This is a genomic window from Sedimentibacter acidaminivorans (genome assembly GCF_017873955.1).
In the GTDB taxonomy this organism is placed as follows: Bacteria; Bacillota; Clostridia; order Tissierellales; family Sedimentibacteraceae; genus Sedimentibacter; species Sedimentibacter acidaminivorans.
Genome location: NZ_JAGGKS010000004.1, coordinates 115343 through 173013 on the forward strand (window position 1 = coordinate 115343; position 57671 = coordinate 173013).

The 57671-nt window shown below is 32.0% G+C and carries 47 protein-coding genes, 1 riboswitch and 1 other annotated feature (2 of these 49 running past the window's edge); of the genes, 6 read left to right on the plus strand and 41 right to left on the minus strand.

Annotated elements, in window-relative coordinates; genetic code table 11:
- From J2Z76_RS07965 to J2Z76_RS08065, 21 genes are all read right to left on the minus strand, one after another.
- Positions 1–68: the start of a flagellar biosynthesis anti-sigma factor FlgM gene (locus tag J2Z76_RS07965; protein ID WP_209511509.1), read on the minus strand. The gene continues 226 nt to the left of window position 1, outside the view; only the first 68 of its 294 coding nucleotides appear in the window; its start codon is at positions 66–68; its stop codon lies beyond the left edge, outside the window.
- A 95-nt stretch (positions 69–163) separates the two neighbouring features.
- Positions 164–1015: a chemotaxis protein CheW gene (locus J2Z76_RS07970; RefSeq protein ID WP_209511510.1), complete on the minus strand. Its 852-nt coding sequence runs from the start codon at positions 1013–1015 to the stop codon at positions 164–166.
- A 70-nt stretch (positions 1016–1085) separates the two neighbouring features.
- Positions 1086–2861, minus strand: coding sequence for a methyl-accepting chemotaxis protein (locus J2Z76_RS07975; protein WP_209511511.1), 1776 nt, complete (start codon positions 2859–2861; stop codon positions 1086–1088).
- 59 nt (positions 2862–2920) lie between these two features.
- Positions 2921–3427 carry a chemotaxis protein CheW gene (locus J2Z76_RS07980; RefSeq protein WP_209511512.1) on the minus strand — a complete coding sequence of 169 codons (507 nt, stop codon included), beginning with the start codon at positions 3425–3427 and terminating at the stop codon, positions 2921–2923.
- A 190-nt stretch (positions 3428–3617) separates the two neighbouring features.
- Complete coding sequence (gene yqeB / locus J2Z76_RS07985) at positions 3618–4430, minus strand: selenium-dependent molybdenum cofactor biosynthesis protein YqeB (RefSeq protein ID WP_209511513.1); 813 nt, start codon at positions 4428–4430, stop codon at positions 3618–3620.
- Positions 4427–5014, minus strand: coding sequence for a nucleotidyltransferase family protein (locus tag J2Z76_RS07990; protein ID WP_209511514.1), 588 nt, complete (start codon positions 5012–5014; stop codon positions 4427–4429). Before J2Z76_RS07990 ends, yqeB begins: the two co-directional genes overlap by 4 nt.
- Positions 5004–5756 (minus strand): selenium cofactor biosynthesis protein YqeC, encoded by a 753-nt coding sequence (gene yqeC, locus J2Z76_RS07995; RefSeq protein ID WP_209511515.1) that lies wholly within the window; start codon positions 5754–5756, stop codon positions 5004–5006. The genes J2Z76_RS07990 and yqeC overlap by 11 nt, the downstream gene beginning before the upstream one ends.
- 55 nt (positions 5757–5811) lie before the next feature.
- Entirely contained in the window at positions 5812–8376 is a 2565-nt protein-coding gene (gene xdh, locus J2Z76_RS08000) for a selenium-dependent xanthine dehydrogenase (RefSeq protein ID WP_209511516.1), read from the minus strand.
- A gap of 2 nt (positions 8377–8378) precedes the next feature.
- Positions 8379–9761 (minus strand): dihydropyrimidinase, encoded by a 1383-nt coding sequence (gene hydA, locus J2Z76_RS08005; protein ID WP_209511517.1) that lies wholly within the window; start codon positions 9759–9761, stop codon positions 8379–8381.
- Between the two features lie 126 nt (positions 9762–9887).
- Positions 9888–11249 (minus strand): uracil-xanthine permease family protein, encoded by a 1362-nt coding sequence (locus J2Z76_RS08010; RefSeq protein WP_209511518.1) that lies wholly within the window; start codon positions 11247–11249, stop codon positions 9888–9890.
- Between the two features lie 156 nt (positions 11250–11405).
- Complete coding sequence (ssnA, locus tag J2Z76_RS08015; RefSeq protein WP_209511519.1) at positions 11406–12731, minus strand: putative aminohydrolase SsnA; 1326 nt, start codon at positions 12729–12731, stop codon at positions 11406–11408.
- Positions 12732–12751: 20 nt separating this feature from the next.
- Positions 12752–15787: a putative selenate reductase subunit YgfK gene (gene ygfK, locus J2Z76_RS08020; protein ID WP_209511520.1), complete on the minus strand. Its 3036-nt coding sequence runs from the start codon at positions 15785–15787 to the stop codon at positions 12752–12754.
- Positions 15788–15854: 67 nt separating this feature from the next.
- Complete coding sequence (gene arcC, locus J2Z76_RS08025; RefSeq protein WP_209511521.1) at positions 15855–16787, minus strand: carbamate kinase; 933 nt, start codon at positions 16785–16787, stop codon at positions 15855–15857.
- A gap of 88 nt (positions 16788–16875) precedes the next feature.
- Positions 16876–18198, minus strand: coding sequence for a YgeY family selenium metabolism-linked hydrolase (locus tag J2Z76_RS08030; RefSeq protein WP_280922384.1), 1323 nt, complete (start codon positions 18196–18198; stop codon positions 16876–16878).
- A 28-nt stretch (positions 18199–18226) separates the two neighbouring features.
- Complete coding sequence (gene ygeW / locus J2Z76_RS08035) at positions 18227–19423, minus strand: knotted carbamoyltransferase YgeW (RefSeq protein ID WP_209511522.1); 1197 nt, start codon at positions 19421–19423, stop codon at positions 18227–18229.
- A gap of 40 nt (positions 19424–19463) precedes the next feature.
- Positions 19464–20672 (minus strand): diaminopropionate ammonia-lyase, encoded by a 1209-nt coding sequence (gene dpaL, locus J2Z76_RS08040; RefSeq protein ID WP_425347559.1) that lies wholly within the window; start codon positions 20670–20672, stop codon positions 19464–19466.
- 323 nt (positions 20673–20995) lie between these two features.
- A complete protein-coding gene (locus tag J2Z76_RS08045; RefSeq protein ID WP_209511523.1) occupies positions 20996–22729 on the minus strand; it encodes a sigma-54 interaction domain-containing protein in 1734 nt (577 codons plus the stop codon).
- A gap of 49 nt (positions 22730–22778) precedes the next feature.
- Positions 22779–23354 carry a late competence development ComFB family protein gene (locus J2Z76_RS08050; protein ID WP_209511524.1) on the minus strand — a complete coding sequence of 192 codons (576 nt, stop codon included), beginning with the start codon at positions 23352–23354 and terminating at the stop codon, positions 22779–22781.
- A 2-nt stretch (positions 23355–23356) separates the two neighbouring features.
- Positions 23357–24118, minus strand: coding sequence for a ParA family protein (locus tag J2Z76_RS08055; RefSeq protein ID WP_209511525.1), 762 nt, complete (start codon positions 24116–24118; stop codon positions 23357–23359).
- 234 nt (positions 24119–24352) lie between these two features.
- Complete coding sequence (groL, locus tag J2Z76_RS08060; protein WP_209511526.1) at positions 24353–25987, minus strand: chaperonin GroEL; 1635 nt, start codon at positions 25985–25987, stop codon at positions 24353–24355.
- A gap of 24 nt (positions 25988–26011) precedes the next feature.
- Positions 26012–26293 (minus strand): co-chaperone GroES, encoded by a 282-nt coding sequence (locus tag J2Z76_RS08065; RefSeq protein ID WP_209511527.1) that lies wholly within the window; start codon positions 26291–26293, stop codon positions 26012–26014.
- Positions 26294–26683: 390 nt separating this feature from the next.
- Here J2Z76_RS08065 and fba point away from each other — a divergent pair, with 390 nt between their 5' ends.
- Positions 26684–27613: a class II fructose-1,6-bisphosphate aldolase gene (gene fba / locus J2Z76_RS08070; RefSeq protein ID WP_209511528.1), complete on the plus strand. Its 930-nt coding sequence runs from the start codon at positions 26684–26686 to the stop codon at positions 27611–27613.
- Between the two features lie 45 nt (positions 27614–27658).
- Here fba and J2Z76_RS08075 read toward each other — a convergent pair whose 3' ends face one another.
- The 7 genes from J2Z76_RS08075 to J2Z76_RS08105 all read right to left on the minus strand — a co-directional run bounded on the left by J2Z76_RS08075 (position 27659) and on the right by J2Z76_RS08105 (position 34643).
- Positions 27659–27928 (minus strand): PQ-loop domain-containing transporter, encoded by a 270-nt coding sequence (locus J2Z76_RS08075; protein WP_209511529.1) that lies wholly within the window; start codon positions 27926–27928, stop codon positions 27659–27661.
- A 74-nt stretch (positions 27929–28002) separates the two neighbouring features.
- On the minus strand, positions 28003–29208 hold the full coding sequence (locus J2Z76_RS08080) for a cation diffusion facilitator family transporter (RefSeq protein WP_209511530.1): 1206 nt from the start codon (positions 29206–29208) through the stop codon (positions 28003–28005).
- Between the two features lie 24 nt (positions 29209–29232).
- The gene (gene abc-f / locus J2Z76_RS08085) at positions 29233–31155 is read right to left on the minus strand and encodes a ribosomal protection-like ABC-F family protein (protein ID WP_209511531.1); all 1923 of its coding nucleotides are present in this window, start codon (positions 31153–31155) and stop codon (positions 29233–29235) included.
- A 76-nt stretch (positions 31156–31231) separates the two neighbouring features.
- Positions 31232–31326: riboswitch (NiCo riboswitch) on the minus strand.
- A 117-nt stretch (positions 31327–31443) separates the two neighbouring features.
- On the minus strand, positions 31444–32481 hold the full coding sequence (locus J2Z76_RS08090; RefSeq protein ID WP_209511532.1) for an anti-sigma factor domain-containing protein: 1038 nt from the start codon (positions 32479–32481) through the stop codon (positions 31444–31446).
- Positions 32482–32483: 2 nt separating this feature from the next.
- Positions 32484–33236, minus strand: coding sequence for a sigma factor (locus tag J2Z76_RS08095; protein WP_209511533.1), 753 nt, complete (start codon positions 33234–33236; stop codon positions 32484–32486).
- Positions 33237–33264: 28 nt separating this feature from the next.
- The gene (locus tag J2Z76_RS08100; protein ID WP_209511534.1) at positions 33265–34032 is read right to left on the minus strand and encodes a type III pantothenate kinase; all 768 of its coding nucleotides are present in this window, start codon (positions 34030–34032) and stop codon (positions 33265–33267) included.
- A gap of 80 nt (positions 34033–34112) precedes the next feature.
- A complete protein-coding gene (locus J2Z76_RS08105) occupies positions 34113–34643 on the minus strand; it encodes a class IV adenylate cyclase (protein WP_209511535.1) in 531 nt (176 codons plus the stop codon).
- A 218-nt stretch (positions 34644–34861) separates the two neighbouring features.
- Here J2Z76_RS08105 and J2Z76_RS08110 point away from each other — a divergent pair, with 218 nt between their 5' ends.
- The 3 genes from J2Z76_RS08110 (at position 34862) to J2Z76_RS08120 (ending at position 36576) form a co-directional block, all read left to right on the plus strand.
- Complete coding sequence (locus J2Z76_RS08110; protein WP_209511536.1) at positions 34862–35641, plus strand: threonine/serine exporter family protein; 780 nt, start codon at positions 34862–34864, stop codon at positions 35639–35641.
- A gap of 20 nt (positions 35642–35661) precedes the next feature.
- The gene (locus J2Z76_RS08115) at positions 35662–36099 is read left to right on the plus strand and encodes a threonine/serine exporter family protein (RefSeq protein ID WP_209511537.1); all 438 of its coding nucleotides are present in this window, start codon (positions 35662–35664) and stop codon (positions 36097–36099) included.
- A 93-nt stretch (positions 36100–36192) separates the two neighbouring features.
- Positions 36193–36576, plus strand: coding sequence for a desulfoferrodoxin family protein (locus J2Z76_RS08120; protein WP_209511538.1), 384 nt, complete (start codon positions 36193–36195; stop codon positions 36574–36576).
- Positions 36577–36671: 95 nt separating this feature from the next.
- On the opposite strand, the gene metG is transcribed toward J2Z76_RS08120, so the two are convergent.
- The 13 genes from metG to J2Z76_RS08185 all read right to left on the minus strand — a co-directional run bounded on the left by metG (position 36672) and on the right by J2Z76_RS08185 (position 54576).
- Positions 36672–38624: a methionine--tRNA ligase gene (gene metG / locus J2Z76_RS08125; protein WP_209511539.1), complete on the minus strand. Its 1953-nt coding sequence runs from the start codon at positions 38622–38624 to the stop codon at positions 36672–36674.
- Between the two features lie 77 nt (positions 38625–38701).
- Positions 38702–38930: a binding site (T-box leader), on the minus strand.
- Positions 38931–39066: 136 nt separating this feature from the next.
- Complete coding sequence (locus tag J2Z76_RS08130; protein WP_209511540.1) at positions 39067–40989, minus strand: FAD-dependent oxidoreductase; 1923 nt, start codon at positions 40987–40989, stop codon at positions 39067–39069.
- Between the two features lie 76 nt (positions 40990–41065).
- A complete protein-coding gene (locus J2Z76_RS08135) occupies positions 41066–42355 on the minus strand; it encodes an MFS transporter (RefSeq protein WP_209511541.1) in 1290 nt (429 codons plus the stop codon).
- Positions 42356–42429: 74 nt separating this feature from the next.
- Positions 42430–43947, minus strand: coding sequence for an FAD-dependent oxidoreductase (locus J2Z76_RS08140; RefSeq protein WP_209511542.1), 1518 nt, complete (start codon positions 43945–43947; stop codon positions 42430–42432).
- A gap of 73 nt (positions 43948–44020) precedes the next feature.
- Positions 44021–44665 (minus strand): NADH-ubiquinone oxidoreductase-F iron-sulfur binding region domain-containing protein, encoded by a 645-nt coding sequence (locus J2Z76_RS08145; protein WP_209511543.1) that lies wholly within the window; start codon positions 44663–44665, stop codon positions 44021–44023.
- Entirely contained in the window at positions 44662–46746 is a 2085-nt protein-coding gene (locus tag J2Z76_RS08150; RefSeq protein ID WP_209511544.1) for an FAD-dependent oxidoreductase, read from the minus strand. The genes J2Z76_RS08145 and J2Z76_RS08150 overlap by 4 nt, the downstream gene beginning before the upstream one ends.
- Positions 46746–47975 (minus strand): L-lactate MFS transporter, encoded by a 1230-nt coding sequence (locus J2Z76_RS08155; RefSeq protein ID WP_209511545.1) that lies wholly within the window; start codon positions 47973–47975, stop codon positions 46746–46748. Before J2Z76_RS08155 ends, J2Z76_RS08150 begins: the two co-directional genes overlap by 1 nt.
- Before the next feature lie 57 nt (positions 47976–48032).
- Positions 48033–49190 (minus strand): thiolase family protein, encoded by a 1158-nt coding sequence (locus J2Z76_RS08160; protein WP_209511546.1) that lies wholly within the window; start codon positions 49188–49190, stop codon positions 48033–48035.
- A 71-nt stretch (positions 49191–49261) separates the two neighbouring features.
- Positions 49262–50164: a phosphate acyltransferase gene (locus J2Z76_RS08165; protein WP_209511547.1), complete on the minus strand. Its 903-nt coding sequence runs from the start codon at positions 50162–50164 to the stop codon at positions 49262–49264.
- A gap of 10 nt (positions 50165–50174) precedes the next feature.
- Positions 50175–51011 carry a beta-keto acid cleavage family enzyme gene (locus tag J2Z76_RS08170; RefSeq protein WP_209511548.1) on the minus strand — a complete coding sequence of 279 codons (837 nt, stop codon included), beginning with the start codon at positions 51009–51011 and terminating at the stop codon, positions 50175–50177.
- A 45-nt stretch (positions 51012–51056) separates the two neighbouring features.
- Positions 51057–52181, minus strand: coding sequence for a butyrate kinase (buk, locus tag J2Z76_RS08175; protein WP_209511549.1), 1125 nt, complete (start codon positions 52179–52181; stop codon positions 51057–51059).
- 66 nt (positions 52182–52247) lie between these two features.
- Positions 52248–53138, minus strand: coding sequence for an enoyl-CoA hydratase/isomerase family protein (locus J2Z76_RS08180; protein WP_209511550.1), 891 nt, complete (start codon positions 53136–53138; stop codon positions 52248–52250).
- A gap of 157 nt (positions 53139–53295) precedes the next feature.
- Positions 53296–54576 carry an MFS transporter gene (locus tag J2Z76_RS08185; RefSeq protein ID WP_209511551.1) on the minus strand — a complete coding sequence of 427 codons (1281 nt, stop codon included), beginning with the start codon at positions 54574–54576 and terminating at the stop codon, positions 53296–53298.
- Positions 54577–54835: 259 nt separating this feature from the next.
- Between J2Z76_RS08185 and J2Z76_RS08190 the strand changes: the two genes are divergently transcribed.
- Positions 54836–55726: a LysR family transcriptional regulator gene (locus J2Z76_RS08190; RefSeq protein WP_209511552.1), complete on the plus strand. Its 891-nt coding sequence runs from the start codon at positions 54836–54838 to the stop codon at positions 55724–55726.
- A gap of 272 nt (positions 55727–55998) precedes the next feature.
- A protein-coding gene (gene htpG / locus J2Z76_RS08195) for a molecular chaperone HtpG (RefSeq protein ID WP_209511553.1) crosses the window boundary here: on the plus strand, positions 55999–57671 show its 5' portion. 169 nt of this gene lie beyond the right edge of the window; the window shows 1673 of its 1842 coding nt (coding positions 1–1673); its start codon is at positions 55999–56001; the stop codon falls past the right edge of the window.

A 57671-nucleotide genomic window follows, 5' to 3' on the forward strand; every position in this document is an offset into this window, starting at 1 on the left:
TCTTCATGCTTAATTGGCTTTTTATTGCCATTATAGTTTATATAATTATTAATATTTTGGATTTTCATATATCAATCACCCCTATAATTTATTTTCTCCCCTATTATGTTATCATACTATTATAATCGTCATTTTTCAGACAAAGTTTAGTTTTTTATTAATATTATAATCTAATATCTTGAATTTCTGAGATATTCATTATTTTTTCTTCATCTAAAATAAGTAATATGTCATTGTTTTTCTCACTTTTTGCAACTCCGCAAACATACTTATCCTTACACATTTTTCTCACTTCTTCGGTATCATCATAAGGTATTATATTTTCAACTGATAAAACCTCATCTACTGTTATACCAACATACGAATTATCCTTTTCAAGTATTACAACCATTTCTCTATAGTGCATTTTAAATATATCTTTAACTTCATCAAGCAGTTGCATCATATAAGGCATATTCTTTTCTTTTGTTTCTTCTAATACGGTTTTTAAGCATTTATCTCTTTCACAGCTATCGTGATTTTTAGAACAATTATTAACATTTTCAACAGCTTTGTGAATTAACTTATGAGGCTCATCTAATTTTTTTAAATTAAAATTTACTATTTCAATGTCTGTTGTAAAATTATCATACCATTTACCAAATGCACATTCATGAGGATCTGTATTAAGGTTAAATTTTTCATCATTTTTTATTGAACGTTCAAATTCATTAACCCAATGTATATGATCGTTTTTTCTTTCATCTATCATATTTTTAAAGTCTTCATACTCTTCTTTTACAGATTTAACTTTAAATAACATTCTTAAGTCTAAAAGCGGTATTACGCTACCTCTTAGATGTATAAGACCTTTTATATAATCAGGGACATTTGGTACTACTGTCATGTCTTCTGGCATAATAACTATAGAAGTTATTATTTTACTATTAACACAGTATAAATTATTCTTAAGTTTAAACACAAGCCATGGAAAATCTATTTTCTCTTGTTCTTCTATTATATCATCGTTATACATAATTATCTCCATTTAAATCAATTATTTAATATTACGCATTCTACGTTATAGGATGCATGCAATGTTCACACTATATTTTCATAGTTTGCTCTGATTCTGAGTATACTTCCTCATTATCACTTTCATACATACCTAATTCATCTTCATTAAGTTCATCCTTTTCAAACATTACACTAGAAGATTTTATTTTAACCTTGCCTACTAAGCTTTTAAGCATTTGTGCCTGTCCGCTAAGTTCTTCACTTGCCGCAGCACTTTCTTCTGCTGTTGCAGAGTTAGTTTGAACTACTGCTGATACTTGTTCAATACCTTGAGTTACTTGCATTATAGAAACAGCTTGTTCATTTGATGCTTCTGTTATTTGGTCAATTAATAACATAGACTCACTAATTCCATCAACAACATTATTCATTGATTTAGCTGTTTTATCTGCTATTTTAGTTCCATTTTCAACTACTTTTATAGAATTTTCTATTAATACAGTTGTATTTTTAGCAGCTTCTGCACTTTTAGACGCAAGGTTTCTAACTTCATCTGCTACTACTGCAAATCCCTTACCTGCAGCGCCAGCTCTTGCAGCTTCTACTGCTGCATTCAAAGCAAGTATATTTGTTTGGAAAGCTATATCATCTATTGCTTTTATGATTTTTGCTATATCATTTGATGATTGTTTTATATCAACCATAGCAGTTGTCATTTGCTTCATTTGTTCACTACCATCTTTAACTTCTTTTACTAAATTGTTTGTAGTTTTACTAACCATATTCGAGTTGTTTGCATTTACTTTAACTTGTTCAGATATTTCATTAATTGATGCAGATAACTGCTGAATGGAACTAGCTTGTTCCGTAGCACCTTGAGATAAAGCTTGTGCCCCTCCAGATACTTGCTCAGAACTGCTTGCTACTTGATCTGAAGCTTCATTTATTTGTGAAAAAATATCATTCAATGATTCTAATATTACTTCAACTGATTTTTTAATGGACGCAAATCCACCTTCATATTCTATATCTATAGATGCAGTCATATCTCCTAATGCTATTTTGTTTAGAATTGAATCTACATTGCCTATGTATAGCTTTAATTTACTAACGGTATTAGCCATATCTTTTGCAACTTTTCCAAGCTCATCTTTTGAATTATATTTGATTTCAAAATCAAAGTCCCCTATGCTCATTGAATTTGCTGCTTCTGAAATTTCATCTATAGGCTTAACAATGCTTCTAGTTACATAAGAAGCTAGTAAAATTGATATTATAACACTTATACAAAGAACTACTAATAAAGTAACAATTGCAGTCATTTTTACATTTTCAGATTCCATTACAAAATTTTGAGCATTAGTATCTAATTCACTGCTTATTGCTCTTAAAGAAGCATGTATTGAATCCATAGATGGCATTAACTTCAAATACATTATTTGCATTGCTTGAGTGCTTTTTCCTTTATCAATCAAATCTATCAACTCATCTATATTAGGTTTTGCCTTTTCTATTTCACTTTCAAGTTCCGATATATATTCATTAGTTACTACGTTTTTTCCCTTTAACTGTGCAATTGAATTATCAAATGAAATAACACCTGCTTTAATTTCTTCTATATATTGCAAAACTAAAACTCTATTTGAAGAAGATGAAGCTTTATAAATGGATTTTTCTACTGAATCAATAGCTAATATAGCCGTCCAGTTAATGCTTTCAGACTCATAACATTCTTTATTAAAACGGTCCATATTTGTAGATACAACATTTATATTAAAAACTGAAATTCCAATAGTTATAATTAAAACAAATATTATTATACTAAAACAAACAATTAATCTTTTACCTATTTTTAAATTTTTCAATTTAGTCCCTCCAACTTTTTATGCATTTTTTAATAATACTTTCAAGTTATTGCAATAATTTATTGTATATTAGTAATTAATTCAAGCTCACTTTCACTCAACATTTTCTGAGTGTTTAATAACAAAACAACTTTATTACCTAGCTTAGCAACGCCTGTAATATATGTATTTACATAATCTTTACCCATTTTCGGAGGTTGGGAAATACTACTTTTTTCTATATTTGTAACTTCATTTACTGCATCTACTATAAATCCAATTGATACATCATTTATATTAGTTACTATAGTACATGTCCTCTCAGTATATCCTATTTCTTCTTTGTGTAATCTTAACCTTACATCAATAATAGGAATAATAGTCCCTCTTAAATTAATAATTCCTTTTGCATAATTAGGAAAGTCAGGAACAGGCGTAATCTCTTGCACTCCAACAATTTGAACTACATCGGCAATAGGTATGCCAAAAAGTTGATTGTCTGTAAAAAACGTAAGATATTTATCCTTTAACGTATCCTCTTCTATATTATAATTTTCCTCACTCAAATTGTTTATTTTATCTCTCATAATTCCACCTCAACTAAATCATTTTTTTAAAAACTTTTGTAGCTTTAAATAGATATCGACAGTTTTTTATAAAACTTTAGCAAAAATTTAAAATTAAATCTTTTTTATGTAAAAAAAAGAAAGCTATATAATAATATTGTTTATTACCATTAACCTTCTATTTAAATTATTTATATATTTGTATTTTATCTTAGTTTTCATAATTAAATTTATTTCTACTTATCATTACAGCCTCTAATACTGCCCCACCTATGGCACGGGCTTTATCTGATATTGTAAAGCAGTTATTAATTTGATTGACCCTAGGATCCACGTCTCCAACTTTAAAGCCTTCTGTGACCAATGTATCGCTTCTAATAAGACCTCTAATTAATCCATCTATCTTAGCATATATATTTTTTCCATTAACAGATGCAACCACTTCACCTGTTTTTACTACATCTCCAATTTTATGGTTGGACTTGAATACTCCCTCACAAGGTGAGTATAGAACCCTATCAATAGTAAATCCTTCTATATTTCCTGGATTTCCTGTATTCTCATCAGCATACCCACTAAAAATTAGTTTTCCTAAATTGTGTCCTCTATTGCTCTCTACAACAATATCAACGTCTTTGCCTGCTTCAAATCCAGGGCCTATAGCAATTGTAATTGGTGCAATGTCTTTTTTCATACCTGTATTCTTCTTTGCTATAATTGCATCCACCACTGCAATTGGCTTTAATTTATCTATATACACTCCCTTCGGATCAATCATTACAGGAATGTTATTATCTTTCCAAGCACTAAGAACTTCTTCTTCGTTTTTAACATAAACTGATTTAATCCCCTCAATACTCATTTCACCATTAAATATCGCCTCAGAAAAGCAAACTGTCCTTCTTATTGAAGTTGGATTTTCTATTTCTAAAACTAAAACTCGAAAACCAGACCTATGAAGTTTTTGAATGCTGCCTGAAGCAACATCTCCTCCACCTTTTACTACTATAATATCACCTTTCATTCTATCACCTTCATCTTCAATACTTTTTCGTAATCCTCTAGTGTATCAATATCCATATGTTCATTAACATTATGAATTTCTACATTTATAACTTTGTCAAGATTATTTTTAATGACTGCCTTTCCCCCTGAGTCACCACTAATAGACATTAACTCATTTTTCAAACTACATGGAAACAATACCGGATTGCCATTTATACCATTATAGCTTGGAATTATTATTCTGTCTAGGTTATTCTTGAATATGTCACATATTATATTAATTGTATTTGATGAAACAAATGGCTGGTCGGCTACGAAAAACATATATCCACTAGACTCGCTAGAATTTTCTAGGGCTATTTTAATTGAAACACTTTGTCCTAAATAAGCATTAGGATTACTTAAGGTTTTATATCCTAATGATTCAGCCTTAGAATTAATATTTTGGTCATTTGTAACAACTATAACTTCATGAAATTCATTACTTTTTATTGTTTCTAGTATGTATTCATATATTTTTTTATTGTTTATTTCCATTTGTAGCTTATTTGTGTTCATTCTTCTAGACAAACCCGAAGCCATAACTATTGCACTAATTTTCATAAAATTCCCCCAACTTTAAAGACCCAAAACAAATTTCAAAATCATAAGGTCTACCTACTATGTTTTTTTTCAAATATTTAGAAAGATTTAATGAATCTTCTATAAACTTTTTATCATCAGTTTTATTAATGTAAAGATATAATTTCCCACGTGAATTTTTAAATATTCCTAATTCACTGGAACATATTTTACCTATAGCTTGTTTATCTAAACAATCAGTGTCTCCAACTATTTTTGTAAATTCTTCAAATCCATATATGTATTCTTTATTAATTTTTTTATTCATCATATCAATTGGTATAACTCCTACGGTTTTATTAGTCTTCAACAGTATAGAAGGTTCATGCTCTTTCCAGCCTTTTAATGGCAAATTTCTAGACCCATCTGATTCTACTAAAACTATGTCAAAATCATTAATTACTAAATCAAAACACTCATCGTTAATTCCTATTAACTTATTTTTGCTTAAATCTATATCTTTAGATATAACTGTAACCGAATTTTCTTCTTGCTTATGTGAATATTTGGATTTAGTATATTGCTCAATATTAGTATAAAGATAATCAAAATTATTACATGAAGGTTCATATATCTTTGTACTGGTGGTAACTAAAACTTTATATTGTGTTTTTAGCTCCTTTGCCAACTCAAACATCAATGTGGTTTTTCCACCACTACCAACTATAGATATAATGTCACCTTTTTTTATATTGAAAATTTCACTTATTTTTTTTGATTTCATAATATCACCAAAAGGCTGTAAATTGAATTTACAGCCTACATTTCTATTTTTTATTTTATTTCTTATATGCCGTATTTTCTAAAGGTAATGTTGTTCTAAATTTTCCATCTTTTTTATAATAAGCATTTTGAACTGCTGGTGCAGCTGGTATAGCAGCAATTTCACCGATACCTTTTGCTCCGTATGCTAATTCTTCTTTATTTTTTTCTATTAATATGGTTTCTATTTCTGGAGATTGAACAGATCTCAACAACCCTAAAGTTCCAAACTTAGCTTGTGGCACACCATCTTTAAGTGGAAAGTCTTCTGTTAATCCATAACCTAAACTCATTATTACTCCACCATCTATTTGTCCCGATGCAGTTACAGGATTTATAGCATGCCCTATATCATGAGCCGCTACTACTTTTTCAACAATTCCTTCTTTATTAAGAATTACAACTTGTGTAGCATATCCATATGAAACGTGACTTACTGGATTTGGTTTGTCACTTCCCATAGGATCAGATTCAAAACTGTATTCTCCAGAGAAAAGCTCTCCTTCTAGTTCTTCTATAGATTTTTCTTTTAAAGCTTCCTTAAGTTTCAACGATGCGCGTCTTGTAGCTTCTCCAGTAAATACTGTTTGTCTTGATGCCGTAGTTGTACCAGAATTTGGTGTATATTTCGTATCAGGCTGTTCAATCACCACTTGTTTAGGATTTAACCCTGTTGTTTCACAAACTACTTGATATATAATAGTTTGTAAACCTTGACCTATACCTGAAGCACTAGATCTAATCCTTGCAATTCCATCTTGAACAAAAATATTACATCTTCCTATATCAGGGACTCCAACACCTAATCCTGCATTTTTCATAGCTGAAGCTATACCAACGAATTTACTTTCATCTTGTGATAAATTTTCATATACTTCCTTTACTGCTTCTAATGTTTCAGCAAATGCTGTACCTTCATCTGCAATTTGACCATTAGGTAACACTTCTCCAGGTCTTATAGCATTTAAATATCTAATTTCCCAAGGTGAAATTCCAACCTTTTCTGCCAAATCATTTAATGTGGATTCCATTGCAAAACATGATTGAGTAACACCAAAGCCCCTAAATGCACCTGCTGGAGGATTATTTGTATAATATGCCTTTCCTTCTATATCTACATTTTGATAATTATATGGCCCAGCAGCATGAGTACATGCTCTTTGTAAAACAGGTCCACCAAGTGATGCATATGCACCCGTGTCTGATATAATCCTTGATATCATACCTAAAAGCTTTCCATTTTCGTCGCATGCAACCTTCATATAAATTTCCATTGCATGTCTTTTAGGATGTATTTTTATACTTTCTTGTCTAGATAACAAAACTTTCACCGGTTTTTTTGAAAGATATGCTAGTAACCCAGCGTGATGCTGCACACTCATATCCTCTTTTCCACCGAATCCTCCACCTACATATGCGCTTTGTATTCTAACTTTGCTAGAATCTATACCTAGCATTTCAGTTATTTCTCTATATTCATCATATATTCCTTGACCACCTGTAATAACTTTTACTCCATCTCCATCAGGTACACCTATGGCACATTCAGGTTCTAAAAAGGCATGTTCTGTAAAAGGTGTTTTATAGTTATATTCTGAAATATATTTTGCTTTTTCAAACGCAACCTCTACATCTCCTCTTTTAAGTGTCTGAAGTGATAATAAGTTTCCTCCATTATGAATGAATGGTGCTCCATCTGCTGCTGCTTCTTTTGGATTGTTTATAGGTGTTAATTTTTCATATTTTATTTCTACAAGTTTAATTGCCTCTTCTAACTTTTCTTTTGTATCTGCTACAACTAAAGCTACTGCATCACCTACATACCTTGTTTCTTCCCCAACAGCTATCATTACTGGCCAATCCCTTTTTATATGACCAATAAATCTTTCCCCTGGTATATCTTCTGCAGTATAAACTCCTATAACACCATCTAACTTCAAAGCTTTATCTTTATTTATTGAAATTACCTTACACCTAGCATATGGTGGTCTTATTGCTTTTCCATATACCATGCCTTCTACTACTATATCATCAACATATTTAGCTTCGCCTAATGTTTTATCTCTAGCATCAACTCTGAATATGCTTTTTCCTATATTTACTGCATCCTCGTTATAAGGAATTTCCTCATTATTTCTAAAAATTTGAGCTGCTAACATTATTGCTTCTTCTATTTTTACATAACCTGTACAACGACAAATATTCCCTTTAATTGCTTTTTTAACATCAATTTTAGTTGGATTGTTATTTTGGTCAATTAGTGCTTTTGCGCTTATAACCATTCCAGGTATACAAAAGCCACACTGAACAGCTCCGCATTTTGCAAATGCATAGCTATAAACATCCCTTTCTCTTTCTGTTAATCCTTCTACTGTTACTATTTTTTTTCCTTCTACTTTTGATACTCTCATTATACAAGCTCTAATAACTTTACCATCTGCTATAACCGAACATGCACCACATGCACCTTCATCACAACCATTTTTAACTGCAGTAAGTCCTAAGTCATCCCTTAAATAGCTCATTAAACTTTTATCTTTTTCAACTTCATATAATTTACCATTTACATTTAATGAATACATTACTAACCCTCCATATTATTCTTCATACTTCTTTTCAGAAATTCTCCATCGCCTTTATTAGCTAACATTTTTTCATTCTGAATAATAATGTTTCCTCTCTGGATAGTTGTTTCGACTACATAATTTACCTTAAAACCATCGTAAGTTGTATAGTCTACAGCACTGTGTCTATTTTCATTTTTAATTATTTTTTCTTCTTGTTTTAATATTACTATATCTCCATCCATTCCAATTTGTATAGAGCCCTTTGTAGGAAACAGCCCAAAAATTTTTGCTGGCTTAGTTGATAGCTTATTAATTAAATTATTGATGGTTAATCCTCTTTTTATTCCTTCTGTAAGAACTATTTCCATTCTTTCCTCCACACCAGGTACTCCACCTGGAGCAATACTAAAATCATTTTTACCATCTAATTTATTTTTTAAGTAAAAAGGACAATGATCTGTAGCAATTACATCAACATCATTATTTTCTATACCTTTCCACAAAAACTCAACATCCTCACTTTTTCTCAAAGGAGGTGCCATAATATATTTTAATCCTTCATTATTTTCTTTTTTATAACAGTCTTCAGTTAATGTTAAATACTGAACACATGTTTCACAATAAATATTTTTAACTCCTCTTTGTCTAGCTGAAATAATTTCATTTAAACCTTTTTTTGTAGATACATGAACAAAATAAAGATGAGGATATCCTGCTATTTCACTTAAATATATCATCCTGCTAATTGCTTCTGCCTCTGTAGAGTCAGGTCTTGACAAAGCATGATATATTGGTGTTGTTTTATAAATTTGCTTATAATACTGCCTTAAATATTGTATTGCACCATGATTTTCCGCATGAACAGCAATCACAACTCCTAATTCTTTTGCTCTTAAAAGTATTTTTAATATGTCTTCATCATGAAGCATATTATCATATGTCATATATATTTTAAAACTAGTTATTCCTTCTTTAACCAAGCTTTCCATCTCTTCTAGAATATCCATACTTACATGCTGAACTACTCCATGAAAGCTGTAATCGATTATGGACTTATTTTTTGCTAATTTATGATATTCGTTAATTTGATGATGAAGCGTACATCCATTTGGTCCAAATGAGATATGATCTACTATTGTTGTAGTACCACCATATGCTGCAGCTTTAGTTCCAGTATAAAAATCATCCACTGCCCTATATTTTCCTAAATCTAAATCCATATGAGTGTGAACATCTACCCCACCTGGTAAAACTAACTTGCCTTCAGCATCAATTACATCATGTATACTACTTGGTATATTACGACCAATTTCTGCTATTTCCCCATTCTCAACTAATATATCAGCTTTATAACTATATTCACAATTACTTATTAATCCATTTCTAATTATAAGCCCCAAAATTTCCTCCTGAATGAATTGCTATTATTTTTAATATTTTATCATGTTTTAAAATAAAAGTAAAACCAAACTGCACTCATCAAGGGACGATAGTATCGTCCCCATTTGAATCAAGTTATAAAAACATTACTTTTTCTCTATTGCATCTCTTTCTGCTTTTTCTTCTGCTATTGTTTTCTTTGGAAGTATAATATTTAATATAAATACCACTGTAGTTGCAAGAACTACTGGAGAACTAGCAAATACCATTGTAAACCATCCTGGTAAATATTGAAGTCCTGCTGGATTTATTTGAGTTATACCCATTCCCAATGCTATACCAAGACCAACTATGGTAGTATTTCTTACTGATAATTCATCTTGTATTATTAATCTCATTCCTGTCATTGTTATTTGAGCAAATACTGATATTGTTGCTCCCCCAATAACACATTGTGGTATTGAAGTCATAACTGCACCAAATTTTGGTATAAATCCTGCTATAAATATCATAACAGCTGTTATCCTAACTACTGATAAACTTACTACCTTCGTCATAGCTACTATACCAACATTTTGGCTATATGTAGCAGTTGGTAAGGCACCTATTAACGAGCCTACTAAACTAACTACCCCGTTTGCTTTTATACCGCCTGACAATTCTTCGTCTGTTGCTTCTCTATCCATACCTCCTACAGTAGTTCCTGATAAATCACCTACTGCCTGAACGGAGTTAACAACAAACATTACTGCCATGGTGGCTACTGCGGCTAATGGAAATTCTAATTTATACGGTAATATAGAAGGTAAAGTAAACCACGAAGCATTGCCAATAGCATCAAATGTTATTATACCAGCCGCCAAACTTGCTACATATCCTACTATTATACCTATTAAAATGGCTGCAAGTTTGATATATCCCTTACCAAACATATTACAAATTAAAACTACTGCTAATGTTAATAATGCAATACCCCAGTATACTAAACCACCATATCTTGGGTCAGTTGCTTGAAATCCACCTGCCATATAGTTTACTGCAACCTTATAAAGAGAAAGTCCAATTGTAAATACAACAGTTCCAGCTACCATTGGTGGAAAATATTTTCTAATTTTCTTTATGAATATACCAACTATAAAAGCTACTATACCACCTACAAATTGAGCACCAAAAATTGCTCCTATACCAAATTTAACTCCAATTGCCAATATCGTAGGAATATAAGCAAAACTTACACCCATTATAACTGGTAATTTAGCTCCAATATTAAATATTGGAAATGACTGCAATAAAGTTGCTATAGCAGCTATAAACATACTTGCTTGAACTAATTGAATCCTTTGTTCTGCTGCTAAATCAATTGCACCTGATAATACTAATGCAGGTAATACGTTACCAACTATCATTGCTAAAAGATGTTGAAGAGACATAGGCATTGCTGTTCCAAGACTTGGTTTTCCTTCCATGCTAAAAAGCGAAGAATTAACCGGTGTTTGATTACTTTTCATAATTTGTTCCTCCTAAAATTATTGTAATAAATATAGTACACATGCATGCTTTGAACAATAAAGTGTACAGGTTCATATCCACCCTCATACATGTATGGAAACCATTCTACGAGATAGATAATATCCCATAGAATGGTTGATATGCATTTTAATTAATTACATTAATGGCCAAATTTGTTTTGCTCTTTCTCTTGATTTCGCCTTAATCGAAGTTACATCAGCTACTAAAATTTCTCTATCCTTCATGACAAACTTTCCAGCTATAATTGTGTCATTAACAATTCTACCTGTCATTCCAAACAATGCATGACCAAACCAATTATCACCATTCATAGGTGTAAGAGGGTCATAATCAAGTGTTATAATATCAGCATAAGCACCTTTTTGTATTACTCCTAAATCCTTTTTAAAATATTTTGATAATATTTTTGGATTGTTGTCAAATTGCATTGCTTTTGTTTCCATAAAACCAACTGTAGGGTCGCATAAATGATGACTGTGTAAAATATTTGCTACTTTCATTGATTCAAACATGTCATTAGTATATGCATCTGTTCCAAGTCCTACTCTCACGCCTTGCTTTATCATGGATATTATTGGAGGACAGCCAACTGCATTATTCATATTTGATTCTGGGTTATGCACTACACTTGTATTTGTATCTTTTAAAATCTCAATTTCTCTCTGGTTTGCATGAACACCATGAACTGCAATAGTTTGTTCTCCTAATATATCAAAGTCATGTAGTCTTTCAACAACTCTTCTTCCATATTTTTTAAGAGAATCATACTCATCTTGAATACCTTCAGCCACGTGTATATGATAACCATTATAAACACCTTCCATGGCCTCTCTTACTTTGTTAAGAGTATCGTTTGAAACCGTAAATGATGCATGGAGTCCAAACAAACCTTTTATCATATCGTTGTTATCATCTTTTTGACATGCTTTAATAAAATTAATATTTTCTTCTATTTCTTTTAACATAATTTCATGACCGTCTCTGTCAGAAACTTCATAGCATAATGATGTTCTAACTCCTAATTCTTTTGCAGCTTCAGCTATGGCAAAAAGACTTCCTGTAACTGAATTTGGACCTGAATGATGATCTATTAGTGTAGTTACTCCATTTTGAATTGAATCTATATAGGTAGTTTGTGCATTTAATTTTACGTCTTCCAATGTAAGCTTTCTATCTAAGCTCCACCATAAATTTTCTAGAACCTCGAAAAAATCACTAGTAGGTTTACTTACTGACATACCTCTTGCATATGCGCTATAAATATGACTGTGAGCACATATCATACCAGGCATTATTACTCTACCTTTAACATCTACTACCTCTTCGTTTGGATATGATTTTTTTAAATCTTCAAAAGATCCAACTTCTTCGATAATATTGTCTTTTATTAATACCGCTCCATTTTCTAAATATGTGCTGGCTGAATCATTAGTTATTAATTTTCCATTGCCTATAATCATTTTATCCTCTCCTTTTTTCTTTATCCTATTACTGTAGGATTCAAGAAATGTTTGTAATCAGATGACACTGATTTAATAAACTTTTCAAGTTCGTTAGATATTTTTCCATCACCAAGAGTATGCTCTATTACATTTCCATTCTCAGCTCTAACTAGGAACTTATCATCATATAACTTCAAGAAACCAACATTAGATGAATCTTCAAATTCTTCTTTTGACCAGAACAAAGTTACTTTATCTTTATAAGGTCTATCTTCATAAGGGCAGAAAACTCCACAGTTCCCGCACTCATTGCACATTCCATCTATATGAAGAATTTGATGTAAATTATTAAACCCTTCAACATTTATTATTACATTTGCCCTATTAGGGCATACCTCTTTACAAATTTCACAAATTTGATCACATTTTAAACATCTTTCGCCTTCTTCTTTCCCCTTCTCAATAGGAGCTAAAACTGCTTTTCTTGTATAAACTTGCTCATTTTCCATTGGTACATTAAACTTTTTAAAGTCGTTACTTAAATTTTCTTTCTTTAAAATATCTAATGCAGCTGTTTTAGCATCTGCCATCGCTTTAACTATGGTAGATGGTCCTTGTTTACAGTCTCCTATAAAGTAAACATTTTCAATATTACTTTCCAAACTAGATAATAACTTAAGTCGTCCTCTATCATCCATGTTAATACTATTATCTTTAAACGGTTTAGTATCAACCTTTGCTCCAGTAGCTCCAATGACCGTATCAAACTCTAATTCTATGAATTTTCCTGTTCCAACAACAGATTTTCTTCCACTTGAATCAAAATCTCCAAGAGACATCTTTTCACAAATTAAAACTTTTCCATCATATTTAGCTGGTGCTAATAATTCATCTATCTTTATTCCTTCTTCTTTAACTTCATTAACATCTTCTTGGCTAGCAGGCATATAACTTTCTGTTCTTCTGTAAACTACATGAACTTCTTCTACACCTTTTTGTCTTAGAGCAGTACGAGCACAATCCATAGCAACATCTCCAGCACCTATTACAGCAACTTTCTTTCCAAGTTCTGCTGACTTTTCATTTCTTGCATTCCACAAAAAATCTAGGGCATCTAACACTTTTTCTTGACCTTCTTTTACAGGTGAATCACCTTTCATCCATGCTCCCGTTGCAACTAAAACATAATCATATTTTTTCTTCAATTGTTCATAGCTATCAGTTACATCCGTATTAAATTTAAATTCTACACCTTGCTTAACTGCTATTTGATAATCTCTTTCAATTAATTCTTCTGCGATTCTAAATTCAGGAATTATATATCTTACAATACCATATGGTTTATCTAGCTTTTCAAATACTACAACGTCCATTCCATTTCTTCTTAAATAAGAAGCTGCTGCAACACCACCAGGACCTGCTCCAATAACTGCAACTTTTTTATTTGACTTCAATTCAGATTTTTTAATTGCATCAACAAATTTTTGCTGAGCATTATCAGCTGCTACGAATTTCATAGCTCTAATTTGAATACTTTTGTCATAGTCAACTCTTGTACATTTATCTTGACATGGGTGGCTACATAATGTTCCTAAAATACTAGGTGCTGTATTGTCATTAGCTATAACATTTATTGCTTCGTCATACTTTCCATCAGATACTAATTTTAAATATTCAGGTATCTGCTGATTAATAGGACATCCGCCATCTTTACATGGTGCCATAAAACAATCTATTAAAGGTAACTTGTTTTCAGTTTTTCTAGATTTAACCTTGTCTCTATAAGATTTTTGATATCTAGGGTCTTCAATTACAGACTCTGCATATGATATTAAACTTTTAGTATCAATATCCTTAAATTCAGGAGTAAGCATAGATTCAGAAACCTCAGCTATTTGCTTAAATCTTTCATATCCGCCTGGCTTAAGAATTGTAGTAGCCATAGTTACTGGCTGGATACCAGTTGCCAAAATTTCATTTATATTAGCTGCATCCGCTCCACCGGAGTAAGCTATTGGTAATTTCCCATCAAATTCTTTTGATAATTTTGCCGCTAATGTAATAGATAATGGGAAAAGAGATCTTCCTGACATATACATTTCTTCAGATGGCAATTCATTTCTTTTTACATCAACCGGGAATGTATTTGTAAGCTTCAAACCGAAAGAACGGTCTTTTTCCTTAGCTAATAACATTAATCTTTTAAACATTGCAACTGCATCGTTATATTGCAAGTCATCTTTAAAGTGAAAATCTGTAAATGATATATAATCATAACCCAATTTGTTAGTTGTTTCTCTAGCAAACTCATAACCTAATAATGTTGGATTACATTTTATAAATGTATTTAGATTCTTTTCTGTTAATAAATAAGTGGATATACTTTCAATTTCATGTGCCGGGCAACCATGTAATGTAGAAAGTGTAATTGATTGACATATATTTGGTGATATTTTATCCAAATCTTCTTTATTGAACTTTGAAAATTTATTTAAGTTATCACTTAAGAATTGTTTACAAGCTTTAAAAGCTTCTGTGTTTGATGCATCTTTCAAACCTTCAATATAATTGTCTATTTTTTCAGATTTAATTCCCTCTAAATCATATCCTACACTCATGTTATAAGCAAAATCCTTATAATCAGCCAATCCTAATTCTTTTGCTAATACCTGTATTAAAAAGTATGCTTTTACATATTCTGCAAATGCTTGCTGCACAGTTAATTCTGTAGACCATTCACAGTTATAGCATTCATCTTCAGCGTAAATACATGGTCTATTAACAGCATGCTGTATTTGTTCACCATCCATAATTTGAACAGTTTTTAATTCGATGAATCTAGAACCTGCCAAATATGAACCAATTATATTTTGTGCTAATTGACAATGAGGACCTGCTGCAGGTCCTATAGCTGAACCTAATTTATCACCAAAAACAGTTTTTAAATAATTACCACTTTTGTTTCTATAAAATTTGTCTTCTTTAATTCCAAAAATTGCTCTTTCGTTTTTATACTCTTCTAAGCACCAATCTACCAAATGTTCAAAAGAGATAAGTCTCATATTTTCACCCATTAAAATCCTCCATTAATATTTAGAATTTTAGTAATAACATTTTCTCTTCTTCTTTATTTTGTTTTTACTAAGATTTAATCCATGTTCCTGTTTTACCTGCAAGTCCGTCAGCTGCTTTTTCCAAAGATGTTATTAATGTTTTTCTTCCAGGTTTTGATGATGCAAATGATAATCCAGCCAAAACCTTTGGTAGCATAGAGCCCTCTGCAAATTCTTTGTTTTCTATATGTTTTTTAGCAGTATCTAATGTTAATTCTGACAACCATTCTTGTTCAGGTGTTCCAAATTTTATTGCTACTTTTTCAACTGCAGTTAAAACTACAAAGCTATCTGCATCTAGTTTTTGCGCCATTAAGCTACTTGCAAAGTCCTTATCAATAACTGCTCCTACACCTTTGAGATGATTTCCCTCTCTTACTACAGGAATTCCCCCACCTCCGCATGCAATAACAATTTCTCCAGCTTCCAGAAGTGATTTAACCGTATCAATCTCCACTATATCTTGTGGTTTTGGTGATGCAACCACTCTTCTGTAACCACGTCCTGAATCTTCTACTACCACCATTCCTCTAGCACGATTAACTTCTGCTTCATCTGCAGTCATAAAAGGTCCAATTGGTTTTGTTGGACGTTCAAATGCTGGGTCTTCTTCGTCTACAACAACTTGTGTAATTATTGATGTAACGGATTTTTTTATTCCTCTATTTAAAAGCTCTTCACGAAGTGCATTTTGTAAATCATAACCTATATATGCCTGACTCATAGCAACACACATGGATAGCGGCATATAGGGAAATTTAGAATCTACCTTTCCATATTCTGTGAATGCATTATTTATCATACCTACCTGTGGGCCGTTACCATGTGCAACAACTACATCATAGCCTTCCTCAATAAGGTCAGCAATAGCCTTGGAAGTATATTTTACTGCATCCATTTGTTCTTTAAGTGTACTACCTAAAGCATTTCCACCTAAAGCTAAAACAATCTTTTTTTTCATAAATTTCTCCTTAATAACAATTAAAATTTAAAACAGCGAAAAACTAAATATATATTTTATAAATACATTTAGTTTTTCATTTTTAATATTACCTATTTTCTACATATATTGTTGGAAGTGCAGCATAAACTGCAGCACACTTAACTAAATCTGCTTTCCATGTTTTTTCATTAGGAGCGTGAGCTTGAGCTTCAGCTCCAGGTCCAAATCCAATTACAGGAATACCATTACGTCCCATAATAGAAACACCATTTGTTGAGAAAGTCCATTTATCAGTAAGTGGACGATCTTTTCTCATTGCATCAGTTTCTTTAGAACCACTTCTTGTTGATCCATAAAGGTTCATGTATGCTTCTTCCATAGCTTTAGTAACAGCATGGTCTTCTGGAATTACCCAAGTTGGAAAATAGCATTCAATTGGGTATACTAAACCTGTGTAGCTTGGTCTTTCATAATCATACATACTTACAGTTGCATTGTATTTCTTTACTGCTGGAAGTGCACGTATTTCATCTAAACAACTTTCCCAAGTTTCACCTGCTGTCATACGTCTGTCTAATGAAACAGAGCATGAATCTGCTACTGCACAACGGCTTGGTGAAGTAAAGAATATTTCAGATGTAGTTACAGTACCACGTCCCAAGAATGCAGCCTCTTTATATTGAGCATTGTACTTTTCATCCAACATTTTAACTAAACCTTTTATTTCAGTACTATCTGATGTGTCATTTTCATTAAGATCACGGATATTTAAAAGTATTTCAGCCATTTTGTATATAGCATTGTCTCCACGCTCTGGAGCAGAACCATGGCATGAAACTCCCTGAACATCAACACGAATTTCCATACGTCCTCTTTGGCCACGATAAATACCGCTATCTGTAGGTTCTGTAGATACTACAAATTCTGGTCTAATTTTATCCTCGTTAATAATATATTGCCAGCATAGTCCGTCACAGTCTTCTTCTTGAACTGTTCCAACTACTAAAGCTGTATATTTTTCACTTAGCATACCTAAATCTTTCATTATTTTTGCACCATAAACTGAAGACACTATACCTCCTAATTGGTCAGATGTCCCACGTCCTCCAATTTCAGTATCACTTTCCATTCCTTCGTATGGGTCGAATTGCCAGTTAGCTCTATTTCCAATACCTACTGTATCTATATGTGCATCAAAACCAATTAAAGTTTCTCCTGTTCCCATATATCCAAGAACATTTCCCATTGGGTCTATTTCAACCTTATCAAATCCAACCGCTCTCATTTCTTCTGCAATACGATCAATGTGACCTTTTTCATCACAGCTTTCTCCTGGAGTACGAACTAAATCTCTTAAGAATTTAGTCATATCTTTTTCATAGCCTTCAGCAGCTTTTTGTATTTTATTATAATCTAAATTTGCTTTCAATTTCAAAATTCCTCCCTTTGTTTATTTCTTATCTGATTAATCTTGCTTTATTTTGATCAAGTAATTTTTGTAATGTTTCTTCTGGGTTCTTAACTTTTTGTAAGAATATCATAGCAGCTATAATATATGGTTTATAACTAGCTTCCTTGTATAAAGGAATTCTATATCTATCAAATACTGATGCATCAACTTCACCTGTTTCACAGCTTACTCCTGTTATATCTGCTGGTAAACAATGTAAATATAAAGCTTTACCATCTTTAGTTAACTTCATCATTTCTTCTGTACAAGCCCAATCTGTATGTTCTGCATTTTGTTTTAATAATTTTTTTTCTAATTCTTCAATTTCCTTATGTTTTCCTTCTCCATAAAGATTAGTTCTTTCTTCCATTGCTGCAAATGGAGCCCAGCTCTTTGGATATACTATATCAGCATCTTTGAATGCTTCTTCCATAGAATTTGTTTTAGTGAACTTTCCACCATATTGCTCTGCATTTTTTCTAGCAACTTCTTCAACCTCTGACATAACTTCATATCCTTCAGGATGAGCTAGTGTAACATCCATACCAAATCTAGTCATAAGAGCTATTACACCTTGAGGAACTGATAATGGCTTTCCATAAGAAGGTGAATATGCCCAAGTCATAGCTATTTTTTTACCTTTAAGATTTTCAACTCCGCCAAACTCATGGATTATATGAAGCATATCCGCCATTGATTGTGTTGGATGATCTATATCACATTGAAGATTTACTATTGTTGGTCTTTGATTTAAAACTCCATCTTTATATCCTTCTTCAACATATTCTGCAACACTTTTTTGATAAGTATGGCCTTTTCCAATATACATATCATCACGAATACCTATTACGTCTGCCATAAATGAAATCATATTCGATGTTTCTTTTACTGTTTCACCATGAGCTATTTGTGATTTTCCTTCGTCTAAATCTTGAATTTCTAATCCCAAAAGGTTACATGCTGATGCAAAAGAAAATCTTGTTCTTGTAGAATTGTCTCTAAATAAAGATATTCCTAGACCTGAGTCAAATATTTTAGGACTGATATTATTTTCTCTTAAATATCTTAATGTATCTGCTACTGTAAATATTGCTTCTAATTCATCTTGAGTTTTATCCCATGTTAAGAAAAAATCATCATGGTAAAGATTCTCACAATCTAATCCTTTAAGTGTTTCCATTAATTTATTAAAATCCATATTCATATTAATAATTCTCCTTTTATTGTCTTTTTATTGTATATTTTTATTTGTTTGAATGTAATCCATTCCACACTATATCTCTATAATTTGCAAAGTCCGTGTCGCCTTCTGTACTAAAGCAAAGTACAATAGAATTTTTATCAAGTTTTAAAGATTCTTTAATGTCTTTCAATTCTTCTAACGTCATAACTTGAGATACAACACCTGCTGAAGCGGCTCCACTTTCACCAGAAATAATTCTTTCATCACCCTTAAGTGGATTACCTAAAACTCTCATTCCATGGGCTGCTGTTGAATCAGGCACCGATAAAAAGTTTTCAGCATTTGCATTAAGAACAGGCCATCCAACTGTAACTGGTTCACCACATGCTAGACCTGCCATAATAGTGTTCATTTCACCTGTAACAGGATGGAGTTTACCATCATCAGCTTTTGCAGTTTTATACAAACATGCTGCTTTATCAGGCTCAACTATTGTAATTATAGGTTTATCATCTTCATAAACCGAAGAGAAAAATCCAGTAACTGCCGATGAAAGTGAACCTACTCCCGCTTGCAAGAAAATATGTGTAGGTTTTTTATTTAGCTTTTCTAACTCTAAATATGCTTCGTATGCCATTGTCATGTAACCTTGCATAATCCAAGTTGGAATATCTTCATAACCCTCCCAGGATGTATCCTGAACCATTACATAACCATTTTTTTCTGCTAATTCGTTGCAATACCTAACAGTATCATCATAATTCCACTCTGTTATTTCACATGTAGCACCATGAGCTCTAATTCTATCTCTTCTTTCAAGAGAACTTCCTTTAGGCATATAAACAATTGCTTTTTGTTTAAGCTGCTCAGCAGTCCAAGCAATTCCTCTTCCGTGGTTTCCATCTGTTGCAGTTATAAATGTTAATTCTCCTAGTTCCTTTTTAATATCATCTGACATTAAAACTTTATAAGGGAGATCTTCTATACTTTTTCCTAATCTGTTAGCTATATACTGACCAATTGCAAAACTGCCTCCTAAAACTTTAAACGCATTTAAACCAAATCTATATGATTCATCTTTTATAAAAAAATCCTTTAAACCTATATATTTTGACAATTCATTTAATTCTACTAAAGGGGTTTCTGTATATTGTTCAAAGCTCGAATGAAATTTAAGTGTTTTTTTTGCAACTTCTTCATTTAAAAAATCTAATGATACCTTTTTTCTTTTAGTGACATCATTTTTCACTAACTCATACATTTCTAACACATTTCTACCTCTTTTCAATAAATTATATATACTTGTTCAATAAGCAATTTCTATGCCAACTTGTTTTTTTATTTTTATTATTGTTGTTTTTTTTAATTAAAATATTCATTGAAAAATCAACTTGTACACATTTTTATAAAAATTATTAATTTAAATAAACAAAACAACAATTAAACAAATTTATCAATTTGATATTTTTTTATCAATTTGATAAACTTGCATTTTCTGATATTTAGCCATAATTTCAATCTTTATCAAATTTTTATCATTTTGATAAAAAAAGAACTAAGCTATTAACAGCTCAGTTCTTTTTTTTATAAATTTTATAATTTTCTATATAATGTTGCAATTCCTATTCCAAGTGCTTTTGCAGCAGATGCTTTACCCTCTGTCGTATCACCAAAATGCTCTATAGCCTTCTTTATTTCATTTTGTTCTAATTCTTTAAGTGTTTTAATACCTCCGGTTTTATCGTTTCTTTTAGTATCTGAGTTACTACTGTGTTTTCTTATATTAATTGGTATTGCATTGTTATCAACTATACCATCTTCCATCATATTTACCATAAACTCTACAGTATTTTCGAGTTCTCTCACATTCCCATACCATGGATATTCAACTAGCTTTTTCATTGTTTCTTGTTCAATTTTAATGAAATTTTTACCAAAAAGCTTTCTATAGTAATGAATGAAATAAAAAATCAAATCTACTATATCTTCTTTTCTTTCTCTCAATGGTGGAATTTCCACAGGTATTACATTCAATCTATAATATAAATCTTCCCTAAATTTATTTTGTGTAATCATTTCTTTTAAATTTTTATTTGTTGCGGCTATAATTCTTACATCTAGAGGTATGACTTGATTTGAACCTATTCTAGTTATTTTTTTATTTTGTATTACTCTTAACAATTTTGACTGTAAATATATAGGCATGTCTCCTATTTCATCTAAAAATATAACCCCATTATTTGCAAGCTCAAATTTTCCTATTTTACCTGTTGGATCAGCACCAGTAAATGCTCCTTTAACATAACCAAACAATTCACTTTCAAGAAGTGGTTCTGGTATCGCTGCACAGTTTATTGCTACAAACCTATTTTTTCTTCGATCGGAATTTTGCCATATAGCTGTTGCTACAACTTCTTTCCCACTACCGCTTTCTCCTGTAATCAATACTGTTGAAAATGAATCCGATATTTTTTTTATTTCTTCTTTAAGTTTTTTTGTTGCCTGACTGCTACCAACAATATTTTCCGAGTTCAATGTATTAACTGTAGAAGTCATAGCATAAATTTCAGATTGAATTCCCTTCAAATCTTTAAACAGTAAAACATGCTTGTATACTGGATTTTCTGGGATATCAAAAATATCTCCAATTACAGTATCCACATTTTCACCTATTTTAATTCTATACTCTTTGCTGTTGTTAACCATGTCACCAGTTTCTGTTATATCAATATGTTCATTATTAATTATCCTTTTTATTCCCAATTGCCTTTTAGCACTTGGATTTATAGTATCAACGTTACCATTCTTATTGATAATAATTGCACCTTCATCCATGCTCCTAATAATTATCTTTAGCATATCAAACATTGCAACTTTACTTTTTTCTTCTTCGTCTTCATGTGCTTTAGTTACTATAAAATCAGATATTTGCTCTAAGAATGCTAAATAGCTATCTAAATTATTTACTATGACATCTCTTGATTTTTCATTGGAGCATGCCATACCAATAACTCCGATAATTTCATCATTCATTATGATTGGAGTAGATATCTCAAACGTTTCTTTACACTCATCTTTAATTTTACAATTTTTACACTTTATATCTTTTCGAGGCTCATAAATTATCTGTCTCTTGCCTGTTTTTATAGCATGCTTGTATACATGTGAATTTTCAGATACGTCCTTGTTAACATCTTCACTAAATATACCTGTACCTGCAACTCTAATCAATTTAAAATTGACAACTTCAACATCAACTTTAGCAATTTCAGCAGTAATATTTGCATATTTCTGAACTGTATCAGAAATACATGACAAATCGTACATATATTTCACCGTCCTCTAATAATAAATAACATTATTACTTTTATTTTAGTTAATGCCTTGGGTTTCTTCTAACCGAAAGTACTGCCTTTAAAACAGCTGTTGTCACTTCTAACCCTGATTTACTGAACTCCTGCTTTTTACTTTCGATTTCATCTCTTGTTGCTACGATATACAAAGGCTTGAGATTGTTTAATGCTAAAGCTACTATATCATCTCTACAGCGATCGCATTTGCAACAATTCATTTTTTGAAGAGTTATATCTAGTTTTTCCATGACTAAACCCTCCATAACATTATATATTATAATACCACTTTTTTCTTCCTCACAATATTCGTCATCTTGAATTATATCAATTACGCTATTATCTATATTTTGAGAAGCACTTTCATCTTGTTCTGTTTTTTTAATATCATTTGAGTTTAAATCTTCATCCTCTGATTTTTGGACTTCATTTAAATATACTTTATTTGCATTTATAGATACTAGCCCTTCTGGATACATTTCATCATTGTCGGAATTATCTTTAACGCCATCTGAATCCTTTTCACTATTTTTTTTCAGATTTGTGGGCATTATTTTTTTATACATCAATTCCTTATCAAATGATTTTTTTGCCTTAGCCATCGTTATATTCCTCTCTTAATAAGTTCATTTACAAAGCTTAAATAATCTTCGGTAGCACCATTTTTAGGTGAATATTGATGAATATTTTGCTGGCTTGTCTGCGCTTCCATTACTGCTACACTAGCACGTATCGTTGATTTATACAAACTTGTTCCAAGCTCTGTTGCTATTAGTTCAGCTGTACCCTTTATCTCTTTACTTAATATCGTTCTCTTATTAAACTTTGTTAGCAAAATTCCTTCTATTTTTAAATTAGGATTACAATATGTTTTAACTCTTTTAATTGTTTCTGACAACTGAGCAATTCCTTGCAAACTAAAAATATCAGATAACATTGGTATTATTATATAATCTGAAGCTGTAAATGCATTGACAGTTAAAATGCTTAATGCTGGAGGTGTATCGATAAATATGTAATCATATTTATCTTTTACTGAACTAAGTGCTTCCTTAAGTAAAAACTCTCTTCCGGTCTGTGTAAACTCCAATTCTATACCACTTAAAAGTATGTTAGATGCAATAATGTCAAATGATTCTGTTCTTTGTATTGAAAAGGAAGTTTTAACTTCTTCTTTTAAAACCTCATAAATTGTAGGACAATCTTCAGTTTCAGCACCTGCACTAAAACTTAAATTGGATTGTGAATCAAGGTCTACGCATAAAACCTTAAAACCTTTAAGTTTAAATCCAGCCGCAATAGCCCCTGTTGTAGTGGTTTTTCCCACTCCACCTTTTTGATTAGATATAGAAATTACTTTTCCCATTTGGTTAAAGCTCCTTTAAATTAAGTTACATTTATTAAATTGTAACAAAAAAATCGTATTTTAACAATACAATTTTTAAATTCGACATTATTTTATCTTACTTAATTTTTTGCAAAATAAAACCGGGACTACTAATCCCGATTTATTTTTTGTTTGAAACTGCATTAGCATATTGGCAACATTACGATTTTTTCAATCTATAAATCCATTGAATTCAATGAGTTCACAGATTTATTACATCATGCCGCCCATTCCGCCCATGCCGCCCATTGGAGGCATTGCAGGTCCTTCTTCTTTAGCTTCTTCTGCTACTGCTGCTTCAGTTGTTAACAACATTGAAGCAACTGATGCTGCATTTTGAAGAGCTGATCTAGTTACTTTTGTTGGATCAACTATTCCTGCTTCTATCATATTTACATAAACTTCATTAGCTGCATCAAAGCCTATGCCTTTTTCACTATTTTTAACTTTTTCAACTATTACAGATCCTTCAAGACCTGCATTAATTGCAATTTGTCTAACTGGCTCTTCTAGAGCTTTTTCAATAATTCTAGCACCTGTTTTAGCATCTCCTGTCAAGCTTTCTGCAACTTTTGCAACAACTCCTGTAGTTGCAAGAAGCGCTACTCCTCCACCTGATACTAAACCTTCTTCAACTGCTGCTCTCGTAGCATTTAAAGCATCTTCAATTCTAAGTTTCTTTTCTTTCATTTCAGTTTCTGTAGCTGCTCCAACGTTAATAACTGCTACTCCACCTGTTAATTTAGCTAATCTTTCTTGTAATTTTTCCTTATCAAATTCTGAAGTTGATTCTTCGTATTGAGCTTTAATTTGATTTACTCTTTCTTGGATTTGTGCTGAATCTCCAGAACCATTTACTATTATTGTATTTTCTTTATCTATTTTAACTGTTCCTGCATTACCAAGCATCTCCATTGTAGCATCTTTTAAATCATATCCTAATTCTTCTGACACAACTTCTCCACCTGTTAATATCGCAATATCTCTTAACATTTCTTTTCTTCTGTCACCAAATCCTGGAGCCTTTACTGCTACGCAGTTAAATGTTCCTCTTAATTTGTTAACAACTAATGTAGCTAAAGCTTCTCCATCTACATCTTCTGCAATTATAACAAGAGCCTTTCCACTTTGAACAACTTGCTCAAGTATAGGAAGTATTTCTTGAATATTTGATATTTTTTTATCTGTAATTAGTATATATGGATTGTCTAATACTGCTTCCATTTTTTCTGTGTTAGTTACCATATATGCTGATAAGTATCCTCTGTCAAATTGCATACCTTCAACTACTGTTAGCTCTGTTCCCATAGTTTTTGATTCTTCTACAGTTATAACACCATCTTTACCAACTTTATCCATTGCTTCAGATATTAATTTACCAATTTCTTCATCTCCAGCTGATATTGAAGCTATTTGTGCTATTTCTTCTGAAGTTTCAACTTTTTTAGTTGTATTTTTCAATTCTTCAACAGCTGCAGTTACTGCGGCTTGAATACCTCTTTTAAGAACCATTGGATTGGCACCAGCTGCAACATTTTTTAAACCTTCTCTAATTATAGCTTGAGCTAATAATGTAGCTGTAGTAGTACCATCACCTGCAACATCATTTGTTTTTGTTGCAACTTCTTTTACTAATTGTGCTCCCATGTTTTCATATGGGTCTGATAATTCTATTTCCCTTGCTATTGTAACACCGTCATTTGTAATAACAGGTGAACCAAATGATTTATGTAATACTACATTTCTTCCTTTTGGTCCTAAAGTTACTTTTACTGTATCTGCTAAGGCATTAACTCCTCTTTCCATTGCGCGGCGTGCGTCTTCATCAAATTTAATTATCTTTGCCATGTCTATACCTCTTCTCTTTTATTTTTATTCAATAACTGCTAATACATCAGCTAATTTTATAACTATTAATTCTTCCCCATCAATCTTTACTTCAGTTCCAGCAAATTTAGAGAATATAACCTTGTCTCCAACTTTAACTTCATCTTTTTTCTTTTCGTCTGATGTAATTCCTGCACCTATTGCTAAAATTTCTGCCATTTGTGGTTTTTCTTTTGCAGAACCAGGTAATACTATACCGCTTTTAGTTTTTTCTTCTGCTTCTACCATTTTAATTACTAATCTTTCACCAAGTGGTTTAACTGCCATTTATATTTCCTCCTATTTTTTATTTAATGCTAATATTTACTTGAAATATTAATAAATTTGTTTCGGGTTGTTAGCACTCGTCTCAATAGAGTGCTAACACTTAGTGTTTATATAATACTCAATAGTAGTATTGTTTTCAAGTGCTATTTTAACATGATTTTTCTCATTTAAAGTCATTATGTGACTATATTGTTGCAATTTGATATCTATACTTTTAATTAATCTTTTTTTCTTTATTTTACTTAATATTTCATTTTTTACTATAAAAAAAACAAAGGGTTTATTCTTTTATCAAAAAACAGTTGATGAATTTTACATATTTTGATATAGTATAGTAAATATTACAATTAATATATCACATATAATCATATATATTCTAGGAGGTTTAAAATGGGTCTTGTTACATCAAAAGAAATGTTTAAAAAAGCTTATGAAGGCAATTATGCAGTTGGTGCATTTAATGTAAACAACATGGAAATTATTCAAGGTATAGTAGATGCGGCTAAACAAGAAAATGCACCTCTAATTTTACAAGTTTCTGCTGGTGCTAGAAAATATGCAAATCCAATTTATTTAAGAAAACTTGTTGAAGCTGCTATAGAAGATTCTGGACTAGATATAGTTTTGCATCTAGATCATGGCGATAGCTTTGAAATTTGCAAATCATGTGTTGATGGTGGATTTTCTTCTGTAATGATTGATGGATCAAAGTTATCTTTTGAAGAAAACATAGCTCTAACTAAAAGAGTTGTAGAATATGCCCATGACAAAGGTGTAGTGGTAGAAGCAGAACTGGGAAAACTTGCAGGTGTTGAAGATGCTGTAAAAGTTAATACTAAAGATGCTACCTACACAGACCCTGATGAAGCAGCAGAGTTTGTTCATAGAACTGGTGTAGATTCTCTTGCTATAGCAATAGGAACAAGCCACGGAGCTTATAAATTCAAAGGTGACCCTAGTCTGGATTTTGAAAGATTAGAAAAAATAAGCAAATTATTGCCTAATTTTCCTCTAGTTCTTCATGGTTCATCTTCTGTACCAAAGGAATTTGTTGATTTATGTAATAAATATGGTGGGAAAATACCAGGTGCTGCTGGTGTCCCTGAAGAAATGCTTCTCAAGGCTTCTAAAATGGCAGTTTGTAAAATTAATATTGATACTGATCTAAGACTTGCCATGACAGCATGTATCAGACAAATTTTAGTTGAAAATCCTTCCGAATTTGACCCTAGAAAATATTTAGGACCTGGAAGAGATGCAATTAGAGATATGGTTTCACATAAAATGAGAAATGTATTGGGATGCAGTAATAAAAAATAATTAAAATTGAAGGACTTGAGTCATTTTATTGACCCAAGTCCCTTTTTATTCTTGCTCTAATTTTACTAATTTTATATTTCTTAAATAAAGTATAAAATCCGTTGTTACCATAACTAAATTAAGAATATATAAATAAACTACTCCATCATAATTAAATAATATTTTATTTAAAATTCCAAATATATAACCAAGTATCAATATTAATAAAAAATATGGACTTTTCCCCGCTACTGATTTTGATTTATAAGATTTATAAATGGAAAAAGGCCATGCTGCCCCAAAACAAAGAAGCATCAACATTTCAAATATACTCATAATTACCTCCTTAATGTATCAGAAATTCTATCTAACATAGTAATACAAAAAACATTTTTGGTCAAGCAGTAACTTTACTTCATATTGGGTTTATTCAAACAGGTTGAAACATAATTTTTATCTATAGTAACTACTAAATAATATATTTCATCTGCATTATTTTCTTCATTTATAGATCTTTCTATTTGATTTATTAATTCCTTAGGTGGAATTTTAAAATCAACAGGAATTACTACATCAAAAATTAAATTTGTATGCGTTTTACCTTTTACTATTCTAAAATCATGCATTGATAGCCTTTCATCTATTGATTTAATAATGACTATTAATTGTTCTCTAAGTTTATTTATCTCTTTATCATCAGTTACTACCGGGTCAAGATGTATAACTAAATTGATATCTAAATCTCTGGCAAAATCTCTTTCAATATTATCTATCAAATCATGACATATTAAAATATCCTGTTTTGCATCAACCTCTGCATGAACTGTTGCAAAATATTTGCTTGGTCCATAATTATGTACAACTAGATCATGTATATTTAATATACCTTCATATTCTATGATTTTATTTTCTATGGACTCAACAAATTCAGGATCTGGTAATTCTCCTAATAATGGATTCATTAAGTCTTTTAATATATTAATTCCTGAAAACATTATAAACAACGCAACTATCATGCCCATATATCCATCAATTTGATAACCCGTAATTTTAGATACTATAATAGAAACTAGAACAACAGAAGTAGCAATAACATCATTCCTACTATCCATAGAAGTTGCCTTCATAGTTGTTGAAGATATTTTATCAGCGATTTTTCCGTTAAAATAGCTGAGCCAAAGCTTAACAACTATTGATAATATCAATACAAATATCATTATATAGCTAAAGTTTATCGGTTCCGGATTTATTATTTTGTCAAATGATGATTTCACGAGCTCTAGTCCTAATAATAATATTACAAATGCAACTATCATTCCTGATATATATTCTATACGTTCATGGCCAAAGGGGTGTTTTTTGTCAGCAGGTTTACCTGCCATTTTAAATCCTATCAGGGTAATTACAGAAGAACCTGCATCGGATAAATTATTTACACCATCTGCAGTTATTGAAATACTTTTAAATATTAGTCCTACTGATATTTTACTAACACAAAGAAATACATTTGATATTATTCCAATTATGCTTCCTAATTTACCATATGCTTCTCTTACAGATGAATCTTTAGTGTTTTCGTAATCTTTAATAAATTTTTTAATTATAAAATTAGTCATCCCACTTACCTCTCTGTTCTTACATTACTCGTACTTATCTAAATCCATATACATCAATTCAATTTTTTCTTTTAACTTATTATATTCGTTATATTTATTATTATATTCATCCAAATCCCATTGAGTTGAATTTGTATTTAATATTTTTTCTAGTTCAATTAATTTGTTCTCTGATTCAAAAATATTACTTTCTAGTTTTTGTAAATCTCTTTTTTGTTTTTCTTCTTTTTTTATTTCTTCTTTTTTTCTCAAATAATCTTCTTTGCTTTGAGTTATTGATTTTTCTTTCTTTTCTTCTATAAGTATAGAATCAGACTTCATTTGTGCAACTCTTTGTTTTTCTTGTTTATATCCTTCATAATTAAAATTATATGTTTTAAAACACCTATTTTCAATTTCTCCTATGCATGTTGATATTTTATCTACAAAATATCTGTCGTGTGATACAAACAATATAGTACCATCATAATTTATAAGATTCTCCTCTAAAATTTCTCTTGAATCTATGTCTAAATGGTTAGTTGGTTCATCAAGTATTAAAGTATTAACTTTTTCGTATATGAGCATACCTAGCTTCAACCTTGACTTTTCTCCTCCTGACAGTGTGCTTATATGTTTATATACATCATCACCTGTAAATAAAATACTAGCTAATTCTTTTCTTGCCTCGCCTAAGGAAATACTATAATAATAAGAAAAATAGTCAACTATAGAAATATCCTCTCTATCAAAACTTACTTCCTGTGGTAGATAACCGATTTTAACATTAGAACCTATTTTTACTTCTCCACCATCACTTTTTATTTCATCTATTATTATTTTTAATATAGTAGATTTACCTGTTCCATTTTCACCTAATATACACATACTATCGCTATAAAATAAATTAAAATTAACATCGCTAAATAATTTTTTTCTACCGTAAGATTTACTTATATTACTTAATTTAATAACTTCTTTTCCTGTTCTTTCAACACCACTGATTTCAAAATTAGCTTTCTTTTTATCTACTATTGGTTTATTAATTTTATCTATTTTTTCAAGCCTTTTTTCTAATTCTTTTGCTCTTTTATACATTTTATCGCTATCTCGCATTTCACCCCATATACGATATCGCTGTATTTGTTCTTCCATTTTTTTTATTTTTTTCTGCTGACTTTCATACTCTTTCATAGCTTGCAAAAACCTAAGTTCCTTTTCTGCTACATATTTTGAGTATCCACCATTATAAATTTGAACCCCATCTGATTCTAACTCTATAATTTTATTTGCTACTCTATCCAAAAAATATCTATCATGAGATACAATTACTATAGTCCCCTCATATGAGCTCAAATATTCCTCAAGCCACTCAACTGATTTAATATCAAGATGATTTGACGGCTCATCTAGAAGCAATAAATCAGGATTTTCTAATAAGATTTTTCCAAGAATAACTCTTGTTTTCTCTCCACCACTAAGTGTATTAAATTCTCTTTTTTGCATTTCTTCATTTATATCTAATCCACTTAATATCTTATTCAACTTTTCTTTAGTATCATATCCACCTGCTATCTCATAGGAATCATGCAGAAAGCTATATTTTTTTACTGCAGATTCTAATTCATCTCTTGCTAAGCAATCAAATGTCATTTCTAAATTTTCCATCTCTTTTTTAATATCATATAAAGTTTGGAATGCTTTATTTAAAACATCTGCTACTGTATTAACATCCTCATAATTAGGTATCTGCTCTAAATAACCTATTACTAATCCTTTTCGTTTATTTATTTGTCCACCTTGGAAATTTTCATAACCTGCTAAGATTTTCATTAGTGTTGTTTTACCGGTTCCATTTCTTCCCACTAAACCAATTTTATCTTTTGTTTTAACGTCAAATGTTACATTTTCAAATATTTTATCAACACCATATAATTTTGTTAAATTGCTTATTCCTATCTCTATCATTACATTCCTCACTAAACCATCTATTTTTCTTAATATGTTTATTAAAATTATATACAAAAATACCTGTGGAACATACTACCGTCCCACAGGTACCATAATTATCAACCTGTTGCCTAAATAGGCCCAGCCCCACGAACAATAAAAGTTCATCGCCTGCTCAGTTTGTACTGTACATTTTGCGTATAAATACGTTTTTGCAGCGCAAATAGAATTGTATAATTATACCATATGATATATGAAATGTCAATAAATAAAATTTAGAATTATATTAACTTCTGATTTTCTACTTTAGTGATCTTTATTTTTTACTTCTTTTCCTTTTGATTTATCTTCTTTATTGTTTCCATTACCCGTTGGCTTTTCTTCCTTTCCTTCCTTTCCTTCCTTTTTATCCTCTTTATCAATTAACTTTTCTTCTTTATTTGTTTCTTTATCCAATATATTTTCTTCTTTAGATTCGACTTTTTCTTCTTTTTTAATTTCTTTATCCATCTCTTTTGATTCTACATTTTTTTTATCATAAACTTCTTCAGTTTCATTATCCTCTAGTTTCTGTCCATTTTCAATTTCTTTGTTTACAGCTTTTTCTTCTTTCTTATTTTGTTTAGTGGCTTTCATAATTTCTTTTACCGGTTTCTTTAACCAATCTTCTACAATAATATCATCTGGATTTTCTGAGCTTTCCTGTAATTTTTCGACTAAATTTAGTTTACCCGGTGTTACGCCAAGTTCTTTTGCCTCTTGAACACGTTCTTCACCAACACCAATTGCTTCAACTTCTACTTTAGATTCAATAAATTCTTCTTTAATTTTTTCTTCTACTTGAAGTTTTAACTTATCTGCTAGCTCTTGAGATTTTTCATCATTTTTACTTGAAGTAGCAATTACAATTCCACCTTCTTCACTCTTTTCCAAAAATCCAGCTTCTATAATATCATCTACCACTTCTTGTACTGCTACTTCTATATTTTTATTTTTTAATTCATCTAAGTTCATTTCTTTTAAAATCATTTCACCATCATCATTAACAGCCTCTACCCTTAAAACTCTGTCAAATATATTTACCGTGTATTCCAAAGATGGGTTTACATCAAGACTAACATATGAATATGGAGTTAAATAAGCCCATGCTGGCACTACTAACAACATAATTGATGCTGCAACTGTTGCTATTGTTTTAATAAATCTATTATTATTTACTAAATATTTTTTAATTTCTATCTCCTGTCCAATATTGTAATCATCATTCTTAATTTTATATATACGACCATCATTGGACAAGACTGCAACATATTTATCTCTAATTTCTACAACAACTGCTTTCATATTTAAAACTCCTCTCGAATAAATCGTATATAATCTGCAAGGTAAGGAAAATCTCCAGAGATAATCTCTACTGCTGCTATTATATATTTTCGATGACGATCTAATATTTTTCGGGGTATATTTACATTATTCTCAATAATTTTCATTGGCAATAATTTTTTAACTTTCATATTACTAACTAAAATTGGATTATCCATCATATATACAACTGCTTTGGCACATGCTTTTTTTGTTTTCTTAGCTTTTGGAGAACAATCAACTAAATCAAAAAAAGAAAAACCATATGAAGAAAAAATTTCATTAGCAAGTTCTATTTCCAATTTTAAAGAATTATCAGTTACATGTGATACTTTCTCAGATACTTCAATTTTTATATTTGTTTCATCTTCATCATTGTCTGTATCAAAATTAAATAGCGAAGGGCTTACAGGAATCTCAGAAGAATATCTTGACTGACTTCGTATAAAATCAATAAGTCTTCTACGTATTACCAATTCAGCAAAATTAAAAAAGCTCCCTTTTTCCATGGAATAATTTTTAACTGCTTCTGTAAAAGCTAGTAATGCTACAGGCCATTCATCATCACTTTTAGAAACATAGTTTCGAGCTACTGAGGATGCACATTTTAAAATAAAAAATTCATTTTGTACAATAAATTTTTCCATTGTATTTTTGTCTGTTTTTGATTCTTCTGCCATATAATCTATTTCCCTCAATACGCTCACCTCTCTAATCATAAAAATTTGTATTAACATTGATTTTCTGCTAATTTTTACTTATTATTTATATATTTTTATCGTGTATAATTTTAAGTCCCTTTAACAACAGCTGTGAATCATATATATCTATAACAGCTGTTTCATCCGACATCAATCTTCCAAGTCCGCCGGTTGCAACTACCTTCATATTTTCGTTGTGCATTTCTTCTTTTATTTTTTTTACAATATATTCCACTTGCCCTATGTATCCATAGACAAGTCCTGCTTGCATGCTAGTAATAGTATTTTTGGCAAGTATGGAATTAGGCTTTTTAATCTCAATGCTTGGAAGCTGTGCTGTTCTTTGCCATAATGCATCGGCAGTTATTTGTATTCCAGGAGATGTTATACCATACTTAAATTCACCTTTTTCACTAACAACATCATAAGTTGTAGCAGTTCCAAAATCTATTACAATTAAAGGTCCTCCATACTGATGATATGCGGCAACTAAATCAACTATTCTATCAGCACCAACCTCACGAGGATTTTCAGTATTAATAACAATTCCAGTTTTAATACCAGGCCCTACTATTAATGGATCTATTTTAAAATATTTCTTCATTGCATTTTGAAATGAATGTATTAAATTTGGAACTACTGATGAAACTATAATGCTTTTAATTCCTTTATAATCAATACTATTATATTCTAACGAATTCAAAATAAAAATACCATATTCATCAGATGTCTTTTCACTTCTAGTAACCATCCTCCAGCTACCAATAAGATTATTTTTTTTATAAACACCAAAAACTATATTAGAATTTCCTATATCGACAACTAAAACCATTTTATCCTCCTGTTTTTTAACTTTCTTATAAACTTTAACAACTGACATTAAGATATCAGCAATATTTTTGCATATATTTTTTAATCTTTTCTTAATTCAAAAATAGATTTAGTAGTAATTTGTTTTCTGTCAAGTTGTAAAAGTTTAATTGCTTTTTCTAATTCATCTTCTGAAGACATTTCTATTTCAAGGTAAGGCTTTGAATATGTATCTTTATCCCATGTATCTATTTCAAAAATTATATGATCATATGAATATGATCTTCTATGTTTATACCCTGGTCTTTTTTTATTGTATCCAAGAAATTCAAGTATTTTTATAGTTTCTTCGCAATTTGAAATTTCTGTTTCCGTTTCTTCATTAACCCTCATTTTATCTCTACTTATACTTTTTTTAAATGTTAATGTATTTTTAACTTTACCATCAAGTAAATTCTTAGTTGTTCTTATTCTCAAATAACCATTGTAAGTTTCTTTTAAATAGTTATTATCTGTATCAAATCTTATATTTGTTTGCTCTTCATCTTTTAAAAGAACTGCTCCTATTTTTTTTAATTTTTTTTCTATTTCATCTTTATCAATATTAAGAACCTTTACTTCCCTTTCTCTCATTGATTACGCCTCCAGTTTATTTTAATAGATTATATCATAGTAGTTAATTTTTTAGTAGTAATTTTATAAATAATTATAGATCATATATTGTATAGTACATATTATATGCACACTGTTTATAACATTAAATAGTAAATCAAACAAAACATTTGATTGATTTACTATGCCATGATATAATTTCTTGAATTAAGGGAAATATTTATCTTGAGGTGAATAAGTTGGAAATCAATGTTGAAAAATTATTAAAAACTATAAAACTCTCTGCTCAAATAATACTTGAAAATGGTGGGGAAACTTATAGAGCAGAGGAAACTATAAATTTTATTTGCAAAGCTCTAGGAGTGAAAGAAATGGATTGCATTGCAACTCCAACGGGAATTTATATTACAATATCAGTTGATGGCAAAGAAAATAATACTGTTGTTAAAAGAATTTCTAAAAGAACTATAAATCTTGCTAAGCTTAACCGAATAAACAATATATCAAGACAGCTTACTCAAAAAAATATAACACTTGACGAAGCAATTGTCCAATTAGAAGAAACAAGAGAAGACTCGGGAATTAAACATAAATTTTATTCATATTTTTATGGAGGATTTTCTGCTGCATTTTTCACACTAATATTTGGAGGAGGAGTATTTGAATTTATTGTTTCCTTATTATCAGGGATCGTAGTTGCTCTTGTAACTAAAAAATTCGAAAATATACACTCTTACCAATTTTACTCAAGCATTTTTGCAGGTATTATTATTGCTTTATTTGCCATACTAAGTACACATATAGCACATTTTGGAAATTACAATTATATAATAGTAGGAGGTATAATGCCTCATTTACCTGGTTTAGCTATGACTAATGCAATTAGAGATACTATAAGGGGAGACCTTATATCAGGTATAACTAGAGGTGCTGATGCCATATTTACGGCATATTCACTGGCAGCAGGAACTGGTGTCATTATATATTTGTCTTATGCTATAGGTTTATTAACTGTATAAAATATTAATAGGAGTTTATTATGATAAAAGAATTACTTTTAAATATGATTTATTGTTTTGTAGCTACATGTTTTTTTGCATTAATAATGAATTCGCCTAAAAAGGTTATACCTATTTCATCCTTTATTGCAGCTATAGGTTATATGATATATTATTTATGTGTTAATATTAATCAAATAATGATTGGCTTTTTCTTAGGTACTTTAGTAATAGCAATATCAGGTGAAATTTGTGCAAGGTTGTTTAAAATGCCTGCTACAATATTTATATTTCCAGCTGTTGTCCCTATAGTACCTGGTTTAGGTTTGTATCAAACAATGCTATCATTTGTTCAAGATGATTTATCTAGTGCATTAGAAATAGGGGTTGGAACAATTTTAAACATTGGAGCAATGGCTATTGCAATGGCATTAATGAGTCTTGTCGCATCTAAATTACCAATTAAATATAAACGTTAGAAAATTTATATTTATTTTAATGTTTTAATTTATAATATTTGGGTATATAATAATTATTGGTAGTAATTAAATATTTCAGGAGGAAAATAGATTATGTGTAAAACAAAATTTGTAATTTGTAGAGAATGTGGAAACTTAGTAGAAATGGTTAATGATTCAGGTGTTAAAATGATATGCTGTGGTCAAGAAATGCAAGAATTAGTTGCTAATACTGTTGATGCTGCTAAAGAAAAACACGTTCCAGTAGTAGAAGTAGAAGGAAATAAAGTAACAGTTAAAGTAGGAAGTGTAACTCATCCAATGGTTGAAGAACATTACATACAATGGATTTATCTTAAAACTGAAAATGGAGTTCAAAGAAAATGCTTAAAACCAGGTGAAGAACCTGTTGCAGTATTTGCACTTGCAGAAGGCGACAAGGCTATAGAAGTATATGAATATTGCAATCTTCATGGTCTTTGGAAAAAAGAAATATAATTATACGAAAAATGGATTTAAGTCGTAAAACGATTTAAATCCATTTTTTATATTAAATTATTAAATTCAATATACCTTATATTGTTATGCCGTTATTACGAAATCTTAGCGCCACCAGGAAGATCTTCTAATGTAGAAACCAATGTTAATTTCTTTCCCTTTTGTGCTGCTAATATCATCCCGTAGGAATCAACCCCTCTAAGTTTAACAGGTTGTAAATTATAAACCATTACAACTTTTTTACCTAATAAATCTTCGGGCTGATAATATTTTGCTATACCTGAAACCACCTGTCTTGTTTCATCTCCGAGTTTAAGTTGGAGAATTAATAATTTATCTGCATCTGGATGTTTTTCTGCTTTAACTACTTCCGCAACTCTTAAATCAATTTTACAAAAATCGTCAATTGTTATTAAGTTTTCTTCTTTTTCCTCTTTTTTATTAGTTGTTTCTTGAGTTTTATTATCCTCTACACTTATACCTAAATGCTTGTTTATTTCTTCTATTTTTTTAGCAACATCTATTCTTGCAAATAAAATTTCAGGTGTTCCAACTTTATTACCAGGTACCATACCATTGAATTCCTGCAATGACTCCCAATTTGTTTTATTTGTATTCAACTGTTTATATATTTTTTGTGCTGTTTCAGGTAAGAACGGCTCTATTAACACTGCTGCTATTCTTATGGATTCAAGTAAATTATAAAGAACAGTAGCAAGCCTTTCCTTTTTACTTTCATCTTTACCTAGTATCCAAGGTTGAGTTTCATCTATATATTTATTGCTTCGTCTTAGAAGTGTAAATATTTCATCTAATGCATCTGATACTCTAAGTGTTTCCATTCTTTCTTCAACACGCTTAGAAGTATCAAGTGCGAGCTTAATTAATTCTTCGTCTATAGATTCATGTTCAGTTGGAGAAAGTATTTCTCCATTAAAATATTTATTAGTCATTGAAACTGTTCTATTTACTAAATTTCCAAGTATATTTGCTAAATCTGAATTTATTCTCTCTATAATTAAGTCATAAGTAATAGTTCCGTCATTAGCAAATGGCATTTCATGAAGTACATAGTATCTAACTGCATCTACTCCAAAATAATTAACTAAATCATCTGCATATATAACATTTCCTCTAGATTTACTCATCTTTCCTTCCCCAACCAAAAGCCATGGGTGACCAAATACTTGAAGAGGTAATTCTTCTCCTAGTGCCATCAGTAGTATCGGCCAATATATAGTGTGGAAACGAAGTATATCTTTTCCTATAAGGTGAACATCTGCTGGCCAATATTTTTTATACAATTCACCGTGATTTCCTTCTGTGTCATATCCAAGGAATGTAATGTAATTACTTAATGCATCTATCCATACATATACAACGTGACCTTCATCAAAAGTTACTGGAACTCCCCAGTTAAAAGATGTTCTGGAAACACATAAATCTTGTAATCCTGGTTTAATAAAGTTATTAACCATTTCATTTTTACGTGATTCTGGTTGAATAAATTTAGGATTTTCTTCTATATGTTTCATTAATCTATCTGCATATTTGCTCATTTTAAAGAAATATGCTTCTTCTTTTGCTTTTTTAACTTCTCTGCCACAGTCAGGACATTTGCCATCTACTAATTGTGATTCAGTAAAGAATGATTCATCAGGAGTACAGTACCAACCTTCATAGTGACCTTTGTATATATCTCCTTGGTCATATAGTTTTTTAAATATTTTCTGTACTGTTTTAACATGCTCTTTATCTGTAGTTCTAACAAACTTATCATAACTAGTGTTCATTATATCCCAAATTCTCTTGATTTCCCCTGCAACTTCATCAACAAATTGTTGTGGTGTTTTTCCTGCTTCTTGTGCTTTTATTTGTATTTTTTCTCCATGTTCATCTGTTCCTGTTTGAAAATATACATCATAACCATTTTGCTTTTTAAATCTAGCAATACTATCTGCTAAAACTATTTCATATGTGTTACCAATATGGGGTTTACCTGATGTATATGCAATTGCAGTAGTTATATAATATTTACCTTTATTCATTATTATCTTATCCTCCTGATTTATTTTTAAGGTCTTACACAACATAATAAAATAATAAAGCCTCTTAGCTGCAATAGCTAAGAGGCGATTATCGCGTTACCACTCTTTTTTACACATACCTCACGATATGTGTCTCAATAGGTTATTAACCTTGTAATTTAACGGTTACTCCGCCATACTCTAACGTATATTGCTCGAGTACAAAGCTCCAAGACCATCTTCATTTTAAAATCAATCTCTGGTTTCCACCAAACCCAGTTCTCTATATCATAATTTTAAAACTACTCTTCTTTTCATTGCTTTTATTTATTTATTATATTATTTGTATCAATAGTAAAACTATACATAAATATCATAGATTTGTCAATAATTTATTTCTTCAATAATATCTACCTTTACAAATAAAGGAAGATATTATAAAGATTAGCTCACTCTACTCTAATTAAATATTGATTCCGGCAAAATAACCTTCTCTTACTGCCATTTCAACTGTACGAGCTTTTACACAATCACCTGTTGCCCAGTAAGAGTCTGAAGTACCAGCAAAACTATCAGATAAAACAGTATTCGGCTTCATACCTGCTGCTAAAATTATACTATCAGCTGTAAGCATATGATTTTTGCCTTCTTTTTCATATGTAACACTTTCTTTACCTACACTTGTGCATTTCGCCTCTGTTAACTGTTTGAAATTAGCTTCCTTAGCAATTTCCGCCATTATATCTCCTCTGTGAGTTATTGATGCATCTGGTGCTAACTCCTTACGCATTTCAACTACAGTAACTTGTTTGCCCAGTCTTGCTAAATGCAAAGATGTTTCACAACCCACCTGTCCACCACCAATGACAACAACATTATTTCCAAGTCTATCCTCTTTACCGTAGGATTCTGTCGCATGAATACAGTTCTCAATACCTGGTATAGGAGGAACTAAAGGCTCAGCTCCCACAGAAGAAATGACAACATCATAACCTTTCAACCTAATCTGCTCAGGTGTTGCCTCATACTGAAGACAAATCTTAATTGAGGATTTTTCCACCTGTGAAATTAAATAATTCATGAATTTAGCCAATGAATATTTAAAATCAACCTTTGTAGCAAATTTAAGAGTTCCACCAAGGCTATTAGTTTTCTCATAAAGTGTCACATCATGACCACGCTTTGAAGCTGTCAAAGCGGCATACATACCTGATGGGCCTCCTCCTACGACAGCCACCCTTTTCTTTTCGGTTGAAGGCTTAATCATGCTGTCTAAACGATGCATCAATCCAATAGTAGGATTTACCGAGCATTGGAAAAAATGACCGTAAACAGCGCTATCATGGCACCTCATACATTTTATGCAGGGAACAACAACATCCTCCGCATTACCAACAAGGCTTTTTGGTATAAGATTAGGATCAGCTATTAATGCCCTTGACATGGCTATAAAGTCTGCCTTGCCTGATGCAATAATATTCTCTGCATCCTCAAAACTTCCTATTGCTCCTATAGCTGTTACTAATGATTTAATTCTTCCTGATTTCTTAAAAGATTCTGCCAAATAAACATTAGGATTAGGAGGCAGAAAATCGCAAGGATGAGTACGGCACATAAGATCCGGAGTAATCATCCCACAGCTTGCCTGAACTATATCTGCATATTCCTGAAATACTTCTGCAATCTTCAATCCTTCTTCTAAATCAATCCCACCCTCTTTAAATTCATTAGCTGACATACGTATTTCAATAATCATGTTATTGCCGACTTTTTCTCTTATTGCTTCAAGTATTTCAACTAAATAGCGCATTCTATTTTCAAAGCTTCCACCATACTTATCAGTTCTTTTATTAGTCAATGGAGACAAAAATTGAGCAATCGGTATGCTGTGTCCAAAATGAAGAAGAATGCCATCAAAACCAAGATTCATAAGCATCTCTGCACAATGTGCATAGCCTTCTTTGTAACGCATCATTTCACTTATGGGAATTTCACGTCCAGAAGTCACCATATCCATTAGCAATCCCCCTTCAGATGCTACATAACCATCGTCGAAAATTCCTATTAGCTCCATAGAAGCCTTTGCTCCATAAAAATGAATTCTTTCCGCCAGCTCAGCAAGACTGTTCATCGAATTATGCTTATATAAATCCCAGCCTGCATGCTCCCCGTCATCCTTAACTGGCAAAAGCTTTGCACCAGCGCATACTACAATACCTGCACCCGCCCTTGCCCTTTGAACAAAAAAGTCCATAGCTGACTCATTAGGGTAGGTTTCTCCGTTTGAAGCTGAATGAAGTGTTACAGGAGCAGCTATAATTCTATTTTTAATCATATGCTTTCCGATTCGAATCGGACTCATTAAATTCTGATATTTTTTATTCATATATACCTCTTTTCAGAAATAAACTAACAGGTTATTATAACCTGTTAGTTTATTTCTATTATTATATTTAAATTACTTATTTAGCTTCTACTTTAGTGTAGTCTCTATCAGCAGCATTCGCATCTGGAATATTTTTCATTGAAAGAATTGTAACAAAAGATACAACTAGCAATCCTATAAGTATATAATACGCTGTTGTCAGCTGTCCTGCCTGATTAAATGCACCCATAAATGTGAGGGCAAACGCCATAGGAATTGCCTGTATAGTCATTATCCACTTGTTTGCTGCCATATATTTTTTACGTCCATACACATATGACGTTACGCAAGGATGCATTGTAGGAACTCCTCCTGTCATACATGCAACACCAAATGCCCAAACTGCCATTAAGACACCATTTCCTCCTTGAGGCATAATCGCAAGAGGAACAACCGCCAAAATAAACATTAGATTTAATACTATAGATGCCTTGATTGAGCCAAGCTTATCGTCAATCCACCCAAGCACATAGCTCATAGGAATTCCTGATGCTGCTCCAATTGAAAGCCAAAATAATGCTTTGCTTACAAAAAGGTTAGGTATGTCTTCTGGCGTGCTTAAGCTTATATATCTCATAGCCATATAAGACATCATACACGTAATTACAAACTGGAATATACCATATGAAATTATAAGTTTCCAAGCTCTTGAATCAGCTAAAAGAGTTTTAAGTGATACTGTTTCTTCTGATTCATCATTCTCTGAAGCAGGTGCTACTACTGCACCATCTGGATACAAGCCAACTTCTTCCGGACTATCTTTTAAACCAAATGCTGTTATAATAGCCATAACAACTAAGACTGCTGCAATCATCATATAGGTATTTAAACCATAGGAGCCTACCAAAGATGTCAAAAGACCAATACCTACTACAGATACCAACGGACTTCCAGCTGTTATTATCCCCAACACTCTGCCTCTGTACTTAATAAACCAGTTAGCAGCAAGCATAAAGCCACCCATCTGAAGGGGAACAACCATAATTCTCACTATAAAAATACTGATTGCATAAATTGTATAACTTTTTCCTGCAAATGAAATACCTACACATCCTAATGCTAGCAAAAGAATACTTGGCACTAAAATTTTTCTTACGCCATACTTAACAAAGGCAGTACCTATTATCAAGTAAACAACAATGGTTACGAGTGCACCTATAGTTACAGGATTTGTTATAGTCAAGTCATCCCAACCATATGTTGATTGCAAAAATGGAGTCAATATATTCAAATGATCATTTTGAAGTCCTGAATAAAAAAAGTTGTAAAATATTCCGATAATGATAAATGTAAAGGCATATCTTATAAATTGCTTGTTCTTAAACATTCTAATCCTCCAAGATTTTAATTTTTTATTTTTGTAAACAAAATTTCATTACTGATATATACCTTAATATTATTTTAATTAAATTCGTCTGAGTCCATATATTCCACTGCGCTATAGCCTGCTATTCTTCCACTATTAACTGCAAAGCTCATAGTGTTCCCTGGAAGGAAGAAGCAATAGCTGTCACCATAAATATTACAAGCATCTGTACCACATGCGTAAAGACCTGATATTTTAATTCCTGCATCATTAAGCACTTCCATATTATCATTAGTCTTAACACCGCCAAGACTTCCATACCCTGCAGGATAATGTCTTGCAGCATAGAATTTACCACTTTTAAAGGGTTTCATATATTTATGCTTTTTAAAAAACATTTCATCTGATGTAGTGCAGCTTTCATTATATTCCTCTAATGTTTGCTTAAGGTTTTCCAAGCATATTCCTGTCTTTTCGCAAAGCTCTTCGAGGGTATCTGCCTCATATATATTCACCTGGTGTTTCTGTTCTTCATTATGAAGTTCGCTCAATCCTGTTTTTTCAGATTGACCTCCGCTTAAATATGTCTGAAGTTCCTTATCCCACTTATCAACAGTCTTAATATTGTGATGAATTGTTACATAATCAAGTCCAGTTTTTCGGTAAGTGTTAAGAATACTATCATCAATAATTGTGAAAGCCATTCTTTCCCTTTGCAAAGAAATAGCATTTCCTGTATAAACAGTATTGCTCATTAACTCTTCATTATAAAATCTTTTACCATCAAGATTAACCATAAGGTTTGGCTGACGCATTGTTTCGCTCAGGGTTTTAAATACATCTGTTACGCCAGGCGTAGTAAAGGTTAATTCCATTGTTGGAACTGTTTTTCCAGCTCCTGCTTCCCAAAGCATTCTGAGACCTTCTCCTTGTACTCCAGGTATTCTAAAGGAATGTAAATCTTTACCCCATTCATAGCCTAGAATATCTTGAATCATTTTAGGATTATCGCCAAATCCACCTGTTGCAACGATAACAGCATTACATTCAGCTATAACCTTCTCACCATCTTCTCCAACGAATTCAACACCAGTCACGTAACCGTTTTCCATTAGAATTTGCGTAGCCTTTGTGTTATAAAGAATTTCAACACCCAATTCTTCAGACCTTTCAGTTAATGCACGGAACATGTTTGATGCTGATCTTTCAGCTGGTGCATTACTTCCTTTAGTTTTAACAATATGCCAAGTTTGAGTAGATTTTTCAAAATACTTATATGCTCCTAAAAATTCGACTCCTAGGGATTCCATCCACTCAATGGTATTGCTTGATTGCTCAATATATTTTCTTACAAGTCTAGCATCCACTCTCCAATGAGTGTAATTCATTAATAAGTTGAAAGCATCTTCTTTTGAAAAGTCAACTAACTGAGCTTTTTGGTACTTTGATTCCACCGCAAAAATTCCCATTCCCATGTTTGCAGCTCCACCTGTAGTACTTCCTTTCTCAAGAACTATTACACTTGCATCCTTTTCAGCAGATGCTACAGCAGCTGTAATTCCGGAGGCACCTCCTCCAATAACAATAACATCAGCTTCGTAATTCTTACTCATTTCTTTGTTTCCTCCTTTCACTTTTATATAAAGTTTGATAACTTTATTTACAATTACTAAAAAACATTCCTTGTTACTTACGTCTTCGACGCCTAGTAGTTTTGCCAATTTGTTCGTCTGATGACTCTCCAACATTTCCCACAGGAATTGGTTCTTTAGGAATTCTCGGTTTAACCGCTCCTGCCTTCTTGATTGCCCCTTTCGGACATACATGTACACATGCTAATGTCTTATTGCATAACTCTGTATCAATGACGTGAATCATTTGTTCTCCTCCTGCAATAGAATTGGAAGGGCAACTATTGAGACATAGCCCACATCCATCACAAAGCTGTGGATCAATATACAAAGTGTACATTCCTTTACATATCATATTTGAACAAATTTTTCTTCGGATATGTTTACTCCATTCATCCTCATGCTTTACTATAAGCTCAAGACATATAGATGCAGCATCTCTTGCCATTTCACAACTTTCATGTCTTTTTATCTGTTCAAGCAGCTCTTGTAGAAGCTCAATATCATCACTCCTACCATTTCCTTTGGCAATGTACTTGATTATTTCATAAGCCTGCCATGTTCCTTCACGACAAAGCACAGACTTTCCACAAGATTCTCTCCTTGCTGTATCCATAATATGAACACAGTAATCCACTACACACGAGTTAAGATCAGATTCATCCCATTTAGGGAATTCTAATTTTTTATCACAAATCATTCCGTCACCTCCTTAACCTTCTTATAATGTGGATCTACCCAATATTTAACTTTTTGTATATCTAACCTTAAGTCACACTGCAAACAACGATCTGTTTCCTCTAAAGCTTCGCATTTATTATGAAAAGTTTCGATTCTATTTAATTTTGCGAAATTTTCCTTAACACCTATATTTGGATTTTTCTTTTGCCTCTCGTAAAGAATATCTGATATATCTCCATCACCGCCTAAATAAAGGTCTATATTTATAGCTGCATCACGTCCGGAAGCAATAGCTTGAACCACAGATTTAGTTCCATAGGAGACGTCACCACAAGCAAAAATTCCATCAATATTTGTTTTCATTTTATCATCAACCTTGGCAAAGCTACCTTTAACAAGTTCAATTCCAAAGTCATCACTCAACCCTGGCTGTTGTCCTGTAGCAAAAATTAGCATATCGGTATTAAGAACTGTTTCTGATCCATCTACTACGTCTAACTCTAGACCTTTATTGCTAAAACTAAAGCCTTTGATATCAATTAACGTTAATGAATTAATTTTTTCCTCATCATCTTCTATTGTTAACATAGATTTGCTGTTTAAAATTTCAATTCCTTCTTCTAATGCTGCTGTTATTTCTTCTTTGTCTGCCAGCATTGCCTCTCTAGATTCAAGACATACAACACGAACAGTTTTTACACCCATCATTTTAGCTGTGCGCGCACAGTCAAAACCAACATTTCCTCCACCATACACTGTAACAGTATCTCCAAGTTCAATAAGCTTTCCTTCGTTAGCCATTCTACAGAAGTCTACTGCATCCACTGCATTTAACCATTTCTTGTTATATACGGGAGGTCTTTTTCCATTACAAGCACCCAAAGCTATAAGCTGGGCATCATATCCCTTGTCCTTCAATTCATCAAGAGAACTTATATTTGAATTAAGATGAATATTTATTCCCTCTTCTTTCAATATATTAATTTCATTATCCACAATTTTTTGTGAAAGTCTGTATTTCGGAATTCCATAGGACAGCATACCACCAGCAAGAGTCTGACGCTCATATACATCAACTTCATATCCCTTTTTAACCAAATAGTAAGCCGCTGTCATTCCAGAAGGGCCTCCCCCTATTACTGCCACTTTTTTACCATTAGATTTGCTTCTCTTAACCTTAGTTTTCCAAGTTTCTTCCTTATCATTTTCTACTGCAAATTTTTTAATTTCCCTTATTGAAATAGGTTCATTAAGATACGTTCTTTTACAACTTGATTCGCAAACATGAGTACAAATATATCCCAAAGAATGCGGAAATGTTAATTTTTCTCTTATTACTGATACAGCGTCGCTATACCTGCCTTCTTTTGTAAGCCTTATATATTCAGGTATGTCAGTGTGTGCAGGGCAATCATTTTTACATGGAACTAATGCCATATTTTTAGGTGAATCCTTTGAGAAAATTCCCTTCATATCCTGTATTGCTCCTGTTGGACAAACTTCAACACAAGCCCCACAAAATCTGCAATCTGAATCAATCATCAACTTATCACCAATAGTGTTTATATAAGTTTCGTCATTTTTCTTATTTATAGACAAGGCCTTAACTCCACGATACTCTTCGCATACTTTTACACAACGACCGCATTGAATACAACGTTGCATTTCTTTTTTTATAAGATTATCAGATACAGCAATCCTCGTGTTTTCTTTTTCAATGTCACGAAGCCTTGAATGCGATACGCCCATATACTGCATTAAAGCTTGAAGTTCACAATTTAGATACTTATCACATGAAGTGCAGTCCTTTGGATGGCTTGCCAACATAAGTTCAAGAGATAACATACGAAGCTTATTCACCTCTTCAGTTTTCGTACTGACTACCATACCTTCCTCAACAATTGTTTCACACGATTGAACGATATCAGACTGTCCTTCTACTTCAACAGCACATAGCTTACAACTACCACTTGGTGTTAAATCCGGATGATAACATAGGTGAGGAATATATATCCCCGCATCTAAAGCCGCCTGAAGAAGATTTTGTCCTTCAATCGCTTCAATATTATAGCCATCAATTTTTAATCTTATTTTCTTCATTATTTACTCCTTACTATAGCAGTGTATCTACCAGAAGCCATTATTTTCAACAAAAATGTTAAACCAAACCCTACTGCGCTCATTACCGCTACTGCTATGAATGCAAGATTGTATCCACCACTTACCGTCTTTGTCCATGCAGCTAGCTGAGGACCAATAACACCAGCTATTCCATAGGCAACATACAAAAACGCGTAATTGAACGAAAGATTTTTTATACCAAAGTTATCTGCGCAAATAGGCGAAAACATGGAAGTGAAACCTCCATAGCAAGCACTAATTGCCAGAAGTGCTCCATCAAAAACCATACCTTCTGACTTTGTAAGTAATACCATTGAACATCCTATTACCGAAAACAACAATAACATAATATTGTATCTTCCTAACCTATCGGAAACAAAGCCAAAGGTTAACCTTCCTAATGCATTTGAAATCGAAATAAATCCTATTAATAATGCAGCTTGTTCAGCTGTCATTTTTTGAATTTCTTGAAGCATAGAAGATGCATGTCCGGTTATCATAAGTCCTGAAGTTGCACCCAGTGTCAATGCAGTTAAAATAATATAAAACCTTCCAGTCCTCAGCATTTCCTTCCAAGTATAATCTTTTACAGATACTACATTCAGATTTTTTTTACTCTTTTTTTCAGCCTGAGGATTAAAATGTTCCGGTACACTTCTTATCAAAAAAGATGTAGGTATCATAACGACTGCAAATATAACAGCTAATATTCCAAATACATAAAGTACACCATACTGCTTAGTAAAATAAGCTGCTAATGGAGCCCAGATAATTGATCCTCCACCATAGGCACATGCCAGCATACCCGAAGCCATTCCTGTCTTATCTGGAAACAAACTTGTACTGTATGCCATCAGACTTGGGTAGAGCATACTAATTCCAATACCTACAACAATTCCATACATAATATACAAATAGCCAATTGAGCTTGTAAACATTGTTGCAACTAGACCAGTTAAGTAAATTCCTATACCAATCCACAGGTATTTCTTAACCCCTAATACCTTTTGATATCTTCCTAAAAAAACAGGTGCAAGGGTTGATACAAGTATCTGTATCGTAAATGTTAGAGAAATGGTCTTAAGCGCCCAGTTGAAATCTTCCATAAGTGGCTTTTGAAACACACTCCAAGTATATCCTATTCCTGAACATAGTGCCATTAGCATGGCTGCCGCCAAATATTTCCATCTTTTTTGTTTGAAATCCATTCTTATGTCTCCTTCTATGTTAATACGTAATTAAACTTATCATGAAGCTATTACAGATTACTCTTTTATCATTTCAACGATACAGGCTGCTCCCATTCCTCCGCCTATGCACATGCTGACAAGACCATAACGACCATCAACAGTTTTTAAATAATTTAGCGCTTTACCAAGTAATATCGCACCTGTAGCTCCCAAAGGATGTCCTAATGCAAGCGCTCCACCTCTTGGATTTACCTTTTTCTTATCAAGATTGAGTTCATCTATGGTTGCAATTGCCTGAGATGCAAAGGCTTCATTCAACTCAATAACATCAATGTCATTTAAACTTAGACCAGATTTATCAATGACTTTTTCTATGGCGTAAATTGGTCCTAAACCCATATATGAGGGCTCTAGACCTTCAACGACAAAGGTTGTAAATTTAGCTATACCCTTAATACCTAATGACTGTGCTTTTTTTTTGGACATCAATACCACAAAAGAAGCACCGTCACTTCTCTGTGAGGAAGTAGCAGCAGTTACTAATCCATCGTCCTTAAAGCAAGGTTTCAACTTAGCTAAAGATTCCTTATTAGTTCCTTTTCGATAACATTCATCTCTTTTGAAAACTACTGCATTACCTTCTTTATCAAAACCTTTTACAGGAATAATCTCATCATCAAACAAACCATTTTCCACAGCTTCTGATGCTTTTGCATGACTTTCAACAGACATATGCTCCATTCTTTCTCTCGTTATTCCAAATTTTTCAGCAACATTTTCAGCAGTTATTCCCATGGGCATATAAATATCAGTATGGTCTAAAAGCCATGTATTTAAAAATTCAGAAGACTCTGAAAGAACAGGACAACTCATAGATTCCACTCCACCTGCAACAACAACATCCTGCAAGCCGCTCATAATCATCGAAGCTCCTGTTGCAATCGACTGAATTCCAGATGCACAAAATCTATTAACTGTCTGACCAGGAACCTCTACTGGGAAACCTGCTCTTATAGTTAGGTTTCTCCCAGGATTCAAACCCATTTTTCCTTCTGGTATAGCACATCCTACAATAACATCATCAATATCGCTTAATTTTAACTGAGGCACCCTTTCAACAACTCCCCTAAGTACCTCTGCTCCAAAATCTATAGGGTTTACTGTTGACAAAGATCCACGGCCTGCTTTTCCTATAGCCGATCGGCCATAAGCTACTATTACGCAATTTTCCATTTTAAAGATTCCTTTCTTAGTTAAATTGTTAATAATCATTTTTAGATTTGAAGATTAATCAACTTCAAACCTTAACTTAGCATGGTGCATAAAAGTATTGAATATAACTTTTCATTCATGCTTGCACTCCTAGATGTTAGAACAATAGGAATATCCGCCCCAACAAGACAACCTGCCATAATATTATCAGGATCCGCATTCCATATTTTACTCATCACGTTTCCAGTAACCATCTGTGGTACAAGTAGCATATCTACATCTCCAGCATATGGTGATTTATATCCTTTTATCTCTGCCGATTCACTACTAGTTGCTAAATCAAAAGATATGGGACCTTCAACAACACAATTTCCAAGCAAGCCTTTCATAGACATTTCCTTAAGCTTCAAAGCATCAACAGTTTCAGGCATTTTTTCACTTACAGTCTCAACTGCACATAAAGCTCCCACAACAGGCTTATTATAACCTAATTTTATAAGGGCTTCCGTACATGACATAATAATCTTCTTCTTTTCCTCTAACGTTGGATATGGAATTACTGCGCAATCACTTATTGATAACAATTTATGATATCCTTTAAGCTGCATAAATCCAAAATGTGTAATAAAACCATTTTTATTAAGTCCTGTTTCTTTATTAAGTATTGGTTTTAACAAGTCTTTGGTTTCTAACTTTCCTTTTATGATGAAGTCACCCTCACCCTTGTGGATTAACTTAACGGCTATCTCCGAAGGATTAATATCATTTTCACAATTTACAATTTTATACTTCTTATCTAAATAATTCATTTTATGAAGCTTATTAATTATATCTTCTTGTACACCCACAAGTACCGGTGTAACAAAACCCTTTTCCTGAGCAAGAAATACAGCTTCCAGGGCGTGCTCATCAGCAGCACCTGCTACAACAGCTCTTTTTATAGGACCATTTGAATTAATAAGCATATTCATCAGTTCATCAAAATTTTTATACATGCTGTTCACCTTAATTCTTCTTTATACCAAGTATTTGCCTTGCTTCATCAGGTGTAGCTGGTTCTTTTCCAAATTCCTTAATTACTCTTGCAGCTCTTTCTACAAACTCAACATTAGTACCAAGTCTATCCTTGCTATAATAAACATTATCCTCTAGTCCAACCCTAATATGTCCTCCTAATGCCAAAGTGGCATACATAATAGGTAAATGCTGTTTTCCTAGACCAAAAGCAGACCAAGTAGCATTTTCAGGAAGCATATCACAGAGGAAATGTAAGTTTTTAACGGATGCCTCCATACCTCCACCTACTCCAAGTACAAACTGATAATGACATGGAGTAATGAGAACTTCCTTTTTAACATAATACTTAACAATATTCATAAATCCTGAATCAAATATTTCAAGTTCAGGCTTAATGCCAAGCTCTTTCATCTTAAGTCCTAATGACTTAAGAAACTGTGGGGCATTATCAAATATACCAAAAGGCATCCAGTTGAAAGAACCCGCATCAAAGGAAGCCATCTCAGGCATAACATAAGGTAAATGTGCCATTCTTTCTTCATAGCTGGCCCTATTATCACCAGAAGTTGTACAATTAATAACAACGTCACAATCTGTTCTTTGTTTAATTAGATCAACAGTTTTCTTGAATTTTTCTTTGTCCATGGTGCCCAAACCTTCTTCATCTCTCATGTGAAGATGCACAACTGCAGCACCTGCCTTCCAACAATTATATGCATCCTCTGCAATTTCCTCTGGAGTAAGTGGTATTGCTGGGTTTAATTTCTTAGGTGTCATAGCCCCTGTTAAGGCAGCTGTTATTATAACTTTATTTTCTAATTCCATTATTACCTCCTATTGTCTTCCATCTTAAAAAGTGTTGTTGCTTTCCTAAGCAAGTTCATTGGGATTACTAAATATATCTTCTATTGAGTTATATCCTCTTGGATAATATATATATGGGTGTACCTCTTCCTCATTATTAAGTATTCTAAGTCCCCCAGCTGCTAGTGCTTCCATTTCACGTTCACCTGGAATAATTGAAACTGGAGCAATAAAGGATACCTTTTCTTTAATCCAGTCAGTTATTCTTTCGCTATATGCAACACCACCAGTAAGTATAATCTGGTCAACTTTTCCGCCCCTAACAACTGAAAGTTGTCCTATACTTTTAGAAACACCATACGCCATAGCCTTTAGAATTAATTTTGCCTTTTCATCGCCTTCATCTATCATTTTTTCTACATCTCTAACATCTTGAGTGCCAAAATATGCAACCACACCAGATTGTCCACAAAGATGCATCCTCATCTGCTGAAGAGTTTTGTTACTTTTATAGCAATAATCTACTAAGTATCTTGTTGGAATGGCTCCTGCCCTCTGAGGTGACATAGGACCTTCATCATCATATACCCAGTCGGCTATACGACCGTGATCATGAAAACCAAGAGTTATACCCCCACCAAGCTGTACTATAATTAGATTAAGATCTTTATATTCTTTACCGATTGATTCTGCATATGTTATTCCTGCCATCTTTGTATTAAGCAAATGTGCTATCGGCATGTTAATAATTTCAGGGATACCTGTAATTTTTGCAATTTCATCTGCTGAATCTACACAGGTTGGATCATAAATAATTACAGGAACTCCAAGCCCTTTTACCAGCTTATCAGCAATTAAACATGATAATGTCGATGCATGCTGCGCCTCAGGAGCATATGTAACAGATGCAATCATCAAATCATTTACTTCATATGCACCGTCATATGGAACTGAAGGTATAGTTCCTGCTCTTGAAACAACAATATCAAATTCAGAAGGATTAAGATTATTTTCTTCTAAGAACTCCTTGACTTGATTTGTTCGAAATTCAAGCTGATCCAATGTTTTTGGCATCTCTTTCAGTTGTTCTGCAGTTATTGTAAGTGAGATCTTGCTCATCATCTTATCGTCTTCAAAATAAGCTACCTTGGTTGAAGTAGAACCACAATTTATAGTAAAAATTTTTTTCATTTTATATCACCACCTATTATTTAAAGCATGTGGAGAATTATTGAATTCTCCACGCAAATTTTAATGTTATCTTATTTTTCCCTTTAATGGTGGGTCGATTTTTCCTTCAAGTCCCAAATATTTAATCATTGATAAAAGTTCTGAATGAAGCTCATCAGCACAGAACATTCCAAATAATTCAGTTCCAAATGCCATATCAAGATCATCTGCAATCCTTTTCTTCCAAGGTCTTCTTACTAACTGAGTAGTTAATCTTCTTGCCACTCTATTTTGAGCCATAAGCATATCTGCAATTTCATAAGCTCTGTCCATAAGTTTTTCTCTTGGAACTATTTCAGATACCATCCCTAACCTTAAAAGGTCTTCTGGAGACATTTTATCACCAGTCATCAAATACCATGCAGCAAATCTTGGAGGCATAAGCTCCATAAAGCAGCTGTGTATTCCATCTCCTGGTACATTATTAGTTCCTGGCAACATATGTGGATCAAGTACAACGATATCATCTGCTGCAATAGCTAAATCACACATCAATGCTAATTCAGTATGTCCACCAGATCCGCTTAATACACCCAAAGTTGGAACCTCAACATCTTGAATCATAGTTATAATCATACGACGTCCATCAACAAACATGTGATTGTATCTTGTTTGTCCAGGATCATCTCCCTCTGGAGCCCAGCTTGCAGCTTCAAAGTCAGTTACCCAGAGGTTACCTGTACCTGTAAATATTATCATTTCAGTTTCGCGGTCAGTACCGAGCATTCTCCACATCTTTCCAATAGCATCGTGCAATTCCATTGACCATATTAAAGGTCCTCCCTTGCAGTGCATACGGACTGTTACAACTCCGTCTTCTCTTCTTGTAATTATAAAATGTTCTTTAAACATTTCTTGAATTTCTTCAAAACTTGGCCAATTTACATAGCCTGCATTAGTAATTCTTTCTGTTGACATATTTTAACCTCCAAAATTTTAATCACAACAGTTTCTCTGTTATACAAATATTATAGAAAAATTATTGCGGATTGTACAATTCAAAATATGCATATAAAATTTCACATACTTTGTTTTTCAATATCATATTATTAATATTATAACGACTTTTAATAAACTAAATTTCTTTTGGTTTATCGTTTAATAAAAGCATAGCAATTATTGATATCACTTCTATTCCCATAAATATAATATATGCACCGGTAAAAGATCCCGTAATACTAATAGCTACCGCTAATACTAAAAATGCCATGTTTCGAATTACACCCTGAATAGTATTCATTACTGTAAATGCCATAGGAAACTCTCTTCTTCCAAATATAGTTGTAACCATAGATGGAGGAAAATTAGCGTTACCTCCTATAGCACCACCTATCATGATAAGTGAAATATATAAACAAATTGTATTATCAATTAAATTAAACCCAATACCTACTATATACCAAACAGCGAAACACAATGATGCTGTTTTAGTACCCCATTTTTGATCAACAACTCCCCAAGCGTAACTCCCTAATAGTCCTATTACCGCAGCTATTGTTAACATCATAATAGCTGTGTTAAGTTCATATCCTCTTTCCATTAACCTTGGAACTAACTGCGACATAATACCAATAGTAACCATTCCATTAATGCCATACGCAATTGCCATTAACCAAGTTTCCTTTGTTTTAAAAACCTTCATATAAGTTAATTTATGTTCATAGTTTCCTATTATTTCTTCACTTACTTGATCAGAAGGCAAATTATCAGGTGTACACCCTGCTTCCTCAGGAGTTCCCTTCATGAATATCTTAGTAAATATAGCTAATAATATCATGATTATACCCATAATTGTAACTGACGTATTAATTCCTCCAAATGCAACTGCAAGAGCGTTTAACACGATAACTATTGTAGCAGATGCCATATTCATCCCCATAGTAGACCATCCAAGTGCCAATCCTTTAGTTCTTGGAAACCAGTTTGCCATGTATACGTTACCTGCTATATTACTAAAACCATTAATTAGTGAAACCATTAATGTTAATGAAATAGCATAAGTAGTAAGAGTATTGGCATTACCATACCAAATAGTAGCAAAACCTCCTAATACAAGACATAATATCGCTGTAAATTGTGCCCCTTTTTTAGCAGCCAACCATCCATAAAACATACATGAAATTAAGGCAATAATGCCTGCTGGTGTAGACATTGCTAAAATTTGATTATAATCCATACCATGTAGTTCACTTAGCCCTGGCACTAATACATTTAAACCATCCACAGTCATACCAGTCATAAAGTAGTACAAAAATCCTACATAAATTATTACACCCCAACCTTTCTTACCAAAGTTATTACTTATTTTTTCAGTGCCTTTTTTATTATTTGAATTGTTTAAATTCTTTACAACCATATTAACATCCTCCATTTTTATTAGATTGTATCCAATGGACACTTCAATTTTTAATTAAATTATTTACTACTTCTATATTTATTTAAATCAATTGAAATTTTAATTTATTAGTTCTATTTAGTTTCTTCCCTTTAATAATATCTGCAGGGTATTGGAATAAGTTCATATTGATTTCATCAGTAAAACATGATAAAATGTTCTAAAATTAACAATATAATTATAAATTGTTAATTTACTACAATTATGAAAGGATTATACCATGAATCTTGAGACTCTTCAGTATTTTCAATATATTGCCAAATACAAGAATATCACTAAAGCTGCAAAACATTTTTTTATCAGTCAGTCTACTTTAAGTCGCCAAATAATGGCCCTTGAAAGTGAGCTTGATACCCAACTTTTCATAAGAAATAATAAAAATATAGAGCTAACTGATGCGGGTAAGGTATTCAATAAGGACTGTGATTTATTTATTAAACACATGCAGGTCATAACGGAAAATGTACAAGCTGCATCCCAAGGAAATGTTGGAACCCTTAGAATTACATCACCAGGTGATTTATGTAAAACGTTTTATGATTCTTTAATCTTATTTCAGGAAAGATTTCCATCTGTTCAACTGGTTGTTGAAGCTTATGATTTCAATGAAATTCCCACTGCCATTCAATATGGTGTATATAATATTGGATTTACTTTTGATTTTGCTACCACAACATATGAAGACGAAATTGAAAGCATTCCTATAGGGACGGATGTATTTTCCTTGGCTGTATCATCTAAGTTATTCCCTAATCCATCCATTGACTCAATATCAGAAATTGTAAAATCATTGCCCATGGTTTTGCCTTATTACACAGAACCTCCTTTTTTAAAACGCATAATACATGAACTTCAACATTATTCAGGAGTAAAGAAAATCAAAACAAACTACGTTAATACTACAGACTCCGTTATGCTTGATGTTTCATTAGGCTTAGGCTTTAGCATCATTCCAACTTGTGTATCAATATCTAAAAGTGGTATGGAAAACATCTCATATATACAGCTTGATAACTTTGCAAATGGCACTATTGTTATGCTTTATAAGAAATCAATGACTTCCGGATTACTAAATAGCTTTGTGGATATTGTCAAAGAGCTTAGCATGTAATAATAAATTTATTCTTTAAATATTTCATGAATTTCTTCTAAATTTGACCATTTTACATATCTTTCATTAGTAATTCTTTCTTTTAACATATTATCCTCACAAATATTAATTAAAACAGCTGTTTTTAATATATCAATATTATAAAAACGTTTTTATGGATTGTACAATTCAAATTATGCATAGTGAATTTCAAATACTTTGTTTTATTTATGTCGTATTATTTGCTATAATAATATAGTTGATAAAGAATCTAAAAAGCGAGGTAAAATTATATGGATCAAAAAGGAATGCTTTCTATCGAAAGTAGAAATGTATTTAACATACTAAAAAAATGGCTATACACAGAACAAGATATCGTTTTTCGTGAATTAATATCCAATGCTTGCGATGCTATAGAAAAATTATCAAAGATTAAAGAAAAAGAGAGAAGTTCAACAGTATATAAAGGTAATATTTCTGTAAAATTAGATATTAATAAAAACTGTCTCATAATAAGCGATAATGGAATAGGAATGACAGAGGAAGAAGTTCAAAAATATATAAATCAAATTGCTTTTTCAGGAGCAACAGATTTTATAAATAATAATAATCAAACTGGAAACGATACAATAATTGGTCATTTTGGAGTTGGTTTTTATTCTTCATTTATGATTAGTGATCATGTTGCCATTGAGACAAAATCCTATCAAGAAAATGAACAAGCTGTACGTTGGGATTGTCTTGTAGACATGTCCTTCTCTATGAAGGAAGGGTGCAAATCAGAAACTGGCACAGATGTCATTCTTTATCTAAATGATAGTAGCCCGTATTTTAAAAAACCAACGCTCATATTTGATATAATAAAAAAATATTTCATTTTGTCTAAAACAGAAATTTACTTTGAAGCTCCTAATATACAAAAGCAACTTGTAAATATCACTGAGCCAATTTTTAGGTTAAATGAAAATCTAATAAATCAAGTTGAAATGAATTCATTTTATCGTGAGTTCTTTAGTGACATATCTGATCCTTTATTCTGGTTTAAATTTGAAAGTGTCGATATAGGCGTAAAAGGTATATTATTTTTCAGAAATACAAAAAACAACACAGAGGAATTAGATGGAAAAATAAAGGTTTTCAGTAAAGGAGTATACATAGGAGAAAACATAAGCGAACTCATACCAAAATTCGTAAATCTTCAAAACGGAATTATTGAATGTGATAACCTTCCTCTTGTAGTATCAAGAAACTCAATTCGTGAAGAAAATTCTAAAGAAAACATCGTAGATCTTATAAATGAATGCCTTTCACAAGAGGTAACTATTTACCTTAATAATATGTTTGAACAGCACAGAGATAAGTATGAAGCTTATTGGCCAAATATCAATGCATTTGTAAAATACAGCATACTTCAAGACAAAATATTTGCATCTGTTATGGCTAAAAAAGCTATATTTATGGATTTAAGTGGAAAATACTATACTATCAATGAATATATCGAAAAAAGTAAAAACACTGAAACAAAGGAAGTATATTATTCATCTGATGCTGTTGAACAATCATACTATATAGGAATTTTCAAGCGTTGCGGTCTAAATGCACTTTTGTTTGACCATGTGATTGACCAGCCTTTTATGCGAAAATATGAAGTAATAAATCCTTCCCTGAAATTTATAAGAATTGATTCTAATATTGAAGCCCTTTTCAATGGAGAAATTAAGGAGGAAGACAAAGAAAATGCAGAAGTGGTTACGAACAAGATAAAAAAGTTTCTTGGCAGCAGGCTTGGAAACATAAGATTAAAAGCCTCTAGTCTTCAACATGAAAGTATATCCATTTTAATAATCAATGATGAAAAATCAAGAAGATTGGCAGATATGATGGAGATTTATGGTTTAATTAATGCTACAGATTTTACAGCTAGAGAACTTCAATCCAAAAGCACTCTGCTCATAAACCTGAATAA

Excerpts from the sequence above, each read along its gene's own strand:
- J2Z76_RS07970 (WP_209511510.1), bottom strand. The coding sequence starts at position 1,015 with ATGTATAACGATGATATAATAGAAGAACAAGAGAAAATAGATTTTCCA.
- J2Z76_RS07980 (WP_209511512.1), bottom strand. The coding sequence starts at position 3,427 with ATGAGAGATAAAATAAACAATTTGAGTGAGGAAAATTATAATATAGAA.
- yqeB (WP_209511513.1), bottom strand. The coding sequence starts at position 4,430 with ATGAAAGGTGATATTATAGTAGTAAAAGGTGGAGGAGATGTTGCTTCA.
- J2Z76_RS07990 (WP_209511514.1), bottom strand. The coding sequence starts at position 5,014 with ATGAAAATTAGTGCAATAGTTATGGCTTCGGGTTTGTCTAGAAGAATG.
- yqeC (WP_209511515.1), bottom strand. The coding sequence starts at position 5,756 with ATGAAATCAAAAAAAATAAGTGAAATTTTCAATATAAAAAAAGGTGAC.
- xdh (WP_209511516.1), bottom strand. The coding sequence starts at position 8,376 with ATGTATTCATTAAATGTAAATGGTAAATTATATGAAGTTGAAAAAGAT.
- J2Z76_RS08010 (WP_209511518.1), bottom strand. The coding sequence starts at position 11,249 with ATGAAAAGTAATCAAACACCGGTTAATTCTTCGCTTTTTAGCATGGAA.
- ssnA (WP_209511519.1), bottom strand. The coding sequence starts at position 12,731 with ATGATTATAGGCAATGGAAAATTAATAACTAATGATTCAGCCAGCACA.
- ygfK (WP_209511520.1), bottom strand. The coding sequence starts at position 15,787 with ATGGGTGAAAATATGAGACTTATCTCTTTTGAACATTTGGTAGATTGG.
- arcC (WP_209511521.1), bottom strand. The coding sequence starts at position 16,787 with ATGAAAAAAAAGATTGTTTTAGCTTTAGGTGGAAATGCTTTAGGTAGT.
- ygeW (WP_209511522.1), bottom strand. The coding sequence starts at position 19,423 with ATGAATATGGATTTTAATAAATTAATGGAAACACTTAAAGGATTAGAT.
- J2Z76_RS08045 (WP_209511523.1), bottom strand. The coding sequence starts at position 22,729 with ATGTACGATTTGTCATGTATTTCTGATACAGTTCAGAAATATGCAAAT.
- J2Z76_RS08050 (WP_209511524.1), bottom strand. The coding sequence starts at position 23,354 with ATGGCTAAGGCAAAAAAATCATTTGATAAGGAATTGATGTATAAAAAA.
- J2Z76_RS08055 (WP_209511525.1), bottom strand. The coding sequence starts at position 24,118 with ATGGGAAAAGTAATTTCTATATCTAATCAAAAAGGTGGAGTGGGAAAA.
- groL (WP_209511526.1), bottom strand. The coding sequence starts at position 25,987 with ATGGCAAAGATAATTAAATTTGATGAAGACGCACGCCGCGCAATGGAA.
- J2Z76_RS08065 (WP_209511527.1), bottom strand. The coding sequence starts at position 26,293 with ATGGCAGTTAAACCACTTGGTGAAAGATTAGTAATTAAAATGGTAGAA.
- fba (WP_209511528.1), top strand. The coding sequence starts at position 26,684 with ATGGGTCTTGTTACATCAAAAGAAATGTTTAAAAAAGCTTATGAAGGC.
- J2Z76_RS08075 (WP_209511529.1), bottom strand. The coding sequence starts at position 27,928 with ATGAGTATATTTGAAATGTTGATGCTTCTTTGTTTTGGGGCAGCATGG.
- J2Z76_RS08080 (WP_209511530.1), bottom strand. The coding sequence starts at position 29,208 with ATGACTAATTTTATAATTAAAAAATTTATTAAAGATTACGAAAACACT.
- abc-f (WP_209511531.1), bottom strand. The coding sequence starts at position 31,155 with ATGATAGAGATAGGAATAAGCAATTTAACAAAATTATATGGTGTTGAT.
- J2Z76_RS08090 (WP_209511532.1), bottom strand. The coding sequence starts at position 32,481 with ATGAAAGCAGTTGTTGTAGAAATTAGAGATAAATATGTTGCAGTCTTG.
- J2Z76_RS08095 (WP_209511533.1), bottom strand. The coding sequence starts at position 33,236 with ATGTTAATACAAATTTTTATGATTAGAGAGGTGAGCGTATTGAGGGAA.
- J2Z76_RS08100 (WP_209511534.1), bottom strand. The coding sequence starts at position 34,032 with ATGGTTTTAGTTGTCGATATAGGAAATTCTAATATAGTTTTTGGTGTT.
- J2Z76_RS08105 (WP_209511535.1), bottom strand. The coding sequence starts at position 34,643 with ATGAGAGAAAGGGAAGTAAAGGTTCTTAATATTGATAAAGATGAAATA.
- J2Z76_RS08115 (WP_209511537.1), top strand. The coding sequence starts at position 35,662 with ATGATAAAAGAATTACTTTTAAATATGATTTATTGTTTTGTAGCTACA.
- J2Z76_RS08120 (WP_209511538.1), top strand. The coding sequence starts at position 36,193 with ATGTGTAAAACAAAATTTGTAATTTGTAGAGAATGTGGAAACTTAGTA.
- metG (WP_209511539.1), bottom strand. The coding sequence starts at position 38,624 with ATGAATAAAGGTAAATATTATATAACTACTGCAATTGCATATACATCA.
- J2Z76_RS08130 (WP_209511540.1), bottom strand. The coding sequence starts at position 40,989 with ATGAATAAAAAATATCAGAATTTAATGAGTCCGATTCGAATCGGAAAG.
- J2Z76_RS08135 (WP_209511541.1), bottom strand. The coding sequence starts at position 42,355 with ATGTTTAAGAACAAGCAATTTATAAGATATGCCTTTACATTTATCATT.
- J2Z76_RS08140 (WP_209511542.1), bottom strand. The coding sequence starts at position 43,947 with ATGAGTAAGAATTACGAAGCTGATGTTATTGTTATTGGAGGAGGTGCC.
- J2Z76_RS08145 (WP_209511543.1), bottom strand. The coding sequence starts at position 44,665 with ATGATTTGTGATAAAAAATTAGAATTCCCTAAATGGGATGAATCTGAT.
- J2Z76_RS08150 (WP_209511544.1), bottom strand. The coding sequence starts at position 46,746 with ATGAAGAAAATAAGATTAAAAATTGATGGCTATAATATTGAAGCGATT.
- J2Z76_RS08155 (WP_209511545.1), bottom strand. The coding sequence starts at position 47,975 with ATGGATTTCAAACAAAAAAGATGGAAATATTTGGCGGCAGCCATGCTA.
- J2Z76_RS08160 (WP_209511546.1), bottom strand. The coding sequence starts at position 49,190 with ATGGAAAATTGCGTAATAGTAGCTTATGGCCGATCGGCTATAGGAAAA.
- J2Z76_RS08165 (WP_209511547.1), bottom strand. The coding sequence starts at position 50,164 with ATGTATAAAAATTTTGATGAACTGATGAATATGCTTATTAATTCAAAT.
- J2Z76_RS08170 (WP_209511548.1), bottom strand. The coding sequence starts at position 51,011 with ATGGAATTAGAAAATAAAGTTATAATAACAGCTGCCTTAACAGGGGCT.
- buk (WP_209511549.1), bottom strand. The coding sequence starts at position 52,181 with ATGAAAAAAATTTTTACTATAAATTGTGGTTCTACTTCAACCAAGGTA.
- J2Z76_RS08180 (WP_209511550.1), bottom strand. The coding sequence starts at position 53,138 with ATGTCAACAGAAAGAATTACTAATGCAGGCTATGTAAATTGGCCAAGT.
- J2Z76_RS08185 (WP_209511551.1), bottom strand. The coding sequence starts at position 54,576 with ATGGTTGTAAAGAATTTAAACAATTCAAATAATAAAAAAGGCACTGAA.
- J2Z76_RS08190 (WP_209511552.1), top strand. The coding sequence starts at position 54,836 with ATGAATCTTGAGACTCTTCAGTATTTTCAATATATTGCCAAATACAAG.